Below are 55,964 nucleotides of genomic sequence, written 5' to 3'. Positions count from 1 at the left end.
GCCCAGCCCCAGCAACCTCAGGCGGTGCCCACCCACCTCATGCACGCCCGGCTGCAGCAGCCGGGTCGGCAGCACCACCTCGGTACCGCGCATCCAGTCGCCGACCAGGCGATACATGTTCTCGGCCATGGCATCGCCTTGCTGGCGCAGCAGGTCGCGGGTGCCGGCCAGGGCACCGATCGGCACATCGGCAAAGGCTTGGTTGCCCAGCACATGGTCAGGATGATGATGGGTCAGCAGCACCTCCACTACCGGCTTGTCGGTGAGGGTGGCAATGGCCTTGCGCAATGCCTCGCCATAGCCCTTCGACGGCCCGCTGTCGATCACCACCACACCGCTGTCGGTGACGATGAACGCGGTGTTGACCACATTGCCGCCATTGGCCTTGGCGAAATTGTCAGTGCTGCCTTCCAGCAACCAGGTGCCCTCGGCGATCTGCCGGGGGGTGAGCCGGTACGCCAGATCAGCCTGGGCCGGCAGCCCCAGGCACAGCAGCAACAGCAGGATCCAACGCATGACGGTGCCTCGGGTCAGGGTGAAATCAGACAACGCGCTCAGGGCAGCGCCGCCTCGAACTGGTTGCCGCTGTTGTCCTGCAACAGCAGCCGTGTTGGCCCAGGGCCCTGGATGTCAAAGCCCAGGTTGGGGTTTTCGCTGACCGCCGGGTACAGCTCCAGGCTGGCCAAGCGCTGGCCATCTGCACCTTGCAACTCGGCATGGTTGAGAAAGAATTCAGGAATGCCGCTGACCAGGCCGTTATCCATCGGGTGGGCCACCTGCAGGCGCAGGCGGCTGCTGTCGCCACGCGGGTAGCGCCCGCCCAGCACCTCCCCGAGGTGCTCCTCCCAGCCGGGCTGGGTGCGCACCACGCTGGGTGCGGTACAACCGCCGCCGGCAGCATCGATCAGGGTCGAACCGACGTGCCACAGGCCATCGCGTGTCAGTACGGCGGCGCGCAACGGTGTGGCCTGTTCGATGCGGATGCGGATCGACAACCAGGGCAACACGCGCTCGCCGGGCTGAAAGTCGACGATGCGCGGCAGAGGGTTCAGCTCTGCCCAGGCGATTATCCGCACCACCTCGCCCGTGAACGCCCGGGCGTCGATCTCCAGCGGGACCTGCCGTGCATCCTCGGCAAAGGGCGGCGCCAGAAGCTTCACACGGTCATCGAACACGAACGCCGCCTGCCCCAGCAACTGCTTGTGGTAGAAGTCCCACATCACGGAAGGCACCGGGTCTGTGGGGGTGCCTTGTGTCGCAGCCTGGGCGGCCCAGGGCATCCAGCAGGCCAGCAGGAAAGTTGCTCGCCAGTTCATGGCCACTCCTATTGATACATCTCCGGGACCTCGTAACGCAGGCCGTAGGCGGCATACATCGCCTTGAGCCGGCCATCGCGAATCATCGCTTCCATGGCCTCCTCCACGGCATAAGCCAACTGCCGGTTGCTTTCATGCACAGCCATGCCGATTTCCCAGGCCTGTTTGCCAAGGTTCGGGTAGGCGTTTTCTGCCAAGGCCAGTTGCGGGTCGGCGGCCTGGTGCAGCTGCCAGTCAACCTCGCCGCGCATCGCCATCACTGCGTCCACCTGGCCGGCCTGCATGGCAGCGAAAGCTTGCTGCACGCTGGGGTAATGGTGGGTCCTGGCGCTGAGCATGCCGTTGAACACCGATGTCAGGTAGAACGACGGCACGCTGTCCACCTCGACCCCGATAGGATGCTGCTGGAATACCGCGACACTGGCCACCGAGGCCAGGCGACGGCGATCGTAGGCCACCTGCCAACGCTCCTGCTGATAGGGGCCGAACATCACCACCTGGGCGTTTTCCAGCTCCCCCAGCTCGTTGCGCCGTTGCGCGTAGGCGCGATCGTAAGGCACCCGCATCATCAGGTCGGCCAATTGCTGATGACGCAGCGGGCTGCCACGCCAGATGTAGTCGCGCAGGTCATCGTCGAGCTTTTCTCCGGGTGGCGCCCAGATCAGTTGTAGGCGTACCCCCAAGGCCGTGGCCAGGGCCTGCGCCAGCTCCACATCGACACCACGCGGCTGGCCGTGGTCCTGAAAACTGTAGGGGGCGAAATCCTTGTACACCGCCACCTTGAGCTCGCCGGCGGCGATGATCGCGTCATAGTTGCGCACCTGCGCCTGGGCCGCCGCGCAACACAGCAGCAGGCCACTCAACAGCACCGCCCACAGACGCATGGCCGTCACTCCTCGACGTGCACGCTGTCCAGGTAGGTGCGCACCGCCCAAAGGGCTTCCTGGCTGAGGTAATCGGCCATCTTCGGCATGTACACGCGGCCGTCGCGAACCGCGCCGTGGCGTACTCGCTCGACGAACCATTCATCGCCGGCATCACCCGCATCGAGCATGCGCAAGTCAGGGGCGATACCACCCGACTTGGCCTCCAAGCCATGACAGGCAGCGCAGTTCTGGTTATAGGCCGAGGCGCCGATTTCCACGGCCTTGTCGTGCTCGGGCGAGCTGCGGTACGGGTTGACCGCGGCCCAGCCGTCACCGTCCAGGCTCGCGCCAGTGTCCTTGATCGGGGTCAGGCCCTTGGTCTCCACTGCCTGGGGCACCACGTTGCCATGGGCCCAGGCTGTACCGGTCAGCACGGCTGCGGCCAGCAACCCAGCAGCCAGCAACACATTGCATTTTGTTGTCATTGTTATGCCCTCACCATTGCACACAAAGCCTCAACCACAGAGGCCGTGCCGCCATCTTAGAAACAGCCCGCGGGCGGCCGAATGCTGCTTTGGTGGCCGGGCCTTAATCCCTTGGTAGTAGGGCTTGTGGCGAAGGGCCAATTGAGGTGCCGTGCGGGAACTATTCCCGGCAAGGGCGGGACTTTTTCCGTATCCCGCGATGGCCGCGGCGCCCCACCCTGTGCAGGCCAAAACCTCCACTGGGAACTGCAACCATGACAATAAGATCGCTACCCGCCCTTTCCCCTCTGGCCCTGAGCGTGCGCGTCCTGCTGATAGCCGGTAGCCTGGCCCTGGGCAATGTGGCAACAGCGGCCAGCACACCCGCTGCACCTGCCGGCAAGAACGTCACCTGGGAAGACATCGCCAATGACCACCTGACCACCCAGGACGTGCTGCAGTACGGCATGGGCACCAATGCCCAGCGCTGGAGCCCGCTGGCCCAGGTCAATGACAAGAACGTGTTCAAGCTGACCCCGGCCTGGTCCTACTCCTTCGGCGACGAGAAGCAGCGCGGCCAGGAATCCCAGGCCATCGTCAGCGATGGCGTGGTCTACGTCACCGGTTCGTACTCACGGGTATTCGCCCTCGATGCCAAGACCGGCAAACGCCTGTGGACCTACAACCACCGCCTGCCCGACAACATTCGTCCCTGCTGCGACGTGGTCAACCGCGGGGCGGCGATCTACGGCGACAAGATCTACTTTGGCACCCTCGATGCGCGTGTCATCGCCCTCGACAAGCGCACCGGCAAAGTGGTGTGGAACAAGAAGTTCGGCGACCACAGCGCCGGCTACACCATGACCGGTGCGCCAGTGCTGATCAAGGACAAGACCAGCGGCAAGGTGCTGCTGATCCACGGCAGCTCCGGCGATGAATTCGGCGTGGTCGGCCAGCTGTTCGCACGCGACCCGGACACCGGTGAAGAAGTGTGGATGCGGCCCTTCGTGGAGGGCCACATGGGCCGCCTGAACGGCAAGGACAGCACCCCGACCGGTGACGTCAAGGCGCCGTCCTGGCCAGACGACCCTACCACCGAAACCGGCAAAGTCGAAGCCTGGAGCCACGGCGGCGGTGCCCCTTGGCAAAGCGCGAGCTTCGACCCCGAAACCAACACCATCATTGTCGGCGCTGGCAACCCCGGCCCTTGGAATACCTGGGCGCGCACGTCGAAGGACGGCAACCCGCATGACTTCGACAGCCTGTACACCTCCGGCCAGGTCGGCGTCGACCCGAGTACCGGCGAGGTCAAGTGGTTCTACCAGCACACCCCCAACGATGCCTGGGACTTCTCCGGCAACAACGAGCTGGTGCTGTTCGACTACAAAGACAAGAACGGCAACGTGGTCAAGGCCACCGCCCACGCCGACCGCAACGGCTTCTTCTATGTGGTCGACCGCAACAACGGCAAGCTGCAGAACGCATTCCCCTTCGTCGACAACATCACCTGGGCCAGCCATATCGACCTGAAGACCGGCCGCCCGGTGGAAAACCCCGGCCAACGCCCGGCCAAGCCGCTGCCGGGTGAAACCAAGGGCAAGCCGGTGGAAGTCTCGCCACCGTTCCTGGGTGGCAAGAACTGGAACCCCATGGCCTACAGCCAGGACACCGGGCTGTTCTACATCCCCGGCAACCAGTGGAAAGAGGAATACTGGACCGAGGAAGTGAACTACAAGAAGGGCTCGGCTTATCTGGGCATGGGCTTCCGTATCAAGCGCATGTACGACGACCACGTCGGCACGTTGCGCGCCATGGACCCGACCACCGGCAAGCTGGTCTGGGAACACAAGGAACACCTGCCGTTATGGGCCGGCGTGTTGGCGACCAAGGGCAACCTGGTATTCACCGGCACGGGCGACGGTTTCTTCAAGGCCTTCGACGCCAAGACGGGCAAAGAGCTGTGGAAGTTCCAGACCGGCAGCGGCATCGTCTCGCCGCCCATCACCTGGGAGCAGGACGGCGAGCAGTACATCGGCGTGACCGTGGGCTACGGCGGTGCAGTACCGCTGTGGGGCGGCGACATGGCCGAGCTGACCAAACCGGTGGCTCAGGGTGGTTCGTTCTGGGTGTTCAAGATCCCGAGTTGGGACAACAAGACTGCACAGCGTTGACCTGCAGCGGGGAGCGGCCTGCGCCCCTCCCCGTTTCTGACCTTCTCCTGCCCAGAGGCTTTTGCCATGAATTACCTGCCCTTTACCTTGCTGCTGGCGCTATCCCCTGCCTTGGCAGTGAGCGCCGACGACACTGGCAACGATACCCCCTTGACCATCAACGGCTGTGTGATTGCCGAAGCCAGCCAGTGCCCGGGGGCCAACCTGCGCGGCGCCAACCTGGCCAACCAGGACCTGCGCAAGATGAACCTGGCCGGTGCCGACCTGCGCGATGCCGACCTGCGTCATGCCCAACTGGACCTGGCAAATCTGGAAAAAGCCCGCCTGCAAGGTGCCAACCTGACCCGCGCCAGCCTGCAACAGAGCAATCTGCGCCTGGCTGACCTGAGCAACAGCAGGCTGGTGGCCATTCAAGGCTGGGGCTTGTTCGCCCAGGGTGCACAGTTTGAAAAGGCGGACCTGCGCGCAGCCTACCTGCAGTTCGCCAGGCTGTCCGGGGCAAAGCTGCAGCAGGCCAACTTGCAGGCGGCGGACCTGGAGATGGCCTGGTTGAGCAAGGCCGACCTGCAAGCGGCCAACCTGGGCGATGCCAACCTGCAGGAGGCCAAGTTTGGCCAGAGCAACCTGGCACACGCCGATTTGCGCGGGGCGCGGCAGCATTACGGGAATTTTCAGGAGGCCAACATGGAGGGGTGCAAGGGGTGCCCTGAAACCTGGGACAAATGAGCGGCCTGTAGGCGCGGGTTCACCCGCGAAAGGGCCGGCCCTGCTGGCCAATTTCCACCCGCCGTTCACTGTTGCTGCCGCTACCGTATTCGCGGGTAAACCCGTTCCAACACACAGATCGGTGGTGGACACGCATCGGTGGTTGAACACATTCCGTTGTGCGCGGTGGGCTGCGACGCAGCCCCAACAGGTGCAATGAAATACCTCACCCCGCCACCCGCACCACCCCCAGATCAATCCCCAGATGCACCAGCTCGGCATGTGAGCTGACCTGCAACTTGCTCTTGAGCAAGGTCAGGTGGTTGGACACAGTCTTGGCACTGATACACAACTGCTCGGCAATCACCCGCGCCGGGGTACCCTTGGCCAGCATCGTGAATATCTCCAGTTCGCGCTGGGTCATGCGCTGCAACCGCGGGTCACTGGTACTTTGCTGTGACAGGCAAGCCAGCTGGGTGGCCAGGGGCTGCTCGATGTAGGCATGCCCGGCCAACACCCGCTGCACCGCCTCGATCAGCACCTCGGGCGCCGAGTTCTTGGTCAGGTAGCCCGAGGCACCCGCATCCAGCGCCTGGCGCACCAGCGGCAGCTCATCGTGCATGCTGAAAAACAGCACCCGCAATTGCGGCAGGCGCTGGCGCAGGCGCCGGGTGGTTTCCAGGCCACTGATACCGGGCAGGCCAAAGTCCATGATCACCAGGTTGGGCACCTGCTCCTGTACCCTGGCCAGCGCCTCTTCACCACTGGCGGCCTCACGCACCTGCACCAATGGCAGCACCGCCCGCAGCAAGCTGGCGTAGCCTTGGCGGACCACGGCGTGGTCATCGACCAACACGATATTCATCGCACCTCCTCGGGAATGTTAAGGGCCAGCGCCCAGCCACCGCCCGGGCGGCTGAAAATGCGTAACTCCCCCCCAAGGCTGCGGGCGCGCTCGGCCATCGAGTGCAGGCCTACCCCTGGGCGCTGGGGCTGGCACCCGCCGCAGCCGTTGTCGCGAATGAACAGGCGCAAGCCCTTGGTACTGCGCTGCAGGCGCACCCGCACCTGGCTGGCACCGGCATGCCGGGCGACGTTGGTCAACGCCTCCTGCAGCAAGCGGTACAAATGCGTTCGGCTCGCCCCAGGCAGCGCCGGCAAGTGCTCGCCAACCCGCAGCCGGCATTCGATGCCCTGGCTGGCCTGCCACTGGCTCACCAACAGCCCGAAGGCCTCGGCCAACGGCATGTAGTGCAGCGCCACCGGATACAGGTTGTGCACCAGCGCGCGAAAACCCTGCTGCAGGCGCTCGCAATTGAATTCAAGGGCCTGCGCCGTCTGCGTCACCACTTCAGGCTGTTCGGCCACCATACGCAGCAGGCATAGCTGGGCTCGCATGCCTGCCAGGTATTGCCCCAGATCATCGTGCAGGGTCTGCGCCAGCTGGGTACGCTCCTGCTCCTGCACCGCCAGCAGGGCCTGGGTCAGGTGGGCATTGTCGGCCTGGGCCTGCTCCAGAGCTGCGGCCATGCGGTTGAAGTGTTTGGCCAGCTGGCGCGCTTCCGGCAGGCCGGCTTCGCGCAGGCGTGCCGTCAATTGCCCGCCTGAGACCTGGTGCAAGGCGCCCAGCAGCTCATCCAGCAGGCCCATGGCCCGCCGTACCGCCCAGCGGATGGTCAACAGGCTCAGCAACAACGCCAGGCCACAAACGCCAAGCAGTTGTTGCAGGGAGTCCCAGACTTCATCGATTTCATCCCGCGCATCCACGGCAATCAACACGCGGCGGCCATCACTCAAGTCCAGCAGCCGGCTGCTGTGGTAGCGCTCGCCGAACAACTGGCGGCCAAGCCAGGCATCCATACCGGCCTCTTGCGGCAGCCTTGGCACCTCACCCGCTGCCAGCCAGTGCACCCGCACATGGCGCAGGCTCTTGGTCAAGCCGGGCTGCAGGTTTGCCGGGTCACGTTCGGCGGTGTCGCCCAGGTATGCCACCACGGCTTCGGCTGACTGCAACTCACGCTCGACGTCGGCCACCGCCTGGTGCAACAGCACCCCGGCACAAGCCAGCGTCACCAAGGCGAAGCATAACGTGACCCAGAGGTTGACTCGCCACAGGGCCGACAAGTTGACAAGGCGCACAAGCGGTTCTCCTCAGGCCGTTGTGGACCATCGTAAAACTGCGGCCCCCGCACTGAATTACTACCTTGGTACCGGCCGAGCGCTACTTTCTGCATATTTCCCCCTCCCGGCGGGCTTCCTATGCTGGCGCCATCTGCCGTGGAGTGTGTTATGCGCCAGCCTGCCCACCTTGCCTTGACCTGCCTGCTGGCCTTGGCCGCAACGCTGGCTACGCCTCTGGCGCCCGCCGCTCAGGGCCAGGCCGCAGCCCCGCTGCACATACGCATCGGCTACCTGGGCTATCGCCCCGCCGCTGGCCCGCTGCTGTCCAATGTCATCCCCGAACCCGGCGATGCCGGGCTCCAAGGTGCCGAACTGGCCATTGTCGACAGCAACAGCACCGGGCGCTTCCTGAAGCAGCAATTTCAGCTGACCAGCGCCAATGTCGACAGCCCCGAGGCCCTGCTGCAAGCCGCCAGGGCCCAGCATGAACAAGGCCTGCGCCTGTTCGTGGTAAATGCCCCGGCCGCCAGCCTGCGCGCGCTGTCTACCGCCCTGCCCGACAGCCTGCTGTTCAACGCCGGCAGCCCCGACGACAGCCTGCGCAGCAGCCAGTGCCTGGGCAATGTCCTGCACAGCCTGCCGAGCCGGGCCATGCTGGCCGATGCCTTGGCGCAGTTCCTGGTACTGCGCAAATGGCAACGGGCATTGCTGGTGGTCGGCCAGCCCCCGGACGACCAGGCTTACGCCGCTGCCCTGCGGCGGTCGGTGAAGCGCTTTGGCGTGCAACTGGTCGCGGAGAAAACCTGGACCTTCGATAACGACCAGCGCCGCAGCGCCCAGGCCGACATGCCGCTGTTCACCCAGACTGCCGAGTACGACGTGGTACTGGTGGCCGACGAACGCGGTGACTTCGGCGAGTACCTGCCCTACCAGACGTGGTATCCACGACCGGTGGCCGGTACCCAGGGCCTGACCCCCACGGGCTGGCACAAGACGGTGGAAACCTTCGGGGCGGCGCAGTTGCAAAAACGCTTCGAGGCCCAGGCCGGGCGCTGGATGAATGACCGTGACTTCGCCGCCTGGATGGCTGTGCGCAGTGTCGCCAGTGCGGCCAGCAAGCTGCGCCTGGCCGAACCGCGCGCGCTGCAGCAACTGCTGCTCAGCGAGCAGTTGCCGCTGGACGGCTTCAAGGGGCGCAAGCTCAGTTACCGCCCGTGGAACGGCGAACTGCGCCAGCCGATCCCGTTGGTTCAGCCCCGCGCCCTGGTCAGCACCTCGCCGCAGGAGGGTTTCCTGCATCCCTTCAACGAAATGGACAGCCTGGGCTATGACAAGCCCGAAGTGACGTGTAGCTACCCCTGACCCGACAACCACAACAATAAGGAATCCGCCATGCGCCGCCCCCTCTTCCACCGGGCCCTGATTTACCCCAGCCTGCTGTCGGGCGCCCTGGCGCTGGCCAGCAGTCACGCCATGGCTGCCACCGCCTGGGTCTCCAACGAGAAGGACAACAGCCTCAGCCTGATCGACCTGCAAACGCTGGAAGTCACCGAAACCCTGCCGGTGGGCCAGCGCCCGCGTGGCTTGCTGCTGTCACACGACAGCAAGCTGCTGTACATCTGCGCCAGCGATTCGGACCGGGTGCAGGTGATGGATGTGGCCACACGCAAGATCATCAAGGAGCTGCCTTCCGGCAAGGACCCCGAGCAGTTCGCCCTGCACCCCAACGACCGCTGGCTGTATGTGTCCAACGAGGACGATGCGCTGGTGACAGTGATCGACACCGTCACCGACAAGGTGCTCGGGCAGATCGAAGTCGGCATCGAACCCGAAGGCATGGCGGTCAGCCCTGACGGCAAGTGGGCGGTCAACACCAGTGAAACCACCAACATGCTGCACTGGATCGACACCAGCACCCAGACCCTGGCCGACAGCACGCTGGTCGACCAGCGCCCGCGCTTCGTCGAGTTCAGCAAAGACGGTTCGCGCCTGTGGGCCTCGGCAGAAATCGGCGGCACGGTGACCATACTTGACGTGGCCACGCGCCAGGTGCTGAAAACCCTGAACTTCCAGATCAAGGGCGTGCACCCGGACAAAGTCCAGCCAGTGGGCATCAAGCTCAGCGCCGATGGCAAGTACGCCTTCGTCGCCTTGGGCCCGGCCAACCACGTGGCGGTGATCGATGCCAAGACCTTTGATGTGCTCGACTACCTGCTGGTCGGGCGGCGGGTCTGGCAGCTGGCATTCACCCCGGACCAGCGCCAGTTGCTGGCCACCAACGGTGTCAGCGGTGACGTTTCGGTCATCGATGTGAAGCAGCTCAAAGTGCTCAAGTCGGTGAAGGTCGGGCGCTACCCCTGGGGCGTGGTGGTGACACCATGAATGCCCTCGACGTCAGTGACGTGAGCTTTGCCTATGGCCAGCGCGAGGCACTCAGGCAGGTCGGTTTCAGCCTGGCACCTGGGCGCTTCGCCGCATTGCTGGGCCCCAATGGTGCCGGCAAGTCGACCTTGATCGCCCTGCTCACGCGCCTGTACGACCTGCAGCATGGCGACATCCGCGTGTGCGGCTGTTCACTACGCAACGCTGCACGCCCGGCCTTGCGCCAGCTGGGCGTGGTGTTTCAGCAAAGCACCCTGGACCTGGACCTGAGCGTTGAGCAGAACCTGCGCTACCACGCCGCCTTGCATGGCCTGTCGCGGCGTCAGAGCCACCTGCGGGTCGAAGCCGAACTGGCCCGCCAAGGCCTTGGCGAACGCCGGCGCGATCGTGTGCGTGAGCTGAACATCGGCCATCGGCGGCGGGTGGAAATTGCCCGCGCGCTGCTGCATGAACCGCGCCTGCTGCTGCTGGACGAAGCCAGCGTCGGCCTCGATCCGGCCAGCCGCCTGGCGCTTAACCAGCACCTGCGCCGGTTGTGCCGCGAGCAGCAGCTCAGTGTGCTGTGGGCCACTCACCTGCTGGACGAAGTGCAGCCCAGCGATGATTTGTTGATTCTGCATCAGGGGCGCCTGGTGGCCAGTGGTACCGCCGATGCGCTGAGCCTTGAGCACGGCGGTGACCTCGATCACGCCTTTGCCCGCTTGACCAACGCCCCCTCAGGAGCCAACGCCCGATGAACGCTTACTGGCAATGTTTCAACGGCATCATGCTGCGCGAATGGCTGCGCTTCGTGCTGCAGCGTACACGCCTGCTCAGCGCGCTGGTGCGCCCGCTGCTGTGGTTGCTGGTGTTCGCTGCCGGCTTTCGCGCAGCGCTGGGCATTGCCATCATCGAGCCCTACGACACCTACATCCCCTACGAGGTGTACATCATCCCCGGCCTGGCCTGCATGATTCTGCTGTTCAACGGCATGCAGGGCTCATTGTCGATGGTCTACGACCGCGAGATGGGCAGCATGCGCGTGTTGCTGACCAGCCCGCTGCCACGCCCGTTCCTGCTGGGCAGCAAACTGCTGGCAACTTCATTGATTTCCCTGCTGCAAGTCTATGCCTTCCTCGCCATCGCCTGGTTATACGGGGTACAACCACCGGCTGCAGGCCTGCTGATGGCGCTGCCAGCGTTGCTGCTGGTGGCCTTCATGCTCAGTGCCTTGGGGCTATTGCTGTCGAACGCCATCCGCCAGCTGGAGAACTTCGCCGGGGTGATGAACTTCGTGATCTTCCCGCTGTTCTTCCTGTCGTCGGCGCTGTACCCGTTGTGGAAAATGCGCGAGGCCAGCCAGTGGTTGTACTGGCTGTGTGCTGCGAACCCGTTCACCCATGCCGTAGAGCTGGTGCGGTTTGCACTTTATGAGCGGTTGAACCTGCTGGCGCTGGCGGTGTGCCTGGGGTTGACCGCACTGTTCACCCTGCTGGCGATCCTCACCTTCAACCCCCAGCATGCAGCGCTGCGCAAGCCGCGCTGAAAACCTGGGGGTGTAACGCGGATAGCGTGTGGGAGCAACTGTCTTGCTCAATTTCTAAAAGCTGGCGCCTTCCCTGTGGGAGCGGGCTTGCCCGCGAACACGGGCGATGCCCGTGCCATCCACCACGGTGTTGGCTTCGCGACACAAGGCCGCACATGGAGCGAGGTGACTTCAAGCGACCTATTCATTGCACCGCTGCAATGACCCAACTGCATCGTTAAATATTATTGACCGCAGACCCTGCCAAACCCACGTCGCCACAGGCCCGCATCGGTTTCACCCCCCAGAAAACGGCGTATCCCCCGCGCTAAAGCCCACTTCCGTCGTTTGACATATCGAACGGCTCTGGCAAGCTATCTACAAGCCCCGACCGGAATCGTCGCCTCTGACGAGCCGGCAGTGCTCGGGGCTACAGGCAGCACCCAGGGCCCCGAGCCGTGCGCCTGCACAACAACGACAGGTCGAACCTGTCCCAAGGTGACATATGTCCAACAGCAACATTGGCAACAAGCAACCTTCCCTGCGCAAACCCGTCGTCCTGATGACCATGGGCAGCCAAGAGCGCAAAGGCCATGACTACCAGGTCATGACCCACAAATACATTACCCCGCTGGTCGAGTTCTCCGACTGCGTCCCGGTGTTGGTGCCTACCTGCTGCGGCACTGACGACCTCGAGACCTACCTGGACATGGCCGACGGCGTTTACCTGACTGGCGCTGGCAGCAATATCGACCCGGCCCTGTATGGCCAGGAAAACCAGACCCCAGGCAAAGGCCAGGACCAGAACCGCGACCTGTTCGACATTCCGCTGGTCAAGGCGGCGATCAAGCGTGGCCTGCCCATTTTCGGCATCTGCCGCGGGATGCAGGAAATCAACGTGGCCCTGGGTGGCGACATTTACCAGAAGGTGTATGCCGAACCTGGGTTCAATGACCACCGGGAAAACCCGGAAGACCCGGTCGACGTGCAGTACGCCCAGGTGCATGGGGTGAAGATCCAGCCGGGCAGCTGGTTGCACGACACCCTGGGTACCGACGAGATTCGCGTCAACTCGCTGCATGGTCAAGGCCTGCACAAGCTCGGCGCCGGTATTGAAGCCATCGCCCGTGCCGAAGATGGCCTGGTCGAAGCGATTCACGCGCCAAGCATTTCGCCGTTCCTGTTCGCCGTGCAGTGGCACCCTGAATGGCAGGCGGCGAAGAACCCTGATTCGATAAAGATCTTCCAGGCCTTCGGCGATGCTTGCCGGGCCCAGGTACGCAAGGCGCAAATCAAGCGCCAGCACGCGGCCTGACCTTCAGTTTCCTCTGCTTTGATCGCGGGGCGGTGCAAGGCCGCCCCCGTTTCCCCGGTCACCCTCTGCTGGTCCCAGAACACTTCCCGTGGAATCGGGCGGCGGGCTTGTGCCTGTCTCCGCGATCGTTTTTCCTCCCCCCATCAAGAGATACGATGACCGTCATGTGTTTGTCGTCGTACCTGCTGCGCCTGTGAAATCGAGCGCCACAACACACCTATCCAGACGGCCACCCTGGCGAGAACACAAAATTCTGAAAAAGGACTGGTCATCGCACAGGTTGTACGATAACTTACCTCCAACGCAAAACAACACCCCCTCACCCAAGCGCCACAGGATGCCAACAACAATGAATCCACAAGAACTTAAATCCATCCTCTCCCACGGCCTGCTGTCTTTCCCGGTCACCGACTTCAATGCCCAGGGCGACTTCAACCCGGCTGGCTACATCAAGCGCCTTGAGTGGCTGGCCCCCTACGGCGCCAGCGCGCTGTTCGCCGCTGGCGGTACCGGTGAATTCTTCTCCCTGGCCGCCAGCGAATACAGCCAGGTGATCAAGACCGCGGTCGACACCTGCGCCACCTCGGTGCCGATCCTCGCCGGTGTCGGTGGCTCTACCCGTCAGGCCATCGAATACGCGCAGGAAGCCGAGCGCCTGGGTGCCAAGGGCCTGCTGTTGCTGCCGCACTACCTGACCGAAGCCAGCCAGGACGGCGTCGCCGCCCACGTCGAAGCGGTGTGCAAATCGGTAAACATCGGTGTGGTGGTGTACAACCGCAACGTCTGCCGCCTGAACGCCGACCTGCTGGAAAAACTGGCCGAGCGCTGCCCGAACCTGATCGGCTACAAGGACGGCCTGGGTGATATCGAGCTGATGGTGTCGATCCGTCGTCGCCTGGGCGAGCGCTTCAGCTACCTGGGTGGCCTGCCGACCGCCGAAGTGTATGCTGCCGCCTACAAGGCCCTGGGCGTACCGGTGTACTCCTCCGCGGTGTTCAACTTCGTGCCGAAAACCGCCATGGACTTCTACAACGCCATCGCCCGTGACGACCACGCCACCGTGGCCAAGCTGATCGACGATTTCTTCCTGCCCTACCTGGACATCCGCAACCGCAAGGCCGGCTACGCCGTGAGTATCGTCAAGGCCGGCGCCAGAATTGCCGGTTACGACGCCGGCCCGGTGCGCACTCCGCTGACCGACCTCACCGCCGAAGAGTACGAAATGCTCGCCGCGCTGATGGACAAGATGGGCCCGCAGTAAGCGCTGCCCGCGGCCTGCCAGATGCCGCACCCGGAGTGGGCCTGCCCCACTCCGGTTACAATTCGTGAGCCCGCACAAAAATAACTAGTGGGAGTATTGCCAGCATGCAAGCGACTAAGAAAACGCATGTGCGCTACCTGATCCTGTTCATGCTGTTTCTGGTGACCACGATCAACTATGCCGACCGCGCGACCATTGCTATCGCAGGCTCCAGCCTGCAGAAAGACCTCGGCATTGACGCCGTAACCCTCGGTTATATCTTTTCCGCCTTCGGATGGGCTTACGTGGCTGGCCAGATTCCTGGTGGCTGGCTGCTCGATCGCTTCGGTTCCAAGAACGTCTACGCCTTCAGCATCTTCACCTGGTCGCTGTTCACCCTGCTGCAGGGTTTTGTCGGTGGCCTGCCGGTTGCCTGGGCGGTGGTCACCCTCTTCACCCTGCGCTTCCTGGTCGGTTTCGCCGAAGCCCCGTCCTTCCCGGGTAACGCGCGCATCGTCGCCGCATGGTTCCCGACCCAGGAACGCGGCACGGCGTCGGCCATCTTCAACTCGGCGCAGTATTTCGCCACTGCACTGTTCGCCCCGATCATGGGCTGGATCGTGTTCAGCTTCGGCTGGGAGCACGTTTTCGTGGTCATGGGTGTGCTGGGCATCATCTTCTCGATGGTGTGGCTGAAGACCATCTACAATCCGCGCCAACACCCGCGCATCAGCCAAAGCGAACTCGAGCACATCGAGCAGAACGGCGGCCTGGTCGACATGGACCAGAAGCGCGGCAGCGATGGCCCGAAATGGGGTTACATCAAGCAGTTGCTGACCAGCCGCATGCTGCTGGGCGTATACCTGGGCCAGTACTGCATCAACGCCATCACCTACTTCTTCCTCACCTGGTTCCCGGTGTACCTGGTGCAGGAACGTGGCATGACCATTCTCAAGGCCGGCTTCATCGCCTCGCTGCCGGCAGTGTGTGGTTTTATCGGCGGCGTCCTGGGTGGCGTGATCTCCGACTGGCTGCTGCGCCGCGGCAACTCGCTGACGTTTTCGCGCAAACTGCCGATTGTCTGTGGCCTGCTGCTGTCCACCACCATGGTGTTCTGCAACTACGTCGATGCCGAGTGGATGGTGGTTGGCTTCATGACGCTGGCGTTTTTCGGCAAGGGCATTGGCGCACTGGGCTGGGCGGTGGTCGCGGACACTTCACCCAAGCAGATCGCCGGGCTGTCCGGTGGCCTGTTCAACACCTTCGGCAACATCGCGTCGATCACCACCCCTATCGTGATTGGCTACATCATCAGCGCCACCGGCTCGTTCAAGTGGGCGCTTGTGTACGTGGGTGCCAACGCGCTGGTCGCGGTATTCAGCTATCTGGTTATCGTCGGCCCCATCAAGCGTATCGAATTGCGTGATGCTGCCCCGAAGCCACACGCTGAGCCTGCCACCGACGGCGAACTGGCCAGCTCCCGTCACTGAAAAAACACGCCCGCGCCGGGTCACCCGGCATGGGCGGATGTACAAAAGCCTGAGAACCTGACAAGTAGGGCCCAAACATGCAGTTGATCGAACATTCCGACTCGCCCCGCTACGTCCGCCTGCACGACGACGACAACGTCGTGGTCGTCGTCAACGACGGCGGCTTGGGCGAAGGCGCCCGCTTCGCCGACGGCCTGACCCTGATCGAAGGCGTGCCGCAAAGCCACAAGGTGGCCACCGTGGCCATCGCCAAGGGCGAGCCCGTGCGCCGCTACGGGCAAATCATCGGCTACGCGCTGGAAGACCTGCGCCAAGGCAGCTGGGTTCAGGAAAGCCAGCTGGCCATGCCGGCCGCCCCGGAACTGGACAGCCTGCCGCGCTGCGATGCAGTGCCACAACCGCTGCCGCCGCTGGAGGGCTTCACCTTCGAGGGCTATCGCAACGCCGACGGCACTGTCGGCACCCGCAATATCCTCGGCATCACCACCACCGTGCAGTGCGTGACCGGCGTGCTGGAACATGCAGTCAAGCGCATTCGCAACGAACTACTGCCCAAATACCCCAACGTCGATGACGTGGTAGCCATTACCCACAGCTACGGCTGCGGTGTGGCAATCAACGCCCGCGACGCTTACATCCCGATCCGCACCGTGCGCAACCTGGCGCGCAACCCCAACCTGGGCGGCGAGGCGCTGGTGATCAGCCTGGGCTGTGAAAAACTGCAAGCCAGCCAGGTGATGCACGACAACGACCCCTCGGTGGACCTCAGCGACCCATGGCTGTACCGCCTGCAAGATGCCAGCCTTGGCTTTGTTGAAATGATCGAGCAGATCATGGACCTGGCCGAAACCCGCCTGAAGAAGCTCGACCAACGCCGCCGCGAAACGGTCCCGGCCAGCGAACTGATCCTCGGTATGCAATGCGGTGGCAGCGACGCCTTCTCGGGCATCACCGCCAACCCGGCACTGGGCTATGCCGCCGACCTGCTGGTCCGCGCTGGCGCCACCGTGCTGTTCTCTGAAGTGACCGAGGTGCGCGACGCGATCTACATGCTGACCTCGCGCGCGGAAAACCAGGACGTTGCCGACGCGCTGGTGCGCGAAATGGACTGGTACGACCGCTACCTGCAGCAAGGCGCCGCCGACCGCAGCGCCAACACCACACCGGGCAACAAGAAAGGCGGGCTGTCGAACATCGTCGAGAAATCGCTGGGTTCGATCGTCAAGTCGGGCAGCGGCGCTATCCAGGGTGTGCTCGGCCCAGGCGAACGGGTCAACCGCAAAGGCCTGATTTTCTGCGCCACCCCAGCCAGCGACTTTGTCTGCGGCACCTTGCAGCTGGCAGCCGGCATGAACCTGCACGTCTTTACTACCGGCCGCGGCACCCCGTATGGCCTGGCCATGGCACCGGTGGTCAAAGTGTGCACCCGCAGCGAACTGGCCCAGCGCTGGCCCGACCTGATCGACATCGACGCCGGTCGCATCGCCAGTGGTCGCTCGACCATCGAGGAGCTGGGTTGGGAGCTGTTCCATTACTACCTGGACGTGGCCAGCGGCCGCAAGCAGACCTGGGCCGAACAACACCGGTTGCACAACGACATCACCCTGTTCAACCCGGCGCCCATTACCTGATGCCGCAGCCTTGACCACGCATTCACACACGCCACTCTCAATCCCACAGGAGCACCCCATGCCTGAAATCCTCGGCCATAACTTCATCGCCGGTCAGCGCAGTGCCGCTGGCCCTCAGCGCCTGCAGAGCCTGGACGCCAGCACTGGCGAAGCCCTGCCCTACAGCTTTGCCCAGGCCACCGAAGCCGAAGTGGACCAGGCCGCCAAGGCCGCTGCCGCTGCCTTCGCCGAGTTCCGCCAACTGGCTCCGGCACGTCGGGCCGAGTTCCTCGACGCCATCGCCGCTGAACTCGACGAACTGGATGACGCCTTCGTCGCCATCGTCTGCCGCGAAACTGCACTGCCCGCCGCCCGTATTCAGGGCGAGCGCGGCCGCACCAGCGGGCAGATGCGCCTGTTCGCCCAAGTGCTGCGCCGCGGCGACTTCCTCGGCGCGCGCATCGACCTGGCATTGCCCGAGCGCCAACCGCTGCCACGCGTAGACCTGCGCCAGATGCGCATCGGCGTGGGCCCGGTCGCCGTGTTCGGGGCCAGCAACTTCCCGCTGGCCTTCTCCACCGCCGGTGGTGATACCGCGGCCGCCCTCGCCGCGGGCTGCCCGGTGGTATTCAAGGCGCACAGCGGGCACATGGCCACGGCCGACCTGGTCGGCTGCGCCATCGTGCGCGCCGCTGAGCGGACCGGCATGCCCAAGGGCGTGTTCAACATGGTATTTGGTGGCGGCGTGGGCGAGTGGCTGGTCAAGCACCCCGCCATCCAGGCGGTTGGCTTCACCGGCTCGCTCAAAGGCGGCGATGCCCTTTGCCGCATGGCCGCTGAGCGCCCGCAGCCAATCCCGGTATTTGCCGAGATGTCGAGCATCAACCCGGTCATCATCCTGCCGGGCGCCCTGGCCAAGCGTGGCGAGGCCATTGCCCGCGAGTTGGCGGGGTCCGTGTGCATGGGCGCCGGGCAGTTCTGCACCAACCCTGGGTTGGTGATTGGCCTGCAGTCACCACAGTACAGCCAGCTGCTCGCCGACCTTGGCCAGTACCTGGACCAGCAAGCCGGGCAAACCATGCTCAACGCTGGCGGCCTGCGCAGCTACGTTGGCGGCCTTGAACACCTGCATGCCCATGCCGGTATCGAGCATGTGGCCGGCCAGGCGCAGGAAGGCAACCAGGCACGCGCTCAGCTGTTCAAGGCCGATGCACGCCTGCTGGTCGAGTCCGACCCGCTGTTGCAGGAAGAAGTGTTTGGGCCCACCACCGTGGCTGTAGAGGTGCAGGACCACGACCAACTGCGCGACGCGCTGCTCGGCCTGCGCGGCCAGCTGACCGCGACGCTGATCGGCGAGGCGGAAGACTTCGATGCCTTCGCCTGGCTGGTGCCGCTGCTGGAGGAGAAAGTCGGGCGAATCCTGGTCAATGGCTACCCGACCGGTGTCGAAGTCTGTGATGCCATGGTGCACGGCGGCCCGTACCCGGCGACCTCCGATGCGCGTGGCACCTCGGTCGGCACGTTGGCCATCGACCGCTTCCTGCGCCCGGTGTGCTACCAGAACTACCCGCAGACACTGCTGCCTGAGGCACTGCGCGACGGCAACCCGCTGGGGCTGCGGCGGTTGGTGAACGGGCAGTGGAGTGACGGGGCGATCTGACCGGTTGCACGCAACAAGAAAGCCCTGCGCACGGCGGGGCTTTTCTTTTTGACTGTACCGGCCTCTTCGCGGGCAAGCCCGCTCCTACAGGGCTATCTTGCCCGCGAAGAGGCCAGTACTGGCAGCAAAGGCTTCAGGTCCCTTGCGCTTCAGCCGCCTCATGCGCCTGGCGCAAGCGCTCGCGGCTGTTGCTCAGGTGCATGCGCATGGCCATCTTCGCCCCTTCGCTGTCACGCCGGGCAATCGCCTCATAGATCGCCTCGTGCTCATGCATCAGGCGGCTCATGTAATGCGCCTGGTCATCATGGGCCAGGCGCGCCGAATTCAGTCGGGTGCGCGGGATGATGCTGGTACCCAGGTGGTTGATGATGTCGGCGAAGTAGTGGTTGCCGCTAGCCTGGGCAATGCGCAGGTGGAACTGGAAGTCCGCCGACACCGCATCAGTGGCGTGGGCCGCCCCCTCGTTGAGTTCGTCCAGCGCCGCCCGCATACCGGCCAGGGCTTCGTCGCTTCGCCGCTGGGCTGCCAGCCCGGCCGACTCGATCTCCAGGGCAATGCGCAACTCCAGCACCGCGAGCACTTCGCGCAGGGTGACCACGGTGGCCGGGTCGATACGGAAACCGCCCGTAGCCGGCGCATCCAGCACGAATGTACCAATGCCGTGGCGGGTCTCTACCTGCCCGGCGGCCTGCAACCGCGAGATCGCCTCACGCACTACCGTGCGGCTGACGCCCTCCTCGGCCATGATCTGCGATTCGGTCGGCAGCTTGTCGCCGCGCTTGAGCTGGCCGCTGCGAATGCGTTCGGTCAGCACCGTGACCAGTTCCTGGGCCAGACTGCGCGGCTTGCGCCGGGTCCTTGCCTGTACCTGCTGCTCTGTCATTGCCCTGTATTTCACCTTGAAAGACAGCGCTCATCATAGCGCAAGCAGTTGTACGATCACATACACCCCGTGCGGTATTTATTACCCCTCTTTGCAGACCCTGGCCCATGAAAAAACGCGCAGAATCACTGGCCCATGGTCCGCGCGAGTCTGTACTGTACGCCTTCACGCTCACTGATCCATGGAAGGAATCTGCAGTATGAAAACCCTCGACCGCCTTTTGCTCGGCAGTGGCCTGCTGATCCCCCTCTGGCTGCTGGTGGGGGTATGGCTCACCGCTCAGGCCTACCCTGGCTATGATCACCTGCAACAGGCCATGAGCCAGCTTGGCGCGGCCGGTTCGCCAACCCACAGCTGGTCGCCACGGGTCAACAATTTCCCTCTGGCCCTGCTGTTTGCCCTGTTTGCCTGGGGCCTGGTGCGGCGCTGGCGCAGCTCGAAGCTGGCGCTGCTGAGTGCGGGCCTGGTGTTACTGCATGGCATTGGCAGTTTGGGCACCGGCTGGTTCCCTTGCGACCAGGGCTGTGCACCGGCACAGCCATCTACCTCGCAGCAACTGCATAACCTGTTTGGTCTGCTGATGTTCCTCTCACTGACCTTGGCCAGCGCCGTATGGGCATGGCTGGGCAACCGCATTGCCGGCTCCCCCGCCTTGGCGCTGCTTTCCCTGGCTTGCGTGGTGTTGGCAATCATCACCGTCGCGTTGATGGGCCAGGCGGCGCAGAGTGGCCAGCTGTTCGGCCTCTATCAACGCCTTAACTATGGTGTTTCGGTGCTCTGGGTTGCCAGCCTGGCCTGGACAAGCCTGCGCAGGCCCGAGGCCAGCCCTCTGCGCATGGCTGTAACCTGACGGCAAATTGCTGGCCCACGGCTGCGCAAAGCGAAGGCAAACTCCGTTCTCTTTCAGATGCTTAGGACAGCAACATGCGAGTACTTCTAGCAACGATGGCCGGCTGCCTGCTGGCCACCTTCGCTTTCGGCGCCCAAGCCAGGGCACTGAGCCAGAACGATCGCCACACCTGCAGCTGGGGCGCGCAGATAGCCGCCGAGGCCCAACAGGCCAAGCTTTCCGGGGTGACCTTGTATGCCACGCGCAAGAAGCTGCAGGTACGCAAATTCCCCAAACCCTGGATGCGCATGACTGCCTTCGGTATTACCGAGCAGACGTACAACAGCCGCTCGCGGCTCAAGCCTGAAGCGATAAAGCGGACTTACTTTGAACAGTGTGTTCAGCATGCAACTGCAAGAAGATAAGTCTTTTTTATCAGTAAATTACAGATCAAACATAAAGCCATTTAGTAGAATCCATGTGCCGCGAAGAAGCCTCTATCGCCAGCAGCTTATATGCGCGTGCAAGACTCAAGCATTTGTTAAGCTGATCCGAGTCGCCAGAATTGACCAAGGCCATTCACCTGATGGATGAACTGCGCAAGATCGACCTCAACCTGCTGCTCGCCCTGCATGCCCTGCTCAGTGAACGGCACGTGACCCGCGCAGCCCTGCGCCTGCACCGCAGCCAACCGGCGGTCAGCCACGCCTTGGCGCAGTTGCGCAAACACTTCGACGACCCTTTGCTGGTACGCCAAGGCGGCGGCATGGTCCTCACTGCCCGCGCCCAGTCGCTGGCACAGCCACTACAGGATGCACTGAGCAATCTCGACAGCCTGTTGGCCACCCCGCTGTTCGACCCAGCCCGGGCCCAGCGCCGGTTCCGGCTGTCGCTGTCCGACTACGCCTCGCGCATCATCCTGCCGCACCTGCTGCGCCACCTGCGCCAAGTCGCGCCCGGGGTGGACCTGGCCATCAGCCAGGCCAGCCGTGAAACCATGTTGGCGCAGTTGCTCGATGGCGAGCTGGATCTGGCCCTGGGCCTGTTCCCCGAACTGCCTCAGGACATCACCGCCCAGCCCCTGTTTGCCGATCGCTTCATCAGCGTTGCCGATCGCCAGGTCCTGCCTGCCAGCGGCGGCATGGCCCTGGAAGACTGGCTGGCACGCCCACATGTATTGATGGCCATGCGCCCGGATGCTTTCGATGAAATCGAGCGCGCACTGGCCGCCCGGGGCCTGCAACGCCGTATTGCCCTGGCCTTGCCACACTGGAGTGCTGCGGTCGAAGTGCTGGCCGGCACCGACCTGATCCTGACGGTGGCCAGCCGCGCCGTGGGGTCGTTGCGCCAGCACAGGACACTGCGCCAGTTCACGCCGCCACTGGCCATCCCCTCGTTCGACTATCAGCAAGCCTGGCACAACCGCAAGGACAGTGACCCCGGGCACCGCTGGCTGCGCGAAACCGTCTGGGCCTGCAGCCAAGCAGGGCGCTGATCAGTTTTCTTGCCCCTTTACAGCTGCCGTGGAATGGGCCGCTGACGCCGTTGCCCAAGGGCCCTGTACCAGCAACACTCCGCACAGGATCAGCACCACACCAGCCAGCCTGGCCAGGCTAAGCGGCTTGCCACCCAGCCCCATCGCCCCGTAGTGGTCGGCAAGCACTGCCGTGATGATCTGCCCTGCCACCACCAGTACCAGGAACCCTGCTGCGCCAAGTTTCGGGGTGAGTGCTGCGGCGCCGGCTACATACAGTGCCCCCAGCACGCCTCCAATCCATAACCACCAGGGCCCTTGCAAGGCCTTGCCCATGTCTGGCGCCGGTACCCGGATAATCAGCAACGCAGCGATCACCACCAGCATGCTCACCGTCAACGATGTGAAAGCCCCCCACAGCCAGTGCCCAAGGGCCCGGCCTACTGCAGCATTGCCGGCAGCCTGAAACGGCAACACCGCACCGGCAAGCAACGCCATGGCCGCAGGAAGCGCCAGCAGAAGCATTGATTTACTGAACATGGCAGTCCTCATCCAAGGTATCGATGGCAACCATGATGCTGCATGCCCCAGTACTGATAGAAATCAAAATCCTGCACTTGAACTATTCGTACCCTGCATACTGAAACATTCCTTCCGGCCGGCGTGCGCCTGGCCGGCAATCGACTGCACCGTGCCACTGCCATGGAGCCTTAGCCATGAGCGACGACCGAAAGTCCCTGATCGACCTTGGCCAACTGCCAACCCGCAACCTGGCCGAATGCCTGGCGGTGGATCAAGCCGCATTGGTCAACGCCTTGACAGGCCAACTGCCAGCAGCATTGGTTGAGCACCTCGCTGCCAGTGCGGACCAGGTCCAGGCACTGGGCCTGTCAAAAAAAGTGGCGGCCATTGGCCTGGCGCTGGGCAAGTGGCTGGAGCAAGCCGCCGAGTCGTTGCGCCAGCACGTGTTCGAGCAATGCTGCACGCACCCGTCCGATACCGTGCGCAGTTGGGCAGCGTTCGCCCAGGCGTACCTGTCACGCTCGCAGCCTGCGGAAAATGCCCTGCTGGCGCAGTTTCGCTTCGCCCGCGATGAGCACTTCGGCGTGCGTGAATGGGCATGGATTGCCCTGCGCCCGCGCCTGGCCCAGCATCTTGAAGCGGCCCTGGCGCTACTCGGCCGCCATACCGGCGATGCAGACCCGCTGGTACGTCGGTTCTGCATCGAGATCCTGCGCCCGCGCGGCGTTTGGTGCGAGCACATTGCCACGCTCAAGCAACAACCAGAAGTGGCCGAGCCGTTGCTGGTACCGCTGCTGGCCGAAGCTGAGAAATACGCCCAGGACTCAGTCGCCAATTGGCTCAACGATGCCAGCAAGACCCGCCCCGACTGGGTACTTCAGCTGTTTCAGCGCCATCCCCCGGCCTGCAAGGCCTCACAGCGCATCCAGACCCGGGCTACCCGAAGCCTGCGGCAGTGACACACCACAAGTCGACTACCCCTATCGTGCAGAGCCCCAGGCCTTGATCGAAGCCGCCGGCTACTGAGGCCCTCTCCCCGGCACCAGCCTGCCCGGACCGCAAACGGCCGATCGTAGGCGAGTAACCGAGGTCGGCAACGGCCGAGGTCAGCGCGAGGTTTCGACGCGCAGCACTTCGGTGTAGATCGCGTCAACCGTCTGGCCAACCTTGAGGTTCTTCATGCGTTTCTGCAGGTCTGGGTTCTCGACCTTGACCACCTGCAGCTTGCCCTCCGGTGGCAACAAGCTCACCTCATGCGTCTTGAGGTCGATCTTCTTGATCTGAGAGGTAACCTTGACCTGGCGGAACGCCTCGCCGCCCGGGTTGGGGTTTTGCTCGGTTGCACGAATGGTACCGGACTCTTCAGTCGCTTTCGGCGCCCCACCCACTTCCGGATTGAGCACATAGGCCACGGCGCGTGTCACGTAGATGTCGACTTGGTCACCGACTTTCAGGTTGGGCAGCGCTTTGGCCTTTTCGGTCAGCTGGAACGTCACATCCTTCTTCTCGTCAGGGCCTTTCACCGTGACTTGGCGGGTGGCCAGGTCGATAGCCGTTACCTGTGTGGTGACATGGCTTTCCAGCGCCTCGCTCCCGATGGGGATACCGGCAGCCTGTACCGTGAAGCTGGCAGCAGAGGCCAGCGTGGCAAGGGCTACAGCACGAGCGAGAGTACGAATGGGGTTCATAGGCGAGCTTCCCTGTGATCAAGTCCGAATAGGCGCGTGAAAGGCTCACGCGCTGACAAGCATAGCCATTACCGGCCGCCTTGCCGGCCCTCCCGGTTGGCGACGCATTTCGTCGCCGAAATCACCGTTATAGCTAATACGAATTCTTTACACTTGCTTTACATTTGCAAATCATTACTATTCGTGACTCCCGATAACAACAAAGAGTCGCCTGTAATGGCAAAAAGGTCTGTTGCCCCAGCATCCATTTCCATGCTGGGCCTGCTCGTTGTGCCTGCTGTCCACGCTGCCGCCCAAACCGATACGCAAAGTAGCCTCGCCCTGCCGGCCACCGCCGTCAGCAGCGTCTATGAGCAGCAAAGCTACAAGGCCAGTGAAAGCCGCAGCGCCATGAAGATCGACGCGCCGCTGCGCGATATCCCGCAAACCGTCAACGTCGTTCCCGAAAGCGTGATCAAGGACCAAGGCGCACAGTCCATGGAAGACGTGCTGAAGAACGTGCCCGGCATCGGCCTGTCCAACGGCGACGGCCAACGCGATCAGGTGACCATCCGTGGCTTCAGCGCCATTGGCGACATGTACATAGACGGCGTGCGTGACGACGCCCTGTACTTTCGCGACCTGTCCAACATCGAGCGTGTCGAGGTGATCAAGGGCCCGGCCGCGGTGCTGTATGGCCGTGGCTCCTCGGGCGGGCTGATCAACAGCATCAGCAAAAAACCAAGCTTCACACCCAAGCGTGAAGTCGGCATGAACGTCGACAGCGAAGGCAAACGCCGAACCCAGTTCGACACCGGCTGGGCCGACCCGCAAAGCAACCAGGCCTATCGCGTGACCGGTGCCTTCGAAGACAGCGACACCTTCCGCGATGATGGCTACATCGACCGCAAGGCCATCGCGCCGTCGGCCTACTTCCGTCTCTCGGACGACCTGGAACTGAACCTGGGCGCCACCTACCTGTACGACAAGCGCCTGATCGACTTCGGCATCCCGGCCCTGGGCAACCGCCCGGTGGACGTGGACCGCGACAAGCGCTTTGGCTCTGGCGATGCGGACCAGGATTACGCCCGCAGCGAGGTGTTCTCGCTTACAGCCAGCCTGGACTACCGCATCAACGACAACTTCACCCTGACCAACACCAGCCGTTACTACCGCTACGACCTGGACCGCAACAACACCTTGGCCGACAGCAGCCCGACGCGCTTCGTCACCGCGCCCGACGGTGAACTGCTGATCAAGCTCAACCGTGGCAACGTCGCCCGCGATGAGTACGGCGTGTTCAACCAGACGGAGCTCAAGCAACAAGCGCAACTGGCCGGCATGCAGCACAACCTGTTGTACGGCGTGGAAGCAGGCTTTCAGGACAAGTACCAGCGCGTGCTGAGCCAGACCAACGTGGCCCAGGTGCCGGTGTACCGTGATGCCTTGGTGCCGGTACCGGAACACGCCGCCAACCTGTCTTCCAAGGGCACCAACTTCCAGCAGACCACCGGTCTGTACGTGCAGGACATGATCGAGCTGAACGCGCACTGGAAGGCACTGGTCGGTGTGCGTTATGACATCTTTGGCCAGGAGTACGACGACGACCGCGTGCAAAACATCGACCTGGATCGTACCGACAAGACCTGGAGCCCGCGTGCGGGTCTGGTCTACCAGCCAGACGCCATCCAGTCCTACTACGTGTCGGTCAGCCGCAGCTATCAGCCTTCGGGCGAAGTGTTCGCGGTGAGCCCGAGCAACCAGCACCTGGAGCCGGAAGAAACCACCAACTATGAAATCGGCGCCAAATGGGACCTGCTCGACAGCCGCCTGTCACTGACCGCCGCAGTGTTCCGCCTTGAGCGCACCAACATGAAGACTGCCGACCCGGCCAACCCCAACCTGACCGTATTGGCTGGCGAACAGCGTACCGATGGCTTTGAAGCCACCGTCAGCGGGCATCTCACCGACAAGTGGCAAATCTATGCCGGATACGCTTACCTGGACGCCGAAATCACCAAGTCCAACAGCAAGACCAATGGCGTGGCGAACGAAGGCCAGACCCCTACCCTGACGCCGCGCAACAGCGCCAACGTCTGGCTGGTACGTACCCTGACACCAGAGTGGCGTGTGGCCGCCGGAGCCAACTACGTCGACGAACGCTACACAGCGCTCGACAATGTGGTGGTGATGCCAGGCTATACCACCTTCGACGCCGCGCTGCTGTACAGCGTGCCGCAGTGGGATGCCGCGCTGCGCCTGAAGAACGTGTTTGACCGTGACTACTATGCCTCGGCACATGGCTCGGTCGACCTGATCACCCCAGGGGCACCGCGCACGCTGGAAGCCAGCTTCAACTACCGCTTCTGACCCACGCGCAATGCCTGTCAGTCAGCAATTGGGCCGCTCTGCGGCCCATCGCCAGCTAGCTTTGACGATTTGATCAGATAGCATTCAGCGATTACGCGTCACCCGCCACACCGTATTCGCCAGGTCATCGGCAATGATCAACGCTCCCCGCGGGTCCACCGTCACCCCAACCGGTCGCCCCCGGGTCTTGCCATCCTCACCGCGAAAGCCCGTGGCGAAGTCGATGGGTTCCCCAGCAGGCTTGCCATTGCTGAACGGCACGAAAATCACCTTGTAACCTACCGGGTTGGGCCGGTTCCAGCTGCCGTGCTCGCCCACGAACACACCGTCTGCAAAGCGCTCGCCCATTGCCGAGGACGAGAAGTCCACACCCAGTGCAGCCACATGCGAACCCAGGCTGTAATCCGGCTTGATCGCCGCCGCCACCTTGTCCGGGTTCTGCGGCCGCACCCGCTCATCCACATGCTGGCCCCAGTAGCTGTAAGGCCAACCATAGAAGCCCCCTTCACGTACCGAAGTGAGGTAGTCCGGCACCAGGTCGGGGCCCAGCTCATCCCGCTCGTTGACCACCGTCCACAACTGCCCGGTCTGCGGCTGGATGGTCAAAGCTGTCGGGTTACGCAAGCCGGTGGCATAGGGCCGGTGTGCGCCGGTCTCGGCATCGACCTGCCAGACCATGGCCCGATCGATCTCCACCTCCAGGCCGCGCTCGGTGATATTGCTGTTCGAGCCGATACCCACATACAAGAAGCGGCCATCCGGGCTGATGGTCAGCGCCTTGGTCCAATGGTGGTTGATTTCGGCCGGCAGGTCGGTGACCTTGGTTGGCGGGCCGTCGGCCTGGGTCTGGCCTTCCTTGTAGTCAAAGCGCACCAGCGCATCCTGGTTGGCTACATACAGCTTGCCGTTGGCATAGGCCAGGCCGTACGGTGCGTTGAGGTTATCCGCAAACACGGCCTGTACCTCGTAGTTGCCATCGCCATCAGCATCGCGCAGCAGGGTCAGGCGGTTGCCACCCTTGACCTGGGTATTGCCCTTGGCCTTGATCTGGCTGGCGATCACATCCTTGGGCTTGAGCTTGGCCGCGCTGCCTCCCCGGCCCTCAGCCACCAGAATGTCGCCATTGGGCAGCACCAGGCTCTGGCGCGGAATTTTCAGGCCGGTGGCAATGGCGGTGACACTGAAGCCCTCCGGCACGGTCGGTTTCAGTTCGCCCCAGGCAGCCGGTTGCGCAATCTTCATGCTCGGCAGCAAGCCGCGCTGAGGCTCCGGCAACTTCGGGTCCGGGCCATGGGCCTGGGTCGGCTCGCCGTCGCCACCACAGGCACTCAGCAATAGCGCCACGCCCAACAGGCTAAATGCATGCAAAGGCTTCATGCCACACCTCCTGAACGCAGGTTGCTCAAACCGGTCCAGGCGGCCACCACCGCGAGCACTGTCACGATGACCGACAACACCAACCCAGACGGCATAACCGCCCAGGCGTCCTTGGCATGCTCAAAGGCATTGATCAGCCCAAGCCCCCACGTCACCAGCAGCAGCACGAAGTACAGCGTAGCGCGCCCGCCCTTGCGCTCGGCGCGGATCAGGTTGGCCAGCGCGAACAACAGAGCCAGCCCACAGAACACCAAGGCACCGGCGATCAGCCAGGCGGCGAAGTTGCTCCACTGAATCTGGTAGCTGTTGTAGTAGGCGATATCGCTCAGCAGCGCGCCAAGGAACAACGGTACACTGCCCGCCAGCAGCAGGGCATGCAGCGGGCTGGGCATACAGCGGTAAAGGGTTTGATCAGGTGCGGTCACGGTGCCTCCTTTTCATTCAGTGACCCAGGGCTGATGGTCTTGCGCCATCAGGTAAGCGCAGGGTGCGCTTAGCAAAGAGCCCCTTGACGCCCCGATAGTTCACCGCTTCGCTGTAATGAAATATCCTGCAAGGCATTTGCTGCCAAGCGCAGAAGGGGAATACATGAGCAGACCAAACGCGTACTGGGCCCTGGCCACCCTGCTCGGCCTCAGCCTGGCTCTCGCCGGCTGCTCCAGCAACGCCAGCAAGGCACGCTACGCCACGCCTGCAGTGGGCTCCAACTGCTTTGCCAAGGCCGTCCCCACTACCGGAGAGGGCGGCCTGGCCTGGGGCAATACATTGAGCATTGCGCGACAGAAATCCCTGAATAACTGCGTGCGTTATGCCAGCCGCTCGGGAGGTACGCCCAGGACTTGCCAGGTAGTGATGGCCAAGTGCAAAAACTGAACATATAACAATCTCAAAGTACGAAACTTCCTACAAAAATACCGCAACTTTTCACACGATATTGCGCAAACACAATACTTATACATTCAAATAAAATCTTACACTTTCAGCCTCGACCCAAAAGCAGCGATCGAGGCATTGTCTTTCACTTGAACTCCAGATACTTGATCGCCGACTCATCTCAGCAAGTAAGTAGGAAACTTCTTACAGCATAGCGTCGGGCCTGAAATCCAGCACAGTATGAATAACGGCATTTCAGTCTTGTCAGTACTGAAAGTTGCCGCAGTGCGTCTCTGGTTCGAAAAGACTGTCTCTCTGAGCAAGGAGCTCGCATGACCAATGCCTCCGTCAGCAGCGCCACCTCCGGCCCTGCCTGCAGCGCACGCGTGCCCATCCTGCCGGTGCGCTACGCCATCGTGCCCCGCACCGGCGACGCCCCCGCCTGCCGCTATGCCGATGCAGGCTTCAACCTGGAACAAGGCTTCCCCACGCTGCAGCACTCGGCCTACACCCTCCGCGCTGTGCGCCCAGGCTATGTCTACGTGTTCATGAAAGGCCCTCTGGGCGAAAAACTGGTCATTCATGAGCACGTCGGCGCGGGCCTCTACAAGGAGCTGCGCTACCAAGGGCTGGAGGACTACCACCGCCGTGAGCGCTACCTGTCTGGCCAGAGCACGGGCTGGGTGTGGGCCGACACCTGCCAGGACACGGCCAAGGAAGTGTGGATCGGCTACAGCCCGCACCTGTGGACCAACGCCATCACCGCCCGTATCACCGGTTCGGCAGCCCTGCGCAAACGGCACATGCGCCAGCTGGACATGGCCGAGCTGGTGAGCGGCAACCCGGCGCCGTCCACCCAGCCCCATGTGTTGCCAGTGAGTGCCCTGCAAACCTGGGTCGAAGACTTCAAGCCAACCGAGCGGCGCATGCCGCTGACCTGGAGCAGCGACCCGGTCATCGAAACCTTGCCCATCGGCAACCTCAATGCCATCGCCCGCCACTACCCCTGGACCCAGCCGAAAGTGCCAGTGGTGGTGGCGCTCGCCGACGCCGAAGGCATGGCCCTGGACCTGAGCCTGTCGGTCTCGGCCTACCAGCATCAACTGCGTGACCTGATGCCCGCCGAGCAACTGGAACACACAAAACCCGCCCAACCTCCCGAGCAGGAGCGCGTGCCAGCGTGTTACCGGCTGGATGCCGAACAGCTCAGCCCGCAGAGCCGCGACTTTCACCATCGCAACCTGGTCGCCATGCTGCTGAACAAGACGCTGGAAAGCCTGTACCCGGCGGACGCACCTTCACCGGAACTGGCCGCGTTCAGGCTGGGCACGTCACGCCGGGGGCCTGCCCTGTCGCCGGCCGAGTCCCATTTCCAGGCCCTCACCCATGAAGATTACTCCCCTAATGGCGCGCGCCTGGCACAGCGCCTCGATGTCGACAAATACCGGCGCTTCCTCGCCGAACGCGACGCGCTGGAACGGCGGATTGCCGCCCTGCGCAACCTGGCCTTGCAAGCCAGCAACGATCATGACGCCTGGCTGGCGACGGCCGAATCCCAACACATTGATAACCCCTACAGCCTGGCTGCGGCACTGGCCTGTTACGACCGCGACGAACGCACCTCCGCCCGCGGTCTGGAAATTTCACTGGCGTTGCTGATCCACCCGATGGGCCAGCCGACACCCGGCACCGAAGATCATGACCGGCGTTTCAAACGCCTGGAGCAATGGCTGGACCAGCACGACAGCCCGCTTTACACCGCCTTGGCGCCGTTCAACCCGTTCAAGGACAAAGCCGATTCGATCGGCTCTTTGTTCGGCGCCAGCGACAACGTGATCGAAGGGCTGGCTGGTCGCTTCCCGGCCATGGCGGACATCACTGACCTCACCGCCCAGTCGGTCAATACCGTGGTGCTCAAGCGCCTGCGTGGCCAAACCCGTTGGGATGCCAGCCATGGCCTGCGGCGGCAAGTGTTGCTGGCAGCGCGTGAGGCCAATGCCGAGAAAGCGCTGGGGTTGTTGGCGGCGCGCTATCGAATCACCGAGCAGGCCATTACCGAAAATCCCTTTAGCCAGGAGGTGCAGCGGTATTTGAAGAGCGGCATGGCGCAGGTTGAAGAGATGAAAGCGTTGCGCATTTCGGGTAGCCGCACGGTGTCCATCGAGCTGACCACCACTGCGCGCGTGAAACCTAACTTCCTTGGGTTGCTCACTTCCGGCGGTGGGGGTGGTTTAAACGCGGGGATGCTGTGGTTCAACATCTTATCGCTCAAGACGGCTTACAACAGCCTGCAAAAGAGCGATGCACCGGAATATACCCTGGGGTTAGCTTCATCTGTTTTCGGGGTGATCGGGGCAGCGGCAGCGACGTTGGTCAGCGTACGGGCAACGCAAAAGGCCGTCATGCTGAGATTAAGTGCCACAGCGCCGGGTATGGCCTTTGGCAATGGGGTTATCAAGTTTTTGAGTAGCAATCTGTTTGCGCGTTTAGCCGGTTACCCGGCGATTGCATTTAGCCTATTTTCTGACCTATCTAAGGGAATGCGCCAACTCGACAGTGGTAATTCAACTGCAGGCGGATACACCTTGGCCGGCGGGGTAACGATGGCTACTGGCTCTGTTGTTGCCCTTGAAGCAGGACTTGCAGTTGCGGGCGTGACATCCATTGTTCCCTTCGCTGGATGGGCAGCAGCTGCACTTGTACTCGTAGGTATTGCAATCATTGCAGGGGGGCTCTGCCTACATGCCAAGGCACAGGAACATCTTCACAGCCCTATTGAACTTTGGGCAGCACGTAGCATCTTCGGCAATCGTATTAACGATGGAGAAATCCGCATTGAAATCATCTTGGACCATGAAAAAAAACTGCCTGCATTCCCATCGCTGCATGCAGAAATCAAAGCTTGGCATGATGAGAATTTTGGACCAAAGCTAATTTCAGCTGAGCAAGCCCTTACACTCGGCATAACCAAAGTCGATACAAGATGGAATCAAAACAATCACTGGTCTCCGCCAAACTGGACAGCTATCACACATAACGAAGTAGGCACATTTCAACCAACCGTTGAGTTCACAGTCCTGCTACCTGGCTTCAGGTTAGGCGTAAGCAAATGGTCAGGAAGCTTGAGCTCCCTCCATGATGATCAAAGAATGGACGTATTCCCAATTGCCCCGACCGGCCACATCGTAGGTGCTGGCCTGGTTCTGCATTTCGAGAACACGCTTACCAACCAAGAACATATCTCACTGCATCTAGCTTACAGCGCCAATCAAGGCCTGGACGAAGACAATGAGACCCTGTCAATTTTTCGTCTGGAGCGCTGATCATGGCAACCATCTGGATATTCAATTCAACGTCAGCTTCAGGGTATAAGCCCGCTATTGGCGGGCAAGCATCAAACTTATCAAAAAACACTTTATGTCTGCGAAATCCTTGGGTATCCGATTCTGTATTCATGGGGAAACTGTACTGCACAATGATCCTATCATTAATAATCGGCTTATACCCAAATCTATTTGGCAGAGAATTCCTAGGCTACTTTAATTCCAACCCCATATTAATGTCCGGCTTCACACTCGCCCCCTTCACCTTCCTTCCATTCCTTATTTATCGAATATATTTCATAAAACGCTTATCAAGTTTCTGCTTCAATCGGTCAACCCAAAAAATCTATTACCAACGTTTGAACAAGGTACTCGTATTCGAATGGGCTAACACCGGAGGTGGCATCTTCAAACGCACCGAATACGGCGGTTCATCATTCAGCACCAGTTATGCCCTCGCCTTCGCCCCCCGCCGGGAAGACGGCAGCCTGCACCAAAAAGACTGCCTGTGGGTGGACAGCAACGAACCCACCGAACCCGGCGTTAAGCATGTCGCCGAAGTGTGGGAATACCTGCGCCACTTCATGGACCACGGCCCGGACAAACTCCCCCCGCCCGGTGAACCCAACTGGTGGCACAAGCCACTCCACGCCATCTGCCTGACCCCGGCAGAAGCCTGGCGCCACTATGCCCCCTGGCGAACCGGCGAGCCCGGTGAAATGCAGGGCAAAAAGAACTGGCAATTGCCGTTCTGGGCCGTGCTGTTTCCCTACAACCTCTCCGTCGCCATTTGCTGGTACGGCATCTGCCGCCTGTTCAACGTCCGAGCAGCGCCACCGCCACCCGAAGCATTTGAGGAAGCCCCCATTCAACCCGGCAAAAGGAAGCGCAAATGAAACCCATCGTACTGGTAGGCCATCGTCATAGCTGCCCGCTACATGGCGAAGGCACTGTGGAAACCGGCGCAAGTGCAACATTCGTGGATGGCAAGGCCGTCGCTCGTATGGGCGATCGCATCAGTTGTGGCGCCGTTATCGAAACCGGCGCTGCCTGCACGATCATCGAGGGCCACCCCGCAGCAAGGGAGGGTGACACTACCAGTCATGGAGGGACCTTGATCGAGGGGGACCAGGGTTGGCTCATTGATTGAAAGCCACTCCCGGCCACCGAGCCGGATGCTGAAGCCTGCCTGTCAACAGGTTTGGGCCGTCCAGCGGCCCAAAAGGCGAGCAAAGCCACCTTTCCGGGTGACCCGTTCTCACATCCATGGCGCCAGCCCGCCGACTGCGCCATGTCTGCGTCAATCCAGCACTGGCCGAAGCAACGCCTGTGCCTCATACAGGGTCGGTAAATACCGCAACCGTATCTCATCAATACTCAACCGCGAAGCATGAGTCGTGATGGTCAGCGTCGCTTTCAACTGACCGGCCCGTCCCAGCAATGGCACCCCCAGCACCCGCATACCGATTTCATATTCCTGATCAACGATACAGAACCCCTGCCCCTTCACGCGTAACAGCTCAGCGTCCAGCTGCGCCCGGTCTGTCAGTGTGTAAGGCGTCAACGCCCGCAGCGGCTGACGGGCAAAGTATTCGTCCCGTTCCCCCTCATCCAGCCAGGCCAGCCAGACACGCCCGCCGGCCGTGCAATACATGGGTACCCGCGAGCCCGGCCTGATCGACAAAGACGCCACATGGCTATACCGGCTACGCACCAGATGAATGATCTCATCGCCATCGCGGGTACCCACCGATACGTGCTCCTGGGTCTGCCGCGCCACCTGTTCAACAATCGGCCGCAGCATGCGCGGCAGTTGCGCCGAGTCCACATAGGCCTGGCCGATGCGCAAGGCCTTGGGGGTCAGCCAGTACTCCCGGCTGTCAGTTTCGGCAAAGCCCTCGTGCACCAAGGTCAGCAGAAACCGCCGCACCGCACTGGGCGTAAGGCCAGATAACCTGGCCGCCTGCGGCACACTCAGGCGCGGCTGCTCGGCGCTGAACAGTTGCATCAGCGCCAGGCCTTTCTGCAAGCCCGCGATCAAGTCACGGGGATGGATGGCGGGTGTGTTCATGCATTCGACTCGCTACCAGAGGAACAAAAACAGCCGATTACTGCGATAACCGGATCATGACTGCGATTATCGCATTAAGTGGCCGCTTGACGCATTGTTGCACGCGTCCCTCTGCCTCACCCTTGCCTCCATAACAACGCCAATAAGGAGGTCAGCATGATTCGAGGTTCCACTGAACTGGTCGCCATCGTCGGTTCGCCCATCGCCCAGGTGAAGTCTCCGGAAAACTTCAACACCTGGTTCAACCACAACAACTGCAACCTCGCCATGCTGCCCTTCGACCTGCACGAGGCGGCGCTGGACAGCTTTGCGGATACCCTGCGTGGCTGGCAGAACCTGCGCGGTTGCGTGGTCACCGTGCCTTACAAGCAGGCGCTGGCAAACCGCGTGGACGGCCTGAGCGAGCGCGCAGCTGCCCTGGGTTCGGTCAATGTGATACGTCGCGAGCGCGACGGACGCCTGCTGGGCGACAACGTGGACGGCGTCGGCTTCCTCGGCGCTGCGCACAAGCATGGCTTCGAGCCGGCGGGCAAACGGGCACTGGTGATCGGTTGCGGCGGTGTTGGCAGTGCCATTGCCTATGCACTGGCTGAGGCAGGGATCGCCAGCATTACCCTCAGCGACCCCAGCACAGCACGCATGGGTGCTGTATGCGAACTGCTCGGCAACGGCTTCCCCGGGCTCACGGTCAGCACACAGTTCTGTGGGCTGGAAGACTTCGACCTGGTGGCCAACGCGTCCCCAGTCGGCATGGGCACCCGCGCAGAGCTGCCGCTGTCCGCCGCCCTGCTGGCGACCCTGCAGCCAGACACCCTGGTCGCCGACGTGGTCACCTCACCCGAGATAACCCCGCTGCTGAACCGCGCGCGGCAAGTAGGTTGCAGGATCCAGACTGGCCCGGAAATGGCCTTCGCCCAACTGGGCCACCTTGGCGCCTTCATGGGCGTCACACCGTTGGAGATCTGAAGCCATGACGACTCTGGAGCACACACACAACAGCTTCGACCTGGTTGTGCTGGGCAGCGGTGCCGGTGGTTTTGCCGCTGCCGCCACCGCGGCCCGCCGCGGGCTGAAGGTGCTGGTGGTGGAAAAGGCCGAACGCTTTGGCGGCACCTCGGCGATTTCTGGCGGCGCGGTGTGGCTGTACGGCACCGACCAAGCCCGTGACGCCGGCGCCAAGGACTCCCCCGAGGCAATGCGCACCTACCTCAAGCAGGTCATCGGCGACGGCTACGATCCCGCCTTGGGCGATGCCTTCATCGAGCATGGCCACCAAGCGCTGCGCTGGCTGGAGCAGAACACCGAACTGCGTTATGCCCTGCGCCCACTCTCGCCCGACTATTACCCGGATGCACCCGGCGCCACTCAGTTCGGCCGGGCGCTGGAAATGGTCGAATACGACGGCAAGCACCTGGGCACACGCTTCAAGGACCTGCAGATGCCACCGCCCGGCATGCTGCTGTTCGGCGGCATGATGGTCAACCGGGTGGATATCCAGCATTTCCTCAGCATTCGCCGCTCACCCAAGTCGCTGTGGCATTGCCTGAAGCTGATGGCGCGTTACGCGCGCGACCGCCTGCAGCACCCACGCGGCACCCGGCTTACCACCGGCAACGCATTGATCGCCCGCCTGGCCACCAGCGCCTTCGCCCACGGCACGCAGTTGTGGTTGCGCAGCGAAGCCGTGGAGCTGATCGCCGAGCACGGCGTGATCACGGGCGTGGTCGTACAGCGCGAGGGCCGCCGTGAGCGGGTAATGGCCCGTGGTGGCGTGGTGTGCGCCATGGGCGGATTCGCAGCAGGCGCAATGGCCGCCGGCTACCGCCCTGCTCAAAAGGCGCCGCACCTGACCATGTCACCACCGGCCAACGACGGAGCCGCCCTGCGCCTTGCCCAGGCCGTGGCAGCAGCCGAGGGCGAGAGCCTGGCGGCCAACTTTTTCTGGGCACCGGTTTCCGAACTGCGTCATGCCGATGGTGAACGTGAGCGCTTCCCGCACCTGGTCACCGACCGCGCCAAGCCGGGCGTGATTGCGGTAGACCAAGCCGGGCGGCGCTTCGTCAACGAGTCCGACTCCTACCACCACTTCGTGCACACCATGTTCGCCAAAGGCATTGCCAGCTGCTGGCTGGTCTGCGATGCCGAAGCAATGAACCGGTACGGGCTTGGCCTGGCGCGGCCCAAGCCCGTCAACAACCAGGCGTTGATCGACGCAGGCTACCTGTATCGGGCCACCACATCGCAGGCACTGGCCCTGGCCATCGGCGTCGATCCACAGGTGTTTGCGCAAACACTTGCACAGTTCAACAGCGATGCCAGCAATGGCATCGACCGCGCATTTGGCAAAGGCGGCAACAGTTACAACTGCTACATGGGCGACCCGCAACATACGCCCAACCCATGCTTGGCACCCCTGACCAAGGGGCCGTTCTATGCCATCCGCATTCACACCGGCGACCTCGGTTCAGCCCGTGGCCTGGTGACCAACGCCGATGCCAACGTGCTGAACCGCAGCGGTTTGCCCATTCCCGGGCTGTATGCGGTCGGCAACGACATGAACTCACTGATGAAGGGCACCTACCCCGGCCCCGGCATCACCCTGGGCCCTGCCCTCACCTTCGGCTGGCTTGCTGCCAACCACATCACCGCGCGCCTGCAGGCGCCGGCTACCCCTACGGAGAAACCGGCATGTACTACGAACTGAGAACCTACACCCTCGACCCATTGAAAATGGCCGACTGGCTGGCCCTGTACCAAAGCCACGCACTCGAGGTGCAGAGCGAACACCTGGGCAACCTGGTGGGCTTCTTCACCAGCGAGTTCGGCGACGTCAACCAAGTGGTGCACATCTGGGGCTATGCCAGCCTCGACGACCGCATGGCGCGCCGCGCAGCCATGGCGGCAGACTCACGCTGGGCGGAATTCTCGCGACGCAACCGCGAGCTGGGCGCGGTACTGCGCCTGCAATCGCGGCTGCTGCGCCCGACCGGTTTCTCACCGCTGCAGTAAGCCACACGCCACCTCTTCCAACAGCCGAGCGGACCCCTTCCATGCCCCCCCTTGAATGTGACGTACTCATCATCGGCTCCGGCGCCTCTGGCCTGGCTGCCGCCGTAACCGCCGCGCATCATGGCCTGACAGTGGTCGTCGCGGAAAAAGCCAGCCAGCTGGGCGGCACCAGCGCCTGGTCGGGGGGCTGGTTGTGGATACCGCGCAACCCTCTGGCCATCGCCGAAGGCATCGTCGAAGCCGACGATGCCCCGGAGCGCTATTTGCGTGCGCAAACCCACACCCGCGAGTTGGACCCGCGTCAACGCGCCTTCCTGCGCCATGGTCCGGAAATGGTGGCGTTCTTCCAGCAACACACTGCCGTGCAGTTCCAGTGCGGCAGCCGTATGCCCGACATGCGTGAAGGCGATGGCAGTGCACGCGGTGGTCGCTCGCTGTGTGCATTACCTTACGACGGGCGACGGCTAGGGCCTTGGCTGCACACGTTACGCCCACCGCTGGACATCGTCAGCCTGGCCGGCATGGGCATTGCCGGAGGTGCCGACATGGCTGCCTTCTTCAACGCCACACGCTCGCCGAAGGCAGCGCTGCATGTTGGCAAGCGCCTGTTGCGCCATGGCCGAGACCTGCTGCTGCACCGTCGCGGCCTGCATCTGGTCAATGGCAACGCGCTGGTGGCGCGCCTGCTGCGCAGCGCCCTTGATCGTGGCGTGACATTGCTGACCGAGAAAGCGGCCAGCCGTCTGTTGTTGTGCGAAGAACGGGTCAACGGCGCGCTGTTTGCCGATGGCCAAACGATCTACGCACGGCGTGGTGTGGTGCTGGCCTGCGGTGGCTTCCCACATGATCGCCAGCGTATCTCGCAACTGATACCGCACGCGCCGGACGGTGACCAGCATTACTCCGCTGCGCCCAGGGAGAATAGCGGTGATGGTTTGCGCCTGGGCGAACAGGCGGGTGGGCGGGTGTCTGCGGCAGGCGCCCACGGGGGCGCCTGGGCGCCGGTATCGCAGGTACCGCGCCGCAATGGCCATTTCGGCCATTTCCCACACCTGATCGACCGTGCCAAGCCCGGTTTCATCGCCGTGCGCCGCGATGGTCGGCGCTTCGTCAACGAAGCCGATTGCTACCACGACTTCATGAACGCGCTGTTCGCCGCCACGCCGCAGACTGAGCAGCCGGAGGCCTGGCTGATCTGCGACCATGCTGCGCAACGGCGCTATGGCATCGGTTGGGCCAAGCCCTTTCCCTTCCCTACCCGCTTCTATCAGCGCAGTGGCTATTTGCACAGTGGCGCTACCCTGGCGCAACTGGCGCAGCGCTGCGGGATCGACGCCGAGCAGTTGCAGCGCACGGTGGCGGACTTCAACCATCATGCGGCACAAGGTGAAGACCCTACCTTTCTACGTGGCGCGTCGGCCTACAACCGGGCCCAAGGCGACCCGCAGCAGGCACCCAACCCGTCGCTTCGGCCGTTGCTGAAGGGGCCGTTCCATGCGGTGAAACTGCTGCCAGGCAGCCTTGGCACCTTCGCCGGCCTGGACACAGACGCCTCAGCCCGCGTACTGGACCACGCAGGGCAGCCGATACCCGGGTTGTTTGCAGTGGGTAACGACATGCACAGCGTGATGGGTGGGTACTACCCGAGCGGCGGCATTACCCTTGGCCCTGGGATGACCTTCGGGTATCTGGCCGGTAGAGCGTTGAGCGGGGGCCGTGCACATCATTGATGTCGGTGTTGCGCCCATCAGGCAACCAGGGCCAAAGCCTTCTACCCTTCAGTGACGTGAATACCTGCCGCGCCCGCAGGCCAACGCAACCGTTCGATAACCGAACAGTAGCCCGTCTCTTGAATTGACGCTGCCGTCTTCACTGCTCACCATGCACCGGCCTTGCGTGCCCCCCCTGCCTGGGAAACGGTCACGTACCCGTAGCACCGCAGCTGAATACAATTTCAAGAAACGAGCAGTCTATGAACCACTCCAAGATCCCCCCCGCCGCGCCCCGGATGTCCCAGGGCTCGATCGGCGACAAGCTCCGCGGCGCCTTCGGCGTCGGCAAGACCCGTTGGGGCATGCTCGCCCTGGTGTTCTTCGCCACCACCCTGAACTACATCGACCGCGCCGCCCTCGGCATCATGCAGCCCGTGCTGGCCAAGGAAATGAGCTGGACGGCGATGGACTACGCCAACATCAATTTCTGGTTCCAGGTCGGCTATGCCATCGGCTTTCTGCTGCAAGGCCGACTGATCGACAAGGTCGGGGTCAAACGGGCCTTCTTCTTCGCTGTACTGCTGTGGAGCCTGGCCACGGGAGCCCACGGCCTGGCCACCTCGGCGGCAGGTTTCATGGTCTGCCGCTTCATCCTCGGCCTGACCGAGGCCGCCAACTACCCGGCCTGCGTCAAGACCGTGCGCCTGTGGTTCCCGGCGGGTGAGCGGGCGATTGCAACGGGGCTGTTCAACGCCGGTACCAACGTTGGTGCCATGGTCACCCCCGCGCTGTTGCCGCTGATCCTGGCTGTGTGGGGCTGGCAGGCTGCGTTCATCGCAATGGGCAGCCTGGGCCTGGTGTGGGTCGTGTTTTGGGTGCTGAAGTACTACAACCCTGAAGACCACCCCCGCGTGCGTCAGAGCGAGGTGCAGTACATCCAGCAGGATGACGAGCCCGAGCCGACCCGCGTGCCGTTCAGCCGTATCCTGCGCCTGCGTGGCACCTGGGCTTTTGCAGTGGCCTATGCGATTACCGCGCCGGTGTTCTGGTTCTACCTGTACTGGCTGCCGCCGTTCCTGAACCAGCAATACAGCCTGGGCATCAACGTGACCCAGATGGGCATCCCGTTGATCATCATCTGGCTGACGGCAGACTTCGGCAGCATCGGGGGTGGCATTCTGTCGTCGTGGCTGATCGGCCGTGGCGTGCGTGCCACGACAGCGCGCTTGGTGTCCATGCTGATCTTTGCCTGCACCATGCTCAGCGTCATCTTTGCCGCCAACGCCAGTGGACTGTGGGTCGCGGTGGCGGCCATCTCGATCGCGGTAGGTGCGCATCAGGCATGGACGGCGAATATCTGGAGCCTGGTGATGGACTACACACCCAAGCATCTGGTGAGCACCGTATTCGGCTTCGGCAGCATGTGTGCGGCAATTGGCGGGATGTTCATGACGCAGATTGTCGGCAGCGTGCTGACCGCTACCAACAACAACTATGCCGTGCTGTTTACCATGATCCCGGCCATGTACTTCCTGGCGTTGGTGTGGATGTATTTCATGGCACCGCGCAAGGTCGAGAGCGCCTGAGAGCGCTAGCCACTTACCTCTACGGGGCCCTTGCGGGCCCTTTTTTTGGCCTGGTGTTTCTTGAGAAGCAAACAACGACAAGGCAATGTTCGGCGTGGGAGCGGGTTCACTCACGAACGTGTCGCAGCCGGTGCCATGCGCCACGTTCGCTCGATCAGACGGTGGCCAACACCGCCTTGGCTTTCTCCAGCGCCATGCGCGCGCGCTGTTCGCCGCTGATGCCCTGCTCCAGCAATTGCCGCGTGGGGATTTCCAGGCTCAGCGGCACGCTCGGCGGCAAGGCGCGCAACAGGCCAACCAGGTCGGCGTCGCCATCACCCGGGAAGCGTCGCTCGTTACGCGCCTGGCGCAGGATCTCGTCCATGTCTGCCGGTACCGGGCCAGCAACGTCACACAGTTGGGCATAGCGCATGCGCTGCGGCGCCAGCTGCGCCAGGTCGTCCAGCGAAGAGCCGGAGCGGTTGAAGTGAAAGGCATCCACCAGTACGCAGCCATTGCCGCGGTCGGCGTTGGCCACCACCCGCATGGCCTGGCGCAGGTCACGTACGTCGGTCCAGGGCATGAACTCCAGGTGAGGGTGAATGCCGTATTGCGCCGCCAGCTCGCACAATGCGGCAAAGCGTTCGGTCAGGCGCGCTTCGTCGGGGTCGTTGCCCGCTACCAGCAATTCAGTGCCACCCAACCCGGCGCCCACCGCCAGGATCGCTTCGAAATCGGCCACACAGGTGGCCGGTTCAAGACGCAGGATCTCCAGGTCGAGCACCTTGATACCCGTGTCGCGCAAGCGCGCCTGGGTTTGCCGGCGCAGTTCGGCATCGGCGACCAACGGGAAATGGCGCTCCTGTTCGGTGGCTGGCACCAGCCGTAGGCCGACATGGCTGTAACCCGCTCGGGCGGCGGCCTCGACCATGTCCGGAGGAGACAGCTCGAGCACCGTCAGGGCCGCGAGGGAAAAAATTCGATCAGTCATTTATCATCACCCGCAATAGTAAGGTTGTATCAGCCAATGTGCTCGGGCGCGCAAGCCCGACCGCTTTGGGCTGCCTGCCTTATCGCTTCGATCAGCGCCAGTGTGCGCCCCCCGTCGGCAGCGTCGATCAGCGGCGCCTGTTCACCCCGGGCAACCCGCACAAAATGTTGCAATTGCAGGGTCAATGCCTCGCCGGCGGGGATGCTTTCCGAGCTTTGCAACAGGGGCGTATGCCAGCCCGAGCCTGCCTCGGCGTAATGCCAGCGCTTGAGCTGGGGAATGCTCAGTGCTCCTTGGGTACCGGCCAGCAGATAGCACGGCTGGCCATCCTGGCGCGGGTACACAGGGCTTTCGCCAGCGTCCAGCTCCCAGCTCCACGGTGCAGCCACCGCGTCGGACCCGGTCAGGCTGCCCAGGGCACCGTTGGCAAACTGCAGCAGCACCGCGGCGCTGTCTTCGTTGGCAAAACCGCGGACATCGTTGCGGGTGAAGGCCTGCACCTGCACCACCTCGCCGCACAGGTAACGCAACAGGTCAAGGTCGTGGATCAGGTTGGTCAGCAAGAAACCGGCCCCTGGCTCGCGGCGCCAGGGCGTTTCGAAATAGCTGTCGGGCTTTTGCAGCTGCCACAGCGCGGTGACGTTGATCAAACGGCCCAGCTTGCCTTCGTTGATCACCTGGTGCGCCTTGGTGATCAGCGGATTGTGTCGGCGATGGTGCCCTACAAGCACCGGCACACCTCGGCGGCGTGAGGCTTCCACCAGTGCACGCACTTCATCCAGGTTCACGCCCACCGGTTTTTCCACCAGCACCGGCACCCCGGCCTCGACACAATCCAGGGCGGTGGCGACATGCAGGTTGTTGGGGTTGGCGACGATCACTGCCTCGGGGCGCACATGCGCCAACATTTGCCGGTGGTCGGCAAAGCAGGGCACACCGCACTCGGCAGCGAAGGCCTCGGCCTGCGGGCCGGGGTCGGCTACCGCACACAGTTGGGCTTGCGGCACATTGCGCAAGTGCTGGTAATGCTGCCGGCCCATGATGCCGGCGCCAATCAAGGCAATACGAAGGGGTGCGTTCAACAGCCTGTCCTCTTGTCATTGTTGTTATGAAATTCTGAAACCGAGTTCCAAAATTCATGCTCGACAATCTAGAACCAAGTTCAGCTTTTCAGAAGAACGGGCGCAACAGACTGTGCGGTAATCGACCGGAATATCCTCTCAGGCAAACAGCTCGCTGGCGGGACTGGCCGCCGACAGCTCTTCTGCCGCCGACAGCAATAGCGGTGCCAGCGCTGTAAGGCGGCTCTGTGCCAGCCGCGCGCTGGGCCCGGCGATGCTCAGCACGCCGATTACCTCGTCGCTTTGCGGCCGGCGCACCACTGCGGCCAGGGCTGAGGTGCCGATGGCGGAGGTTTCCTCGACCCAGGCATAACCACGCTCGCGGGCGCGGTGCAGGTAGGCGAGCAGCTCGTCGGTGGAGCGTGGCGCATTCGGGCCGAACTGTTCGGGGTCGGCAATACCTTGGCGCAACACCATCTGCAGCGCCTGCTCATCGTCCAGGCTGGCCAGCCAGGCATGCCCGGAGGCGGTATAGAACAGCGGCGCGTCGCGCCCCATATCCGGGTCGTAGCGCAGCCCGGAGCGGGCCCCCTGAGACTTGGCGATCCAGGTTTGCCGGGCACCGTCGATCACCCCAAGGCGCACCAGCTCACCGCTGTCCTGGGCCAGGCGGTCAAGAATCGGCTGGATGATGTCGGCACCGTTGCTGGCGAGGTAACGAAAGCCCAGCGCTACCAGCTTGGCCGACAGCTGATAGCGGCTGTTTTCCCGGTTCTGGCGCACGTAGCCCAGCCGCACCAGCTCAGTGAGCATGCGGTGGGCAGCGCTTTTGGGAATGTCCAGGCGCTCGGCCAGGGTTTGTAACGGCAGCCCTTGGGGTTCACCGGTAAGGCTTTCTACAAGACTGAAGGCGCGTTCGATCTGACTACCAGCCATGTCACAAGGTCCCTGATTTTTTGCGGATTCTAGAAGATGATTCCACATCGTCGCTAGCCAGCGCAGCTCAGCCCACCTCGAATGTCCGATGATCGCCCAGTTCTTGCCTGACATGACCAACCTGACCTTGCAGGACCACCCGCTGCCGATAAGAATGTGGAACATTGTTCTAATAAAAGCACACAGGAAACCCGCAATGCCTTCCGCTCCTCTCGAAACCGAATGCGATGTACTGGTCATAGGTTCTGGCGCCGCCGGGCTGGCGGCGGCCGTCACGGCTGCCTGGCATGGGCAGAAGGTGATCGTGGCGGAGAAAGAACCGGTGTTTGGCGGTGCCACCGCCTGGTCCGGCGGCTGGGCCTGGGTGCCACGCAACCCGCTGGCGCGCAGGGCCGGCATCGAGGAAGACATCGAGCAGCCGCGGACTTATCTGCGCCATGAGCTGGGGGCAAACTACAATGCCGAGCGCGTCGATGCCTTCCTTGAGGCGTGCCCGCACATGGTGGCGTTTTTCGAGAAGTACACGGCGTTGCAGTTTGCCGACGGCAACGGCATCCCGGACATGCATGGCGATACGCCGGGGGCAGCCCTTGGCGGCCACCAGGTGATCGCCGCGCCCTACGATGCCCGCGAGGTTGGCGCCCTGCTGCCACGCTTGCGCAAGACCATGCGCGAAACTTCGTTCATGGGCATGCCGATCATGGCCGGAGCCGACCTTGCCGCCTTCCTCAACATGACCCGCTCACCCAAAGCCCTGCTGCACGTGTGCAAGCGCTTTGGCCGACACCTGTACCACCTGGCCCGCCATGGTCGGGCCATGCACCTGGTCAACGGTGTGGCACTGGTGGCGCGCCTGGCTAAATCGGCACAGGACCTGGGTGTGCACCTGCAAGCGTCGGCGCCGGCCAAACGCCTGCTGATCGAGGGTGGCCAGGTACGCGGGGCGTGGGTCGCGACGCCACAGGGTGAGCAACTGATCCGCGCCAAGGCCGTGGTGCTGGCGGCAGGTGGTTTCCCCAATGACAACGCCCGGCGCCAGCAACTGTTCCCGCGCGATGCCAGCGGCCACGACAACCTGGCGCTGCCGCCCAAGGGGTGTTCTGGCGATGGCCTGCGCCTGGGCGAATCCGCCGGCGGTGTGGTTGCCACCGACCTGAAGTCGCCGGTGGCCTGGGCACCGGTTTCACAGGTGCCGTATCGCGACGGCAGCGTCGGCCACTTCCCGCACATTATCGAGCGCGGCAAACCGGGCGTTATCGGCGTGCTGGCCAACGGCAAGCGTTTCGTCAACGAAGCGCATGGCTATTACGACTATGTGTCGGCCATGGTCGCTGCAGTGCCGGAGGGCCAGGAGGTGTGCTCGTGGCTGGTTTGCGATCATCGCTTCTTGCGCCGCTATGGCTTGGGGCATGCTCGCCCGGCACCGCTGCCGGTAGGGCCGCATGTGCGCAACGGCTACCTGAAACGCGGCGCCACGCTCGAGCAGCTCGCCCAGGCCTGCGGCATTGACCCGTCCGGGCTGCGCGCCACGGTCACTGACTTCAATAACCATGCCCGTAACGGCCAGGACCCGGCGTTTGGCCGTGGTTCCACGCCGTTCAACCGCAAGCAGGGTGACCCACAGCACAAGGGCCCTAACCCTTGCGTGGCGCCCATCGAGCACGGGCCGTTCTATGCGGTGAAAGTAAAGCCTGGCTGTTTTGGCACCTTCGCCGGGTTGCGCACCGACGGCAATGCCCGTGTACTGGATGAGGCCGGGCAACCGATTGCAGGCCTGTACGCAGCAGGTACCGACATGGCCAGCGTGTTTGGTGGCTGGTACCCGTCGGGTGGCATCAACCTGGGGCCGGCGCTGACCTTTGGCTATGTCGCCGGGCGGCACATTGCCGGGGTGCAGGGGTATGAGTGAGCTGACCCACAATACCCGGGTGGTCGGCGCTCTGCAGGAGGACGCAGGGAAAGGCCGTGGCGCTTGAATCGAGCGCCACACGGTCTGATTTTTCAGCGCTGTCGTCCCTCAGCTCACAGGTCTCACTGCGCTGCGCTCCTGAATCTGCGCCAGCCAGTAGACCTCATCCACCTCGTCGATCTGCTCGGTGCGCAGGAAGCGCTCGGCATATTGGCGGTATACCCCGCTGCTGAGGAACAGTTGTAGCAGTTGCCCGTCGACGTGCCCCTCGCGGGCCATGGCCACCAGGATCTTCACCGATTCGGACAGCGTCTTCGGGGGTTTGTAAGGCCGGTCTGCTGCCGTCAGTGCTTCGAAGATGTCGGCAATCGCCATCACCCGCTCGGCGATGCCCAGGTCCTGCCCGCCCAGGCGGCGCGGATAGCCGCTGCCGTTCATCTTTTCGTGGTGGTTGCCGGCGATGTCGGGTACCCGCTTGAGCTGGCGCGGGAGCGGCAGCGCACTGAGCATGATGATGGTCTGCACGATGTGTTCGTTGATCTTGAAGCGTTCTTCGTCAGTCAGCGTGCCACGGCGGATCGACAGGTTGTACAACTCGCCGTGGTTGCTGGCGTGGCCTGGCAGGTGCATGTCGAACCCCCAGATATTACGCGGGTCATCCTTGACCACCGGCGGCGTGCGGGTGCCCCAGGGCACGCAGTGCTCGGGGCGATCAGCCAGCAATGGCTCCTCTGTCGGCAGTGCAGGCTGCGGCACGCCGACAAGGCGTTCCGCCTCGTCACGGGAGATGCCCAGGCGGTTATCGAAATGGCGCAGCCAGCGGCGCTTGCCGATCACCTGCAAACGCTGGATATCGGTGTCCTGCATGAACTCGCCGCCGATGTTGGCCTGGGCGACGAAAGCGAAGTCGTCCTGCAGCTCGGCCTGGCTTCGCTGCAGTGCGGCTTTCAGCACCTGCTGGTCGGCGCCACTGGCCAGGCCTTGCCAGTAGGCCAGCTCCGCATCGCGCCACAGCACTTCGAAACGCATGCGGACTTCGTGGATGCGGTTGTACAGGGTCTCCAGCTTGGTCGCCTTGTCCACCACGTACTCGGGGCTGGTGACCTTGCCACAATCGTGCAGCCACGCTGCCACACGGAACTCGTACCGTTCTGCCTCGGTCATGCTGAAGCTGGCGAACGGGCCGCTGTCGGCTGACACTGCCTGATCCAGCAGCATCTGCGCCAGCTGAGGCACGCGCTCGCAGTGGCCACCGGTATAGGGGCTCTTGGCATCGATGGCGTCTGCCAGCAGCTTGATCATGGCGTCCAGCAGACGTTGCTGGGTTTCGACCGACTGGCGGGTTTCGATAGCCACCGCAGCCACTCCGGACAATTCCTCGACAAAGCGCCGGAATGGCTCGCCCACCCGCTCCTGCGCCTGCTCTTCGTCCATTTGCAGGACCAGGATGCCCAACAGTGCCTGGCTACGGTCATTCAGCACCACGGCCAGACTGCGCTCATGCAGGCCGAGGGCCTGGGTCACTGTTACAGCCAAGTGCTGCCGGGCGCCCTCATCCACTGCCAGCTCGCTTGGGTAGTGTTCACCGCGGCACGAGGCGGCCAGGCGCAGCAAAGCCTGTTCAGCGTCATACAGGTAAACCCCGCCGGCGTCGCCCCCGGCAGCTTCTACCAGATGGTTCAGCACGCCGTCGAGCATGCGCTCCAGGTTTCGCTCACGGCTGAGCGTAAGGGTAATCGCCTGAAAGTGGCGAATGGTACCGGACATGCGGCTCAGCACGCGGCTCAGTTCACGCACCTCGGAAACCCGCGAGTGCACGCCCACCTCACGGCTGAAATCAAAACTGGCCAAGCCTTGAACCTGCTCGCGCAACAGCCGCAGCGGGCGGCCAATGCGCCGGCCAAGCACACCGCCGAGCACCAGCAGCACGGCCATCAGCGCCATGGTCCAGAGCAACTGCTCGTACAAGACTTTGCGCGCCCCCACCAGTAACTCGTGGCCGGGTACGGCAATCAGCACGTACAAGTCGTGCCCGGCCAGGGTGGTCAGATGCACACGAATGCCATACCAGGTCTGGCCATCCACCTGATAAGGCTGAGGCTGGTTGCCCTTGGGCAGGTCAGCGTATAGCCGCGCCAGGCTGGGAGCGCCCAGCTCGGCGACACGCGACAGGCGCACGCCTTGCCCTTCGTGCACGATTGCCCGCTGCGGGTCCGGATAGGCCACAACGTTGCCCTGGTCATCGACCACCACGATCTCGGTACCCGGGGTCATGCGCAGGTCCTGAGTCTCGCTGGCCAAGTCGTTGACCGAGACATCCAGGCCGATCACGGCGCCACCGTCGACGCTACGTTGGGCCATGGTCAAGCCGACCTCGCGGGTGGTGAAGAACACATAAGGGCGAGTCAGCACCGTAGAGGGTTGTACCGTGGCTTCAGCGAACCAGGGGCGCAGGCGTGGATCGTAGCGATAGTCAGATTTGGCCTGGGCCTGCAACAGGTTCAGCGCCCGATCATAAAAACGCCACTCGCCCTGCACCTTGCCGCCCTCGCCATGGCTGACGCTCTGCACCAGAAATGCCGTGCCCGGTGGAGCGGCGAAACGCTGCATCAGCTGCGGGTCATGCAGGCGACGCACCAGCAGGAACTCGCCGCTGGGGTAACCCAGATAGGCGGCGCTGAGCATGCGGTTGGCGTCCAGCATTTCCACCAGCTGTGGCAGCCGATCCAGGCGCTGTGCCTGGGTGTGCACAGTCGGGTTGTGGGCAAGCAGGCGAATGCTGCTTTGCGCCGGCTCGATCAGGCGCCTGGCGCGCTCGTCGATCGTCTTGGCAACCTGCTGGGCGGCATCGCCAGCAGCAGCCACAAGGGTTTGGCGAATACCGCGGTACCCCTGCCAGGCCAGGGCAGCGCCGAGCAGCAGCATGCCCAGCACGATGGCCAGCGCCACCAGCCACTGCAGTGAAATACCACGTCCTCTATTGCCAACGACACGCCCCGTCGACACGCAGCCCATCCCAGGTACTCCATGTGCGGCACATTGCCTTGGCTGATGTCTGCAGCAGTGTAGAGTGCATGTGAGCGTTCTGCCGGGCCGGCAACACGTTTACAGACGATCGTGCAAGGCTTTGTACCGCGACGCAGGCGACGTGGGCCATGATCAGGAGATCAGCCGCGCAACTGGTACCAGGTGGTCTTGAGCTGCGAATACTTGTCGAACGAATGCAGTGACAGATCGCGGCCAAACCCCGACTGCTTGCCCCCACCGAACGGCACCGTCACATCCAGCGCATCGACCGTGTTCACCGATACGGTACCGGCTTTCAACGCACGCGCTACCCGGTGCACCTGGTTGAAGTCGTCGCTCCACACCGAGGCTGCCAGGCCATAGATGCTGTCGTTGGCCAGGCGCACCGCTTCTTCTTCGGTGTCGAAGGCGCTGACCGCCAGCACCGGGCCGAACACCTCCTCCCGCGCCAGGCTCATGCGGCCCTCGACACCGGCAAAAATGGTCGGCTCGATGTAGTTGTCCGAACCTTCGACGGTCAGGCGTCGGCCGCCACACACCAATCGCGCGCCCTCTTGCCCGGCACGCACGATGGCGGCCTCGATGCGGCCGGTCTGCTCGGCATCGACAATGGCCCCGGCGCGGCTCGCCGGATCCAGCGGGTTACCGGGCAGCCACTGGCGAGCCTTGGCCTGCAGGCGCTCGATGAACTCATCGTGGATGGCACGCTGCACGTACAGCCGCGAGTTGGCCGAACACACCTCGCCCTGGTTGAAGAAAATGCCGAAGGCGGCCTTTTCCGCAGCCAGGTCCAGGTCCTGGCAGTTGTCGAACACCAGGTTTGGGCTCTTGCCGCCGCACTCCAGCCACACCTGCTTGAGGTTGGACTGCGCCGAGTACTGCATGAAGTACTTGCCCACCTGGGTGGAGCCGGTGAATACCAGGCAGTCCACATCCGGGTGCAGGCCCAGCGCCTGCCCGGCCTGCTCGCCCAGGCCCGGCACTACGTTCAGTACGCCTTCCGGCACACCGGCTTCCAGCGCCAGTTGGGCCAGGCGCAGGGCCGAGAACGGTGATTGTTCGGCGGGCTTGAGTACCACGCTGTTACCGGCAGCCAGCGCCGGGGCCAGCTTCCAGGCGGCCATGTCGAGGGGGAAATTCCACGGCACCACAGCCGCGACCACACCGAGTGCTTCGCGGGTGATGGTGGCCAGCGCCGTGGGCGCCGTGGGCGCCACTTGGTCGTACAGCTTGTCCAGCGCTTCGCCGTACCAGCCGAACACATGTGCAGAGCCCGGCACGTCGATGGTGTAGGCGTCCATCACCGGCTTGCCCATGTTCAGCGAGTCCAGCAAGGCCAGTTCTTCACGATGGGCCATGATCAGCTCGGCCAGGCGCAACAGCACCTTCTTGCGCTCGCCCGGCGCCATGCGCGGCCAGGGGCCGTGCTCAAAGGCTCGACGGGCGCTGGCGACGGCCAGGTCGACCTCGGCCTGGCCGCAGGCGGTAACCTGTGCCATTACGTTGTGGGTGGCGGGGTTGATGGCTGCGAAGGTGGCGCCATCCTCTGCGTTGACGGGTTTGCCATTGATCAGCGCTTTGGATGGCAGGTACAGGTCCGAAGCGCGTTGTTGCCAGAATTCGAGGGTATACATGTGTACTCCTGGTAAACATGGGAGCAATCTTTTGGATGGGGGCGTCGTCCCACGGATGAATCGCCGGGGCTGCTTTGCAGCCCAATCGCGACACAAGGCCGCTCCCACAAGAACAGCGTTGCCCCTGCAAGCGACGCGATTGCTGTGGGAGCGGCCTTGCGTCGCGATCGGGGCGCGAAGCGCCCCCAGAAGGCTTAGAGCTTGCCGACCAGCCGCGCCGTGCGGTCTACGGCTATCCGGGTCTTCTCCACCAGCTCATCCAGCTCGCTGTGGTTGGCGATCAAGGCCGGGGCCATGATCATCCGGCCCAGGGTCGAGCGAATGATCACCCCTTCCTCGAAACCAAAGGTGCGGCACTGCCAGGCCAGGTCGTTCTCGTTGGCAAAGCGCTTGCGCGTCGGCTTGTGCTCGGCAAACTGCAGCGCCGCCACCAGCCCGGCCCCTTGCACCTGACCGATCAATGGGTGGTCGGCAAACACTTCCCGCAGAATGCGCTGCAGGTACGGCCCCGTGTCGTCCTTCACCTGGCGCACGATGCCTTCGTCACGCAGCGCCTTCAGGTTGGCGATGGCCACTGCCGCCGCCACCGGGTGGCCGGAATAGGTCAGGCCGTGGGCAAATACCCCGCCGCGCTCCACCAACGCCTCGGCAATGCGCTTGCTCAGCACCAGGCCGCCCATGGGCACATAGCCGCTGGTCAGGCCCTTGGCAATCGACAGGGTGTCGGGCTCGAAGCCGAAGTATTCATGGGCGAACCATTCGCCGGTGCGGCCAAAGCCACCGATCACCTCATCGGCGCACAGCAGCACGTCGTACTGGCGGCAGATACGCTGGATTTCCGGCCAGTAGCTTTCCGGCGGGAAGATCATGCCGCCGGCCCCCTGGAAGGGTTCGGCAATGAAGCCGGCAACGTTCTCGGCACCCAGTTCGAGGATCTTTTCCTCCAGCTGCAGGGCGCAGCGGCGGCCGAACTCGGCCGGGGTCAGTTCACCGCCCTCGGCGTACCAGTAAGGTTCGTCGATGTGTGCCACATCCGGAATCAGCCCGCCCATGTCGTGCATGAACTTCATCCCGCCCAGCGCCGTGGCCGCCAGGGTTGAGCCGTGGTAGCCGTTCCAGCGGCCGATCATGATTTTCTTGCCTGGCTGGCCAACCACCTGCCAATAGCGGCGCACGGTGCGGATCAGTACCTCGTTGGCCTCGGAGCCGGAGTTGGTGTAGATCGCGTGGCTGTAGTGCCCCGGCAGCAGGCTGAACAGCAACTCGGACAGTTCGATCACCGCCGGGTGGGTGGTGTGGAAAAACATGTTGTAGTAGGCCAGCTGATCCATCTGCGTGGCTGCGGCGGCCGTCAGGTCACGACGGCCATAACCGAGCTGGGTGCACCACAGGCCAGACATGCCATCCAGGTAACGCTTGCCCTCGCTGTCCCACAGGTGCAGGCGTTCGCCACCGACGATCACCCGCGGCCCTTCGGCGTTCAGCGCCTTCTGGTCGAGGAAGGCATGAATGTGGTGGGCGGCATCGGCTGCCTGGTAGTCACGGGTCTGGCGTTGCGGGGCGAAAGGCGCGTTCATTGTTGGTTTTCCTTTGCGGTGGGGTTGCAGGGCAGCTGGCGTTCAGCGCAGCTTGCCCATGTAGCTTTCCAGCGGGTCCTTGCCCAGCACGCCCTGGGCATTGGCCAGTGCGTCGATGAACAGGGAGAACAGTTCGGACTGGGTGCCGATGTCGAGCTTGACGTAGACGTTCTTGCGGTGCGACTTGATGGTGTCTTCCGACACCCCCAGCCGCTCGGCCAGCGACCTGGTCGAGTGACCACGCAGGATCAACTGGGCGATACGGCATTCACGCTCGGTCAGCAGCGAGCTGCCGAAGTTGTTCAGCGCGGCATGGATACGTTGCTCGAGGATGTTCTCGAAGCGGCCTGCGCGGCTGTCCAGCCCGGCAAAATGCTTGCCGAGTACCGCCAGCACCCAAGGCGTGATGAGCCCGAACCGCGTGCGGCTTTGCCCATCCAGCTTGTCGGTGAAGGCCAGCGACACCGCCAGGCTTTGCCCGGGCGCCACCTGCAGGATGTAGTTGAGCTCATCCTCCAGGTGCGAGTGGCGGTAGAACGATTGGTAGTATTCGCTGACCTCGAAGTGATCGGGCGCCACTTCGAACAGGCCGTAGCAGCCGGATTCGACCTGTTCCACACAAGCACCGTAGAACGGGTCAAGCAGGTAGAAACCCGACAGGTAGCGGCTGACATTGCCTTCGGGCTGCCAAGGTGCCTTGTCATCCTGCTCGAACAGCGCACAGGGCATGCCGTCGTGCGGGTACAGGTACACCGTGGTCGCCTGGATCGGCCGTATCACACCCAGTGCAGCAAACAGGCTGGCGGCAAAGCCCGGTCGGCCGATCGCCTCGGTGACCTTGGCCTGGTGCTCGAACCATTGTGCTGAAAGCAATTGATTAGTCACTGTAAGCCTGCCGTTTCTTCTCAGTGGCACCGCCGCCAGTGCGGTGCGTCGTTGAGCAGATACTCCCACGGGCCTGCAGGCACCGGAATCACCCTTTGGGGTGAGCCGGGCAAGGGCAGTGGCCGCTCACCCCAAAGGGTGATTCCGGGTACCTGCAGGGTGTGGGAGCATCAACCCGCCCCAGCGCTGCGAGCTTTCCGCTCGACCTCCTTGCACAGTACCTAACGGTCGCGAGCCTGCTCGCGTGCCGCGGTGTCCTGCATCCCTTTTCAGGAGTTAGCAATGCATACAACAACAAGTACAGCCCATAGCCCCGCCCCGCATGCACCCTCGCAACCCGGCACCAGCACCGGCCGCTTCCGCAAGTCCATGAGCATGACCGCCCTGGTGCTGTTTGGCCTGGCCTACATGGTGCCCCTGGCCGTATTCACCACCTACGGGCTGGTCACCCAGATGACCAAAGGGCACCTGCCCACCGCCTACCTGCTCACGCTCGCCGCCATGCTGCTGACCGCCTACAGTTACGGCCGCATGGTCCAGGCCCACCCCTACTCCGGCTCGGTCTACACCTACACGCGCAAGGCCTTCGGCAGCCATATCGGCTTCATCACCGGTTGGACACTGCTGCTCGACTACATCTTTCTGCCGCTGCTCAGCTACCTGCTGATCGGCATCTACATGTCGGAATACTTCCCGACCATCCATGCCTGGGTGTGGGTGGCGGGCTCCATTGCCCTGGTCACCTTCCTCAACCTGATCGGCATCGAGTCGATCACCCGGGTCAACTGGATCCTGGTGGTGGTGCAATTGGTGTTCATCATCGTCTTCGTCGCCCTGTCCATTCTCAAGCTCAGCGGACAGGCGGAGCCGGTGTCGCTGCTGGCCCCCTTGCACCACGAAGGCTTCAGCGTGCCGTTGATCATGACCGGCGCCGCCGTGCTGTGCCTGTCGTTCCTCGGCTTCGATGCGGTGTCGACCATGGCTGAGGAAACCAGTAACCCGACCTACCGCATTCCCGTGGCGATTCTGGCGGTGTCGTTGATCGGCGGCCTGCTGTTTCTGGTGGTGTCTTATTGCGCACAGATGGTGTTCCCCGATTGGGGCAGCTTCGCCGATCCGGATTCGGCGTCGGTCGACGTGATGCGCCGGGTGGGCGGCGAGCTGCTGGTAACCGCCTTCACCGCGACCTACGTGGCCGGCTGCTTCGCTTCGGCCATGGTGTCCCAAGCCAGCGTGTCGCGCGTACTGTTCGCCATGGGCCGTGACGGCGCATTGCCGAGGGCATTCGGCCAGCTGGTGACGAAAAAGCGCGTGCCGGCCACTGCCATCCTGGTGGTCAGCCTGCTGTCGCTGATCGCCCTGGTGATCACCCTGGATACCGTGGCGAACATGATCAGCTTTGGCGCACTGTTCGCCTTTTCGGCGGTGAACCTGGCGGTGGTCAAGCACTACCTGGTGGACCAGAAACTGCGCGGTTGCCGCAACTGCCTGCTGTACGGCGCCATTCCCGGCCTGGGCTTTCTCAGCACGCTGTGGCTATGGAGCAGCCTGACCAGCCTGTCGTTCACCATCGGCCTGTGCTGGATGGGCCTGGGCCTGTTGGTGCTACTGGGGCTGACCCGGGCGTTGCGCGTGAAGCTGCCAGAGTTGCAGATGGCCGAGTGAGCCCTGACGCCTTGCGTGACCGCTCCTGCCGGGCATCGCGAGAACCCGGGTGATAACTGTTCGTTATCACCCGATCCGGATTAATCATTATTCAGCCCCCCGTTCGCCCCCCTACAGTCCTGACCCACGATTGTCATTGCCAACGGGAAACGAAATGTCCATCGAACACCGCCTGAACCACATCGCCGGCCAGCTCAGTGGCCACGGTGACGTGCTGCTGCACAGCCTCGACGCCCACACCGGCGAAGCACTGCCCTACGCCTTCCACCAGGCGACCGGCGACGAAGTCGAGGCCGCCGCCCAGGCCGCCGAGGCGGCCTACCCGAGCTACCGCAGCACCCGCCCGGACCAGCGCGCTGCTTTTCTCGACGCGATCGCCAGCGAACTGGACGCGTTGGGTGATGACTTCATCCAGGATGTGATGCGCGAAACCGCACTGCCTGAAGCACGCATCCGCGGCGAACGCAGCCGCACCAGCAACCAGCTGCGCCTGTTTGCCGAGGTGGTACGGCGTGGCGACTTTTACGCTGCACGCATCGACCGCGCCCTGCCCCAGCGCACCCCGCTGCCGCGGCCGGACCTACGCCAGTACCGCATCGGCGTGGGCCCGGTGGCCGTATTCGGCGCCAGCAACTTCCCTCTGGCCTTCTCCACCGCTGGCGGTGACACCGCTTCGGCGCTGGCCGCCGGCTGCCCGGTGGTGTTCAAGGCACACAGCGGGCACATGCTCACTGCGGCACATGTGGCCGCGGCCATCGACCGAGCAGTGACCGGCAGCGGTATGCCGGCAGGCGTTTTCAACATGATCTACGGTGCCGGTGTGGGCGAAGCGCTGGTCAAGCACCCAGCCATCCAGGCAGTCGGCTTTACCGGCTCGCTGCGCGGTGGCCGCGCCCTGTGCGACATGGCCGCAGCGCGCCCGCAGCCGATCCCTGTATTCGCCGAAATGAGCAGTATCAACCCGGTGATCGTGCTGCCGCAGGCTCTGCAGGCTCGCGGTGAGCAGGTGGCGACCGAGCTGGCCGCCTCGGTGGTGCTGGGCTGCGGGCAGTTCTGCACCAACCCGGGCCTGGTGGTGGGTATCCGGTCGCCACACTTCGAGCATTTCCTGCAAACGCTGGTGGCACGCATGGCCGACCAGAGCCCGCAGACCATGCTCAACGCGGGCACCCTGCGCAGCTACCAGAACGCTGTGCAGCACCTGCTGGCGCACCCGGGTATCCAGCATCTGGCCGGTCAACCGCAAACGGGTAACCAGGCTCAGCCGCAGTTGTTCAAGGCCGACGTGAGCCTGCTGCTCAATGGCGACCCGCTGTTGCAGGAAGAAGTGTTCGGCCCTTGCACCGTGGTGGTTGAAGTGGCCGATGCCCAGCAACTGGCCGAAGCATTGCGTCACCTGCAAGGTCAGCTGACCGCCACCCTGATTGCCGAACCTGACGACTTGCGCGCCTTTGCCTCACTGGTGCCGTTGCTGGAACGCAAGGCCGGGCGCTTGCTGCTCAATGGCTACCCGACCGGTGTGGAGGTTTCCGATGCCATGGTGCATGGCGGCCCCTACCCGGCCACCTCCGACGCCCGCGGCACTTCGGTCGGCACCTTGGCCATCGACCGCTTCCTGCGCCCAGTGTGCTTCCAGAACTACCCGGACGCACTGCTGCCGGATGCGTTGAAAAACGCTAACCCGCTGGGGATTGCCCGGTTGCTGGAGGGTGTGAGCAGCCGCGAGGCGGTGTGATCTTTCATGGCTGCAACCCGTGCCG

The 55,964-nt window shown here is 63.2% G+C and carries 47 protein-coding genes; 28 read left to right on the top strand and 19 right to left on the bottom strand.

All coding sequences use genetic code 11. From position 1 onward, the window contains the following. The 4 genes from AC3WLP_RS13090 to pedF form a co-directional block, all read right to left on the bottom strand. The coding region (locus AC3WLP_RS13090) for an MBL fold metallo-hydrolase (RefSeq protein WP_146039866.1) at positions 1–516 on the bottom strand (516 nt) is incomplete at its 3' end. Between the two features lie 38 nt (positions 517–554). Next, complete coding sequence (locus AC3WLP_RS13085; RefSeq protein ID WP_088512307.1) at positions 555–1,316, bottom strand: quinoprotein dehydrogenase-associated SoxYZ-like carrier; 762 nt, start codon at positions 1,314–1,316, stop codon at positions 555–557. A gap of 8 nt (positions 1,317–1,324) precedes the next feature. Beyond that, positions 1,325–2,200, bottom strand: coding sequence for a substrate-binding periplasmic protein (locus tag AC3WLP_RS13080; RefSeq protein ID WP_012052781.1), 876 nt, complete (start codon positions 2,198–2,200; stop codon positions 1,325–1,327). Between the two features lie 5 nt (positions 2,201–2,205). Further along, positions 2,206–2,667 carry a cytochrome c-550 PedF gene (pedF, locus tag AC3WLP_RS13075; protein ID WP_017147699.1) on the bottom strand — a complete coding sequence of 154 codons (462 nt, stop codon included), beginning with the start codon at positions 2,665–2,667 and terminating at the stop codon, positions 2,206–2,208. 254 nt (positions 2,668–2,921) lie between these two features. Between pedF and exaA the strand changes: the two genes are divergently transcribed. Further along, positions 2,922–4,817 carry a quinoprotein ethanol dehydrogenase gene (gene exaA, locus AC3WLP_RS13070; RefSeq protein ID WP_012052783.1) on the top strand — a complete coding sequence of 632 codons (1,896 nt, stop codon included), beginning with the start codon at positions 2,922–2,924 and terminating at the stop codon, positions 4,815–4,817. Between the two features lie 66 nt (positions 4,818–4,883). Next, positions 4,884–5,543 (top strand): pentapeptide repeat-containing protein, encoded by a 660-nt coding sequence (locus AC3WLP_RS13065; RefSeq protein ID WP_012052784.1) that lies wholly within the window; start codon positions 4,884–4,886, stop codon positions 5,541–5,543. Positions 5,544–5,748: 205 nt separating this feature from the next. Here AC3WLP_RS13065 and AC3WLP_RS13060 read toward each other — a convergent pair whose 3' ends face one another. Together AC3WLP_RS13060 and AC3WLP_RS13055 are read right to left on the bottom strand one after the other, a co-directional pair. Continuing rightward, positions 5,749–6,387 carry a response regulator gene (locus AC3WLP_RS13060; RefSeq protein ID WP_003254098.1) on the bottom strand — a complete coding sequence of 213 codons (639 nt, stop codon included), beginning with the start codon at positions 6,385–6,387 and terminating at the stop codon, positions 5,749–5,751. After that, positions 6,384–7,661: a HAMP domain-containing sensor histidine kinase gene (locus tag AC3WLP_RS13055; protein WP_012052785.1), complete on the bottom strand. Its 1,278-nt coding sequence runs from the start codon at positions 7,659–7,661 to the stop codon at positions 6,384–6,386. Before AC3WLP_RS13055 ends, AC3WLP_RS13060 begins: the two co-directional genes overlap by 4 nt. Positions 7,662–7,811: 150 nt before the next feature. Here AC3WLP_RS13055 and AC3WLP_RS13050 point away from each other — a divergent pair, with 150 nt between their 5' ends. The 9 genes from AC3WLP_RS13050 (at position 7,812) to AC3WLP_RS13010 (ending at position 18,844) form a co-directional block, all read left to right on the top strand. Continuing rightward, on the top strand, positions 7,812–9,005 hold the full coding sequence (locus AC3WLP_RS13050; RefSeq protein ID WP_088512308.1) for an ABC transporter substrate-binding protein: 1,194 nt from the start codon (positions 7,812–7,814) through the stop codon (positions 9,003–9,005). A 30-nt stretch (positions 9,006–9,035) separates the two neighbouring features. Further along, positions 9,036–10,025, top strand: a complete 990-nt coding sequence (locus tag AC3WLP_RS13045; RefSeq protein WP_088512309.1) for a YVTN family beta-propeller repeat protein — start codon at positions 9,036–9,038, stop codon at positions 10,023–10,025. Next, positions 10,022–10,762 carry an ABC transporter ATP-binding protein gene (locus AC3WLP_RS13040; RefSeq protein ID WP_003254104.1) on the top strand — a complete coding sequence of 247 codons (741 nt, stop codon included), beginning with the start codon at positions 10,022–10,024 and terminating at the stop codon, positions 10,760–10,762. Before AC3WLP_RS13045 ends, AC3WLP_RS13040 begins: the two co-directional genes overlap by 4 nt. Beyond that, positions 10,759–11,550, top strand: a complete 792-nt coding sequence (locus AC3WLP_RS13035) for an ABC transporter permease (RefSeq protein ID WP_012052787.1) — start codon at positions 10,759–10,761, stop codon at positions 11,548–11,550. The genes AC3WLP_RS13040 and AC3WLP_RS13035 overlap by 4 nt, the downstream gene beginning before the upstream one ends. A gap of 484 nt (positions 11,551–12,034) precedes the next feature. Continuing rightward, entirely contained in the window at positions 12,035–12,844 is an 810-nt protein-coding gene (locus AC3WLP_RS13030; RefSeq protein WP_012052788.1) for a gamma-glutamyl-gamma-aminobutyrate hydrolase family protein, read from the top strand. A 349-nt stretch (positions 12,845–13,193) separates the two neighbouring features. Then, a complete protein-coding gene (kdgD, locus tag AC3WLP_RS13025; protein WP_010954445.1) occupies positions 13,194–14,105 on the top strand; it encodes a 5-dehydro-4-deoxyglucarate dehydratase in 912 nt (303 codons plus the stop codon). Between the two features lie 104 nt (positions 14,106–14,209). Next, positions 14,210–15,574 carry an MFS transporter gene (locus tag AC3WLP_RS13020; protein ID WP_003247701.1) on the top strand — a complete coding sequence of 455 codons (1,365 nt, stop codon included), beginning with the start codon at positions 14,210–14,212 and terminating at the stop codon, positions 15,572–15,574. A gap of 77 nt (positions 15,575–15,651) precedes the next feature. Next, positions 15,652–17,205 carry a galactarate dehydratase gene (gene garD, locus AC3WLP_RS13015; protein WP_014756302.1) on the top strand — a complete coding sequence of 518 codons (1,554 nt, stop codon included), beginning with the start codon at positions 15,652–15,654 and terminating at the stop codon, positions 17,203–17,205. A 58-nt stretch (positions 17,206–17,263) separates the two neighbouring features. After that, a complete protein-coding gene (locus AC3WLP_RS13010; protein WP_003247696.1) occupies positions 17,264–18,844 on the top strand; it encodes an aldehyde dehydrogenase (NADP(+)) in 1,581 nt (526 codons plus the stop codon). A gap of 133 nt (positions 18,845–18,977) precedes the next feature. Here AC3WLP_RS13010 and AC3WLP_RS13005 read toward each other — a convergent pair whose 3' ends face one another. Then, complete coding sequence (locus tag AC3WLP_RS13005; RefSeq protein ID WP_003247694.1) at positions 18,978–19,727, bottom strand: FadR/GntR family transcriptional regulator; 750 nt, start codon at positions 19,725–19,727, stop codon at positions 18,978–18,980. 199 nt (positions 19,728–19,926) lie between these two features. Between AC3WLP_RS13005 and AC3WLP_RS13000 the strand changes: the two genes are divergently transcribed. From AC3WLP_RS13000 to AC3WLP_RS12990, 3 genes are all read left to right on the top strand, one after another. Beyond that, positions 19,927–20,577 (top strand): DUF998 domain-containing protein, encoded by a 651-nt coding sequence (locus AC3WLP_RS13000; protein ID WP_012052789.1) that lies wholly within the window; start codon positions 19,927–19,929, stop codon positions 20,575–20,577. Positions 20,578–20,651: 74 nt separating this feature from the next. Continuing rightward, positions 20,652–20,981, top strand: a complete 330-nt coding sequence (locus tag AC3WLP_RS12995; RefSeq protein WP_012052790.1) for a hypothetical protein — start codon at positions 20,652–20,654, stop codon at positions 20,979–20,981. Positions 20,982–21,142: 161 nt separating this feature from the next. Continuing rightward, positions 21,143–22,051, top strand: coding sequence for a LysR family transcriptional regulator (locus AC3WLP_RS12990; protein WP_012052791.1), 909 nt, complete (start codon positions 21,143–21,145; stop codon positions 22,049–22,051). Here the strand turns inward: AC3WLP_RS12990 and AC3WLP_RS12985 are convergent, their stop codons facing one another. Beyond that, the gene (locus AC3WLP_RS12985; RefSeq protein WP_012052792.1) at positions 22,052–22,570 is read right to left on the bottom strand and encodes a DMT family transporter; all 519 of its coding nucleotides are present in this window, start codon (positions 22,568–22,570) and stop codon (positions 22,052–22,054) included. A gap of 176 nt (positions 22,571–22,746) precedes the next feature. Here AC3WLP_RS12985 and AC3WLP_RS12980 point away from each other — a divergent pair, with 176 nt between their 5' ends. Continuing rightward, the gene (locus tag AC3WLP_RS12980) at positions 22,747–23,511 is read left to right on the top strand and encodes a hypothetical protein (RefSeq protein WP_012052793.1); all 765 of its coding nucleotides are present in this window, start codon (positions 22,747–22,749) and stop codon (positions 23,509–23,511) included. A 147-nt stretch (positions 23,512–23,658) separates the two neighbouring features. Here the strand turns inward: AC3WLP_RS12980 and AC3WLP_RS12975 are convergent, their stop codons facing one another. Continuing rightward, entirely contained in the window at positions 23,659–24,240 is a 582-nt protein-coding gene (locus AC3WLP_RS12975; protein ID WP_003247673.1) for a hypothetical protein, read from the bottom strand. 216 nt (positions 24,241–24,456) lie between these two features. Here AC3WLP_RS12975 and AC3WLP_RS12970 point away from each other — a divergent pair, with 216 nt between their 5' ends. After that, positions 24,457–26,589 carry a TonB-dependent receptor gene (locus AC3WLP_RS12970; protein WP_012052794.1) on the top strand — a complete coding sequence of 711 codons (2,133 nt, stop codon included), beginning with the start codon at positions 24,457–24,459 and terminating at the stop codon, positions 26,587–26,589. An 84-nt stretch (positions 26,590–26,673) separates the two neighbouring features. Here the strand turns inward: AC3WLP_RS12970 and AC3WLP_RS12965 are convergent, their stop codons facing one another. After that, positions 26,674–27,966, bottom strand: coding sequence for a PQQ-dependent sugar dehydrogenase (locus tag AC3WLP_RS12965; protein ID WP_012052795.1), 1,293 nt, complete (start codon positions 27,964–27,966; stop codon positions 26,674–26,676). Then, positions 27,963–28,391 carry a DUF2231 domain-containing protein gene (locus AC3WLP_RS12960; RefSeq protein ID WP_014756294.1) on the bottom strand — a complete coding sequence of 143 codons (429 nt, stop codon included), beginning with the start codon at positions 28,389–28,391 and terminating at the stop codon, positions 27,963–27,965. Before AC3WLP_RS12960 ends, AC3WLP_RS12965 begins: the two co-directional genes overlap by 4 nt. 163 nt (positions 28,392–28,554) lie before the next feature. Between AC3WLP_RS12960 and AC3WLP_RS12955 the strand changes: the two genes are divergently transcribed. The 4 genes from AC3WLP_RS12955 to AC3WLP_RS12940 all read left to right on the top strand — a co-directional run bounded on the left by AC3WLP_RS12955 (position 28,555) and on the right by AC3WLP_RS12940 (position 33,312). Beyond that, positions 28,555–28,839 carry a hypothetical protein gene (locus AC3WLP_RS12955; protein WP_003247660.1) on the top strand — a complete coding sequence of 95 codons (285 nt, stop codon included), beginning with the start codon at positions 28,555–28,557 and terminating at the stop codon, positions 28,837–28,839. A gap of 332 nt (positions 28,840–29,171) precedes the next feature. Then, on the top strand, positions 29,172–32,162 hold the full coding sequence (locus AC3WLP_RS12950) for a T6SS effector BTH_I2691 family protein (protein ID WP_492576160.1): 2,991 nt from the start codon (positions 29,172–29,174) through the stop codon (positions 32,160–32,162). Positions 32,163–32,164: 2 nt separating this feature from the next. Next, the gene (locus tag AC3WLP_RS12945; protein WP_012052798.1) at positions 32,165–33,058 is read left to right on the top strand and encodes a DUF6708 domain-containing protein; all 894 of its coding nucleotides are present in this window, start codon (positions 32,165–32,167) and stop codon (positions 33,056–33,058) included. Further along, positions 33,055–33,312, top strand: coding sequence for a PAAR domain-containing protein (locus AC3WLP_RS12940; RefSeq protein ID WP_012052799.1), 258 nt, complete (start codon positions 33,055–33,057; stop codon positions 33,310–33,312). Before AC3WLP_RS12945 ends, AC3WLP_RS12940 begins: the two co-directional genes overlap by 4 nt. 150 nt (positions 33,313–33,462) lie before the next feature. Here AC3WLP_RS12940 and AC3WLP_RS12935 read toward each other — a convergent pair whose 3' ends face one another. Beyond that, the gene (locus tag AC3WLP_RS12935) at positions 33,463–34,233 is read right to left on the bottom strand and encodes an IclR family transcriptional regulator (RefSeq protein WP_003250869.1); all 771 of its coding nucleotides are present in this window, start codon (positions 34,231–34,233) and stop codon (positions 33,463–33,465) included. A gap of 156 nt (positions 34,234–34,389) precedes the next feature. Here AC3WLP_RS12935 and AC3WLP_RS12930 point away from each other — a divergent pair, with 156 nt between their 5' ends. From AC3WLP_RS12930 to AC3WLP_RS12910, 5 genes are all read left to right on the top strand, one after another. Next, positions 34,390–35,199 (top strand): shikimate dehydrogenase family protein, encoded by an 810-nt coding sequence (locus AC3WLP_RS12930; RefSeq protein WP_088512748.1) that lies wholly within the window; start codon positions 34,390–34,392, stop codon positions 35,197–35,199. A 4-nt stretch (positions 35,200–35,203) separates the two neighbouring features. Next, positions 35,204–36,937, top strand: coding sequence for an FAD-dependent oxidoreductase (locus tag AC3WLP_RS12925; RefSeq protein WP_088512749.1), 1,734 nt, complete (start codon positions 35,204–35,206; stop codon positions 36,935–36,937). Continuing rightward, entirely contained in the window at positions 36,922–37,242 is a 321-nt protein-coding gene (locus AC3WLP_RS12920; protein WP_003250862.1) for an NIPSNAP family protein, read from the top strand. Before AC3WLP_RS12925 ends, AC3WLP_RS12920 begins: the two co-directional genes overlap by 16 nt. A 41-nt stretch (positions 37,243–37,283) precedes the next feature. Continuing rightward, entirely contained in the window at positions 37,284–38,972 is a 1,689-nt protein-coding gene (locus AC3WLP_RS12915; RefSeq protein ID WP_088512750.1) for an FAD-dependent oxidoreductase, read from the top strand. A 242-nt stretch (positions 38,973–39,214) separates the two neighbouring features. Then, positions 39,215–40,540, top strand: coding sequence for an MFS transporter (locus AC3WLP_RS12910; protein WP_012052802.1), 1,326 nt, complete (start codon positions 39,215–39,217; stop codon positions 40,538–40,540). Between the two features lie 154 nt (positions 40,541–40,694). Here AC3WLP_RS12910 and AC3WLP_RS12905 read toward each other — a convergent pair whose 3' ends face one another. From AC3WLP_RS12905 to AC3WLP_RS12895, 3 genes are all read right to left on the bottom strand, one after another. After that, on the bottom strand, positions 40,695–41,510 hold the full coding sequence (locus AC3WLP_RS12905; protein ID WP_012052803.1) for a sugar phosphate isomerase/epimerase family protein: 816 nt from the start codon (positions 41,508–41,510) through the stop codon (positions 40,695–40,697). 29 nt (positions 41,511–41,539) lie between these two features. After that, positions 41,540–42,592 (bottom strand): Gfo/Idh/MocA family protein, encoded by a 1,053-nt coding sequence (locus tag AC3WLP_RS12900; RefSeq protein ID WP_012052804.1) that lies wholly within the window; start codon positions 42,590–42,592, stop codon positions 41,540–41,542. A gap of 138 nt (positions 42,593–42,730) precedes the next feature. Further along, positions 42,731–43,507 (bottom strand): IclR family transcriptional regulator, encoded by a 777-nt coding sequence (locus AC3WLP_RS12895; RefSeq protein WP_012052805.1) that lies wholly within the window; start codon positions 43,505–43,507, stop codon positions 42,731–42,733. A 196-nt stretch (positions 43,508–43,703) separates the two neighbouring features. On the opposite strand from AC3WLP_RS12895, the gene AC3WLP_RS12890 reads away from it, so the two are divergent. Continuing rightward, on the top strand, positions 43,704–45,416 hold the full coding sequence (locus AC3WLP_RS12890) for an FAD-dependent oxidoreductase (protein ID WP_012052806.1): 1,713 nt from the start codon (positions 43,704–43,706) through the stop codon (positions 45,414–45,416). Between the two features lie 108 nt (positions 45,417–45,524). On the opposite strand, the gene AC3WLP_RS12885 is transcribed toward AC3WLP_RS12890, so the two are convergent. The 4 genes from AC3WLP_RS12885 to AC3WLP_RS12870 all read right to left on the bottom strand — a co-directional run bounded on the left by AC3WLP_RS12885 (position 45,525) and on the right by AC3WLP_RS12870 (position 52,539). Then, on the bottom strand, positions 45,525–48,431 hold the full coding sequence (locus tag AC3WLP_RS12885) for an HD domain-containing phosphohydrolase (protein ID WP_088512751.1): 2,907 nt from the start codon (positions 48,429–48,431) through the stop codon (positions 45,525–45,527). A gap of 152 nt (positions 48,432–48,583) precedes the next feature. After that, complete coding sequence (locus AC3WLP_RS12880; protein ID WP_014753497.1) at positions 48,584–50,077, bottom strand: aldehyde dehydrogenase; 1,494 nt, start codon at positions 50,075–50,077, stop codon at positions 48,584–48,586. A gap of 194 nt (positions 50,078–50,271) precedes the next feature. Then, entirely contained in the window at positions 50,272–51,654 is a 1,383-nt protein-coding gene (locus tag AC3WLP_RS12875) for an aspartate aminotransferase family protein (protein WP_003250846.1), read from the bottom strand. A gap of 42 nt (positions 51,655–51,696) precedes the next feature. Next, complete coding sequence (locus AC3WLP_RS12870; protein ID WP_014753498.1) at positions 51,697–52,539, bottom strand: helix-turn-helix transcriptional regulator; 843 nt, start codon at positions 52,537–52,539, stop codon at positions 51,697–51,699. Positions 52,540–52,821: 282 nt separating this feature from the next. Here AC3WLP_RS12870 and AC3WLP_RS12865 point away from each other — a divergent pair, with 282 nt between their 5' ends. Both AC3WLP_RS12865 and AC3WLP_RS12860 read left to right on the top strand, forming a co-directional pair. Beyond that, positions 52,822–54,204 carry an APC family permease gene (locus AC3WLP_RS12865; RefSeq protein WP_012052810.1) on the top strand — a complete coding sequence of 461 codons (1,383 nt, stop codon included), beginning with the start codon at positions 52,822–52,824 and terminating at the stop codon, positions 54,202–54,204. A 154-nt stretch (positions 54,205–54,358) separates the two neighbouring features. Next, complete coding sequence (locus AC3WLP_RS12860; RefSeq protein ID WP_014753500.1) at positions 54,359–55,939, top strand: aldehyde dehydrogenase (NADP(+)); 1,581 nt, start codon at positions 54,359–54,361, stop codon at positions 55,937–55,939. Positions 55,940–55,964 lie beyond the last annotated feature (25 nt).

Source organism: Pseudomonas sp. FW305-E2 (assembly GCF_058782925.1).
The sequence above is the reverse complement of the archived record's forward strand: the minus strand, read 5'-3'. Positions and strand labels throughout refer to the sequence as shown.

Bases quoted from the DNA above. Each gene is read 5' to 3' on its own strand.
- AC3WLP_RS13085 (WP_088512307.1), bottom strand. From the start codon at position 1,316: ATGAACTGGCGAGCAACTTTCCTGCTGGCCTGCTGGATGCCCTGGGCC.
- AC3WLP_RS13080 (WP_012052781.1), bottom strand. From the start codon at position 2,200: ATGCGTCTGTGGGCGGTGCTGTTGAGTGGCCTGCTGCTGTGTTGCGCG.
- pedF (WP_017147699.1), bottom strand. From the start codon at position 2,667: ATGACAACAAAATGCAATGTGTTGCTGGCTGCTGGGTTGCTGGCCGCA.
- exaA (WP_012052783.1), top strand. From the start codon at position 2,922: ATGACAATAAGATCGCTACCCGCCCTTTCCCCTCTGGCCCTGAGCGTG.
- AC3WLP_RS13065 (WP_012052784.1), top strand. From the start codon at position 4,884: ATGAATTACCTGCCCTTTACCTTGCTGCTGGCGCTATCCCCTGCCTTG.
- AC3WLP_RS13060 (WP_003254098.1), bottom strand. From the start codon at position 6,387: ATGAATATCGTGTTGGTCGATGACCACGCCGTGGTCCGCCAAGGCTAC.
- AC3WLP_RS13050 (WP_088512308.1), top strand. From the start codon at position 7,812: ATGCGCCAGCCTGCCCACCTTGCCTTGACCTGCCTGCTGGCCTTGGCC.
- AC3WLP_RS13045 (WP_088512309.1), top strand. From the start codon at position 9,036: ATGCGCCGCCCCCTCTTCCACCGGGCCCTGATTTACCCCAGCCTGCTG.
- AC3WLP_RS13040 (WP_003254104.1), top strand. From the start codon at position 10,022: ATGAATGCCCTCGACGTCAGTGACGTGAGCTTTGCCTATGGCCAGCGC.
- AC3WLP_RS13035 (WP_012052787.1), top strand. From the start codon at position 10,759: ATGAACGCTTACTGGCAATGTTTCAACGGCATCATGCTGCGCGAATGG.
- AC3WLP_RS13030 (WP_012052788.1), top strand. From the start codon at position 12,035: ATGTCCAACAGCAACATTGGCAACAAGCAACCTTCCCTGCGCAAACCC.
- kdgD (WP_010954445.1), top strand. From the start codon at position 13,194: ATGAATCCACAAGAACTTAAATCCATCCTCTCCCACGGCCTGCTGTCT.
- AC3WLP_RS13020 (WP_003247701.1), top strand. From the start codon at position 14,210: ATGCAAGCGACTAAGAAAACGCATGTGCGCTACCTGATCCTGTTCATG.
- garD (WP_014756302.1), top strand. From the start codon at position 15,652: ATGCAGTTGATCGAACATTCCGACTCGCCCCGCTACGTCCGCCTGCAC.
- AC3WLP_RS13010 (WP_003247696.1), top strand. From the start codon at position 17,264: ATGCCTGAAATCCTCGGCCATAACTTCATCGCCGGTCAGCGCAGTGCC.
- AC3WLP_RS13005 (WP_003247694.1), bottom strand. From the start codon at position 19,727: ATGACAGAGCAGCAGGTACAGGCAAGGACCCGGCGCAAGCCGCGCAGT.
- AC3WLP_RS13000 (WP_012052789.1), top strand. From the start codon at position 19,927: ATGAAAACCCTCGACCGCCTTTTGCTCGGCAGTGGCCTGCTGATCCCC.
- AC3WLP_RS12995 (WP_012052790.1), top strand. From the start codon at position 20,652: ATGCGAGTACTTCTAGCAACGATGGCCGGCTGCCTGCTGGCCACCTTC.
- AC3WLP_RS12990 (WP_012052791.1), top strand. From the start codon at position 21,143: ATGGATGAACTGCGCAAGATCGACCTCAACCTGCTGCTCGCCCTGCAT.
- AC3WLP_RS12985 (WP_012052792.1), bottom strand. From the start codon at position 22,570: ATGTTCAGTAAATCAATGCTTCTGCTGGCGCTTCCTGCGGCCATGGCG.
- AC3WLP_RS12980 (WP_012052793.1), top strand. From the start codon at position 22,747: ATGAGCGACGACCGAAAGTCCCTGATCGACCTTGGCCAACTGCCAACC.
- AC3WLP_RS12975 (WP_003247673.1), bottom strand. From the start codon at position 24,240: ATGAACCCCATTCGTACTCTCGCTCGTGCTGTAGCCCTTGCCACGCTG.
- AC3WLP_RS12970 (WP_012052794.1), top strand. From the start codon at position 24,457: ATGGCAAAAAGGTCTGTTGCCCCAGCATCCATTTCCATGCTGGGCCTG.
- AC3WLP_RS12965 (WP_012052795.1), bottom strand. From the start codon at position 27,966: ATGAAGCCTTTGCATGCATTTAGCCTGTTGGGCGTGGCGCTATTGCTG.
- AC3WLP_RS12955 (WP_003247660.1), top strand. From the start codon at position 28,555: ATGAGCAGACCAAACGCGTACTGGGCCCTGGCCACCCTGCTCGGCCTC.
- AC3WLP_RS12950 (WP_492576160.1), top strand. From the start codon at position 29,172: ATGACCAATGCCTCCGTCAGCAGCGCCACCTCCGGCCCTGCCTGCAGC.
- AC3WLP_RS12945 (WP_012052798.1), top strand. From the start codon at position 32,165: ATGGCAACCATCTGGATATTCAATTCAACGTCAGCTTCAGGGTATAAG.
- AC3WLP_RS12940 (WP_012052799.1), top strand. From the start codon at position 33,055: ATGAAACCCATCGTACTGGTAGGCCATCGTCATAGCTGCCCGCTACAT.
- AC3WLP_RS12935 (WP_003250869.1), bottom strand. From the start codon at position 34,233: ATGAACACACCCGCCATCCATCCCCGTGACTTGATCGCGGGCTTGCAG.
- AC3WLP_RS12930 (WP_088512748.1), top strand. From the start codon at position 34,390: ATGATTCGAGGTTCCACTGAACTGGTCGCCATCGTCGGTTCGCCCATC.
- AC3WLP_RS12925 (WP_088512749.1), top strand. From the start codon at position 35,204: ATGACGACTCTGGAGCACACACACAACAGCTTCGACCTGGTTGTGCTG.
- AC3WLP_RS12920 (WP_003250862.1), top strand. From the start codon at position 36,922: ATGTACTACGAACTGAGAACCTACACCCTCGACCCATTGAAAATGGCC.
- AC3WLP_RS12915 (WP_088512750.1), top strand. From the start codon at position 37,284: ATGCCCCCCCTTGAATGTGACGTACTCATCATCGGCTCCGGCGCCTCT.
- AC3WLP_RS12910 (WP_012052802.1), top strand. From the start codon at position 39,215: ATGAACCACTCCAAGATCCCCCCCGCCGCGCCCCGGATGTCCCAGGGC.
- AC3WLP_RS12905 (WP_012052803.1), bottom strand. From the start codon at position 41,510: ATGACTGATCGAATTTTTTCCCTCGCGGCCCTGACGGTGCTCGAGCTG.
- AC3WLP_RS12895 (WP_012052805.1), bottom strand. From the start codon at position 43,507: ATGGCTGGTAGTCAGATCGAACGCGCCTTCAGTCTTGTAGAAAGCCTT.
- AC3WLP_RS12890 (WP_012052806.1), top strand. From the start codon at position 43,704: ATGCCTTCCGCTCCTCTCGAAACCGAATGCGATGTACTGGTCATAGGT.
- AC3WLP_RS12885 (WP_088512751.1), bottom strand. From the start codon at position 48,431: ATGGGCTGCGTGTCGACGGGGCGTGTCGTTGGCAATAGAGGACGTGGT.
- AC3WLP_RS12880 (WP_014753497.1), bottom strand. From the start codon at position 50,077: ATGTATACCCTCGAATTCTGGCAACAACGCGCTTCGGACCTGTACCTG.
- AC3WLP_RS12875 (WP_003250846.1), bottom strand. From the start codon at position 51,654: ATGAACGCGCCTTTCGCCCCGCAACGCCAGACCCGTGACTACCAGGCA.
- AC3WLP_RS12865 (WP_012052810.1), top strand. From the start codon at position 52,822: ATGCATACAACAACAAGTACAGCCCATAGCCCCGCCCCGCATGCACCC.
- AC3WLP_RS12860 (WP_014753500.1), top strand. From the start codon at position 54,359: ATGTCCATCGAACACCGCCTGAACCACATCGCCGGCCAGCTCAGTGGC.